The sequence below is a fragment of the Mycolicibacterium wolinskyi str. Jessa 2025 genome (assembly GCF_049241375.1).
GTDB classification, from domain to species: domain Bacteria; phylum Actinomycetota; class Actinomycetes; order Mycobacteriales; family Mycobacteriaceae; genus Mycobacterium; species Mycobacterium wolinskyi.
This window is the reverse complement of record NZ_CP185960.1, coordinates 2,307,863-2,365,533: the sequence shown is the minus strand read 5'-3', so window position 1 is coordinate 2,365,533 and position 57,671 is coordinate 2,307,863. Positions and strand designations below refer to the sequence as shown.

Here is a 57,671-nt window from a genome sequence, read left to right as displayed (position 1 = left end):
TCACCGAGATACTCGCGCATCGAAACCGCTTCGGGGAACCGGACATAGATCTTGCCGTAGTTGCGTTCCCCTTGGGCTTTGATGAAGTTGTAGAGCCAGCTCAGGCCTTCGGGAGTCTTCTCCCCGCCGCGGGCGTACGCGGCGTATTCGGCGGTCTCGTGCAGCTGGTCGAAGCTGATGGACACCGGCTGCAGAAGGATGTCGTCGCTGCGACCGTCGAGATAGGCGTCCGCGACGTAGGCGAGCAGTCCGAGCTTGGGCGGCAACATCTTTCCCGTCCGCGACCGGGTGCCCTCGATGGACCAGTTGAGGTTGAACCGTTTCTCGACGATGTAGCCGACGTACTGCCGCAGCACGTATTTGTAGAGCGGATCGTCGAGCTTGCGGCGAATGAAGATGACCCCGGAGTGCCGCAGCAGCGGACCCATGAAGCCGAACGACAGGTTGATGCCGGCGAACGTGTGCACCGGCGGCAGCCGGTTCTCCTGCATGGCGACCGGCACGATCGCGCCGTCGAGGTAGGAGCGGTGCGAGAACAGCAGCACCGCCGGATGCAGCTCCAGCGCATGGCGCATCGCCTCGATCTCGGTGCGGTCGTAGTCGATGCGCGGGTCGAAGCCCCGGCTGAAGATCGCACGGCCCAGCGCCGGGATCAGATCGACCGAGAACCGGCTCCATCCGGTCGCGAGTTCGTCGAGCATCTCGCCGGCCTGCTCGACCGTCGCACCGGGAATCTGTTCGAGCCCTTGCCGGAACCGGGCCGAGGCCAGCATCTCGGGCTTGACCAGCCGCGGCGACTTGTATTCCGGTCCGAGCAGCCTCAGCTCCACTCGTTCGATCGCCAGCGCAGCCCGACGGAGCACGAAATGCGCGAATTCTCTTGGGTTTTCGGCGACCGTCGTCTCGCTCCACTGCTTGCGCAGCTCGGACACCTTGGCCGGTTCGCCGGCCACCATCCTGGCTCGTGACGGGTCTTTGCGCAGAATCCGGCGCTGCAGGATCTCGGGCGGCCGGTAGGTGTCGCGGCCCGACATCAACGCGACCACTTTCAGCCGCGTGGGCAACCCGGCGGGCACCCAGAACACGCGCACGGGGACGACGAGCCGGTCTTCGTCGGCCTCGAGCTCTTCGACCAGCCGGGCCAGCATGCCCGGCGTCGGCTCGTCGGCCGCAGGCAGTTGCAGCACCTCGACTTTGGAGTCCGGATGCTCCTGCCGCTGCTTTTTGAGCCAGTCGTTGAGCAGTTGCAACTCGGCCTGCGAGGACACCGAAGCCAGCACCAGCGCGTCGTCGGTCGTGGTGAAGCTCGCGAAATAGTCGGTGGGGGCGCTCACGGCCGGCCCTTCGGAGTGGGCTTCGGGCCGGCCTTCGTCGGCGTTTTCTTGGCGGCTTTACGCGGCGCCTTCTTGGCCGCCTTGGGCCGCGCGTAGATGTCGAACTGCGGAAGTTCGTCGTGCGGCCAGGATTTGAGGGTGTCGAGGTAGATCTGCCGGACGGCGTCGATGCGTTCGGCCAGATTGTCGACGGTCCAGTCGTCCACCGGAATCGGCGGGTACACCGCGACATCGACGGTGCCGGGGTTGAACGTGCTCGAGTCGCGGGCGGCGATCACCTCGGCGTTGCGGATCACGATGGGAACGATCGGAATGCCCGCGGCCATCGCGATGCGGAACGGGCCCTTCTTGAACGGCCCAACCGCCGTGGTGTCCAGCCGCGTGCCCTCCGGGGCGATCAGGATCGACAAGCCTTTGCGCGCAAGCTCTTCCACCTTGTGCAGGCCCTCGACGGCCTTTTGCGGATCCTCGCGATCGATGAACGCGGCATCCATCACCCGCCCGAGCGTGCCCACCAGGGGATCATTCGACAGTTCCTTCTTGGCGACCCCGGTGAAGTTGTCGCGGACCAGTGTCCCGGCGATGATCGGATCGGCCTGATTGCGGTGGTTGAAGATGAACACCGCGGGCCGCTGCGCCGTGAGGTTCTCTTCCCCCAGCACGTTGAGGTTCACACCGGTGGCCGCCAGCAGCACCCGGCTCCACGTCGAGGTGAAGAAGTTGACGCCGCTGCGTCGATTGCGATTGAGCAGGCCCCAGCCGATCGCACCCGCCGCCACGGGCATGAGTGACGCCACACCTGCCACCGTCCGCAATTGCGCCATCGGACTGCTGCCACTACGACTGGTGAACCGGAGAACCGGCCAACCGCGTTTGGCGGCAACGGCGGCCAGTTTCCCCGCCGGGTTGGTGGGACGCGGATTGCCCACGAGGTACATCAACGCGACGTCCTCGTCGCCGTCGGCGTAGAAGTAGCTCTTCGCCAGATCGATGCCGTTGGCCGCCGCGAACTTCTGTACGGCATGGGCTTTTCCCGCCCCCCAGATGATCGGCGTCTTCACCTCGCCGGTGATCAGACCCTCGTCGTCGGTCTCGAACTTGTTGCTCAGCACGTTGTCGATGCCCAGAAACCGGGCGACCGGCTCGACTTGGACCGTCAACGCCGACGAGCTGAGCACCACGGTGTGGCCGCGCTCCATGTGCGCACGCACCATCGCGCGCATCTCGGGATAGATGCGGCTCTGCACGTGCTGGACGAACAGCCGCTCTCCCAGTTCATCGAGATCGCTGAGCGAGTTGCCGCGCAGCATCCTGGCGCCCTTGCCGATCAGGTCTTCGAACTCCGAGCGACCCAGTTGGTGATTGAGCCCGGCCTGGACCATTCCGATGAACTCGCCGACGCCCATCTGCCTGCGCCGCAGCCGATCCCGCGTCATGATCACGCCGGTGAAGCCGGCGACGAGGGTGCCGTCCAGATCGAAGAACGCGCCGATCTCCGGTCCTTCCGGGCTCGCCTCGATCTCGGCCAATGTGCCCGGCAACCGCATCTGCCTCGAATTGCCCGGTGTCCCTGCTGAACTCACTGCGCGGAACTCCCGTCCGTGGTGGGGGCGGTGAACGAGGCGGGCGTCGCGCGGCCGTCGCCGCCCAGTGCGAGCACCTCGTCGAACCCTTCCAGCAGGCACCGGGCGAACAACGGTTCGTCGGTGATGGCGGCCCGGTCGTAGCGGGCGGTGACCGTGATGTAGCCCGATCGCGAGATCAGCACGACCATCATCGCGACGCCCGGCAACGGCCCAAGGCCGTAGTGCCGCAGGATCTTCGCCCCGGCGATGTAGGTGTCGCCCGCGAAAACCGGGACATTGCTGGCCTGCACGTCGGAGTTGACCACCGAACCGGCCATCGATTCCAGGAACGTGTCGGGCAGCAGGCTGAGCACCGGTGCGATCGCACCGACCACATCGATGGCCCGCTCTTCCCGCTTACTGGTCATCTGGGATCGGACGGCCTTGATGCGCGTTTCGGGATCGATGATGCCGATTGGCGCCGCCAGGTTGACCCCGGCGAACCGGTTGCCGCCCGCCGCATCGTCCTCGGAGCGCAGATTCACCGGCACCGCCATCGGCAGCGTTTGCACCGGAATGCCCTTGGCGTCGTGGTAGCGCCGCAACGCACCGCACAAGCCGGCCAGATACGCGTCGTTGATGGACCCGCCCGCCGCCTTGGCCGCGCGGTGCAGATCGCTGAACGGAATGTCGATCGCTTCGCTGCGCGACGCGAGGCTGCGTCGTCGTAACAGCGGCGACGGCTCGGCGGCCGGCCCCATCACCCGTGCGCCCGACATCGCGTAATCCACAACGCCGCTGACCGCCGACACCGGATCGCGCACCACGCGGGTGGCGGCGCGGGCCGCGCCACCGAGCACGCCTAGCAGACCGCCCGCGATCGAGCCCGGCAACCGGTTGATGCCTTGCCGCATCAGGTCATTGGGTGACAGATCCTGCGGGATCGGCAGCGGCGGCGGCGCTTTCGGTTCGGGATCCCGCTCGAGGTCGTAGATGCTGGCGAACATCTCGACACCACCGACACCATCGGTCACGGCGTGGCTGAGATGCAGGATCGTGGCGGCGCGCCCGCCGGCAAGACCTTCGACGAGGGTCGCGCTCCACAGCGGCCGGGAGATGTCCATCGGGGACTGCATCGCCACCTCGGCGAGATCGAGAACCTCGCGCAGGGTGCCCGGTTCGGGTACGCGCGTGCGGCGTACGTGATAGTCAAGGTTGAAGTCGGGATCGACGACCCAACGCGGTGCCGCGGTGGGCAGGGTCGGCATGACGACCTTCTGGCGCAACCGCAGGACCTTGCGCGAGGCGATGTCGAAGCGGGCCAGAAACCGCTCCCAATCCGGAGTGGTGTCGAGGATCTCGACGCCCATGATGCCCGAGCGGGTCCGCGGGTTGGCCTCCCCGCGATGCAGCAGCTGGTCGACTGCACTCAGCTCCTCGGGCAGTCCGGCCGCGTCAAGCTCCGGCACGTCGCTCATAGCGTGGTCCCTCTCCCCTCACCTGGCCGCCAAGTGCAGCGTCCACGCTAGTCCGCCACCGACGGTCACGGGTCGCCTTTGCCGGGTGTCACAGGTGGCCGGACACGGGAGCCCGGCACGATACACTCATCCGGCGCTGCCTCCGTAGCTCAGCGGATAGAGCAGCCGCCTTCTAAGCGGTTGGTCGCAGGTTCGATCCCTGCCGGGGGCGCTTTTTAATGTGCACTGGCCGGCGAGCGTTGGCTTGTGTGCGACATTTCGGCGAAATCTCGCACACAAGCCAACGTTGGGCGCCGGATCGGTCCGGCCGCGCCCGCGGTAATCCGCACCTTCGACCGCTGGGTGCGAGCCCGCGACTGACGGTATATACCTTTTGTTGAGCCTGACAGAAATTGTCCGACCTGTTGCTGAAGCACCGGCACGCTTTCATTTCATGCACTGGAAACGCGCCGACGTACCGCCTGATGAATTGCTGTAAAGCAGCAAAAAGGCCAATCATTAGCAAGGCGAATTAGATGCGGTAGCGAATGACCTCGATACTCGACATAAAGTCACCGGCTAAGCTACGGTAGCCTTGTCAGTTTCCGTGTGGCACAAGGAGCACGCGCGTGCAGAGTCGGTAACCACTCTCGGGCTGTCCGCACCTGACAGCTGACTGTCACCTCGACACCGGCCTTTGACGTCGAAATATCGAGGACCATCCGTAATTCGTATTCCGCATTCACCGGGCGGCCGGTATCGGACAAGCGGATGCCATTTGGCGAGAATTCGCAGTTCCGCCACCACGAATTCCCGTGCGCAAAATCTCCGCATCAAAGGACATCAGTGCTGATCCATGCAATGTTCAGGGCACAAACGCTCCGCACCCCGGACGTCATCGCGATAATCGGCCGCCAGACCGCCTACACGTACGCCGAACTCGATCGACTCACCGACGCGATCGCATACCGGCTTCAACTCGGCGGAGTGCATCCCGAAACCGTGGTCGGCTGCTGGGCGCATGACTCGCTGACCATTGTGGTCCAGCTGCTGTCCGTACTGAAGGCAGGCGGCGCCTATCTGCTGCTGGATCCGCAGTTGCCGGTTGAGCACGTGCGCTACATGATCGACGACAGCGATCCGATGTGCATCCTGTCCGACAGTCCGCTGCCGATCAGCTTGACCGGCGAACGCACGACGGTGCTGATGTCCGATCTCACGCAAGGACTTTCACGCGCTACGACCCCGGTCCCCGCTGCCGGCGTCGCTCCCGACAACCTCGCGTACGTTGCTTATACGTCAGGCTCGACCGGTCGCCCCAAGGGCGTCCTGATCACGCATTCCGCGGTGAGCAACCACGCGACGTCGATGCGCAAGCACCTTGAGCTGCGGCCGGGTGACCGGTTGCCGATGATGGCGCCTGCCGCCTTCGACATGGCCACCGAGGAGATACTGCCGCCGCTGGTGTCGGGGTGCACGCTGGTGGACGCGCCGCACCGGGCACCGTCGATGCGCGAATTCACCGAGGACATCCTCGACGACGGCTACACCGTGCTCAACATCTCCGCGCCGCTATGGCACCGGTGGACGACATATCTGCAGCAGACCGGCCTTGCGGTACCCCATACGCTGCGGTTGGTGATCGTCGGCAGCGACAAGATCTACACCGCCAAGTTCGAGGAGTGGATGTCGCTGCCGGGCGCCGAGAATGTCTGGTGGGTCGCCGCTTACGGCGTGACCGAAGCGACCGTGACCTCGCTCCTGTATCTCACCGCAGCGCGGGACGATCTGCGTGACGAAGCGTTGATGCCGATCGGCACACCCCTTGACAATGTCACTGCATACGTCGTCGGCGACGACGGCGAGCTGGTGGAACCGGGCGAGGTCGGTGAACTGTTCATCGGCGGTGCGGGACTTGCCCGCGGCTATTGCAACCTGCCGGGCAAGACCGCGGAACGGTTCGGACACAACCCATTCGATCCAATTCCCGGATCGCGGTACTACCGCACCGGAGATCTCGTTCGCCGGCGTATCGACGGCACCTTCGTGTGGCTGGGGCGGCGCGATTCACAGATCAATATCAACGGCCTGCGGATCGAACCGGCGGAGATCGAGGCCACCATCCACGACCATCCGGCCGTCGGAGAAGCTGTCGTGGTGTTCAAACCGCCCACCGTCGCCGGCGGCCAGGGAAACCTTGTCGCCTTCGTCGAAGCCAAGAGCGACAGCGGGATCGACATCGATGCACTCCGTGCGTACTTGACCACTCGGTTGCATCCGCCGACGCTGCCCGACGAGATCATCGTGCTCGACCGTATCCCGCTCAGCATGAACGGCAAGATCGACCGCGCGGCACTGCGGCTGTTCCAACAAGTGTCATGACTAGTTCGCGGTGCGCCGCGGAATGGCTACTGTCGTCACATGGCACGGCGGCGAAAAGACATGCCACCGCCCGCGACGGGCGGCAGCGAACGCGACGTTCTACTCGGATTTCTCGATTACCTGCGCGAGTGCGTGATCGCGAAGGTGCAGGGCGCGTCCGAACCGCACGTGCGCCAACCCGCAGTCCCGTCCGGGACGAATCTCCTCGGGCTGCTCAACCATCTGGTCAACGTCGAGCGGTTCACGTTCCTGGGCGAGGCGGTCGCCGACTGGCCCGCGACGTTCCACGCTGCCGCGGACAGCAACGTGCAGTCGCTTACCGCGGAATACGAGCGGGCTATCGCCCAGGCCAACGAGGCGATCACGTCCTGCGCCGATCTGGAATCACCGTGCGCGCGCCCGACCCGTCAAGGCCAACCGCCGTCCATGCGGTGGGCACTCACGCACATGATCGAAGAAACCGGCCGCCACGCGGGACACATGGACATCCTGCGGGAGCTCATCGACGGGTCGACGGGCCGTTGACCCGGTCACGGACGAGCGCACGCTGCGGAGGGCCGCTGTAGTCACTCAGCGGCCGGATGAGCGCATTGGAGGCGGCCTGTTCCATGACATGCGCCGTCCAGCCGGTGATGCGACTCATCACGAAGATCGGGGTGAAGCTCGGAATGTCGAAGCCCATCAGGTGGTATGCCGGACCGGTCGGGAAGTCGAGGTTGGGCTTGATTCCCGTCGCGGCGAGCATGTTCTGTTCCAGCGACTCGTAGATGTCCAGCCAGTGCCTGCCGTCGCGTATCGCAGCCACCCGGTAGAGCGCATCCCTCATGGTCGGCACGCGGGAATCCCCGTTGCGGTAGACACGATGCCCGAACCCCATCACCTTGTCTTTGCGAGACAGCTTGGCGTGCAACCATTCCGGAGCACGGTCGGCCGAGCCGATCGCCAGCATGTCGCGCATGACGGCTTCGTTGGCCCCGCCGTGCAGTGACCCTTTCAGCGCGCCGATCGCAGCCGTTACCGCACTGTAGATGTCGGATCGGGTCGACGTGACGACGCGCGCGGCGAACGTCGACGCGTTGAAGCTGTGCTCGGCGTAGAGGATCATCGATTGCTCGAACGCTTCGACCACAACCGGGTCCGGCACCTCACCGAAACACATGTTGAGGAAATTCTGCGCATACCCCAGGTGCGAGTGCGGCGCGATGACATCCTGCCCGCGCCGCCTGCGCATGTCGGCGGCGACGATCGTGGGCAGAACCGCGAACATACGCAACGACTTTGCGTAGTTCGCCGCCACACTGCTGTCGTCTTCGTCGGGGTCTTCGGCACCCAGATAGCTGATCGCGGTGCGCACGACGTCCATCGGATGACAACTGTCCGGCAGTTTCGCCAGCAGTGACAACATCGACCGGTTCAGCCGCCTGGAGGCGCGCTCCCGCTGGTTGAACAACGCCAGTTCCTGATCGTCGGGCAATTCACCGTGCCACAGCAGATACGCGACCTGCTCGAAGCTGCACTGCGCGGCAAGCTCCTGCACGGGATAACCCCGGTAGGTCAGAGTATTGGTCTCGGGTACCACCTTGGAGATCGCGGTGGTGTCCACCACGACGCCGGCAAGACCCTTCCGGATCTGTGGCGCCTCTCCGGTCGAAGCAGTCATGGTCTCGCCTCCTGCGGCGCGAAGTTGTAGATGTCGGAGTCGAAGTCGTTGTAGTCGGCGTAGCGCAACAACCCGTACAGCCGGCTGCGGCTCTGCATGCGGTCCACCAGGCCCGCCTGGGTACCGGACGAGATGATGTCGCGAAGGCCGGCCTCCACGGCATGCATCGCGAGGCGCAGCGTGGTCACCGGGTAGATAACGACGTTGTAGCCCATGTCGGAGAGTTGACGCGCCGTGAGCAGTTCGGACTTGCCGAACTCGGTCATGTTCGCCAGCAGCGGCGTATCGACGGCAGCCCGGAACTGCTCGAATTCCGTTGGCGTTCGCAGAGCTTCGGTGAAGATGAGATCGGCTCCGGCGTCGGCGTACGCCTTTGCCCGCTCGATGGCGGCGGGCAGCCCCTCGACTCCCGCGGCATCGGTGCGGGCGCAGACGATGAGGTTGGCGTCGCGCCGGGCACACACCGCCGCCCGCAGTCGCTTGACCATCTCCGCGGTGTCGACCACGGACTTGCCGTCGAGGTGGCCGCAGCGCTTCGGGTTGACCTGATCCTCCAGGTGAAGCCCGGCCAGGCCGGCGTCTTCGAGCAGCGTTACGGTGCGGGCCACATTCATCGGCTCGCCGAACCCGGTGTCGGCATCGATGAGCGTCGGAAGATCAGTGGCCGAGGCGATCTGGGCTCCGCGGCCACACACCTCGGTCAAGGTGGTCAGGCCGATGTCTGGCAGGCCGAGGTCTGCCGACAGCACCGCACCCGACACGTACACCCCATCGAACCCGACCTCGGCTGTCAGCTTGGCCACGAGCGGCGAGAAGGCTCCCGGGAAGCGTTGCAGCCGACCGGATTCCAGCGCGACCCGAAGTCGCCGACGTTTCTCGGCAGCGGTGATCGCCGAGGCCAGCAGCCCGCTCACCGGAAGATCCCCGACGGCACGCTCGGCGCCTTGTCGAGCACCCGTTGATCGACCCTGACGTTCAAGGCGTCCAATCCGCCCGGCTTGATCGCCGCGAGTCCATCGACGGCGGCCAGAAACCGCTGCTGTTCGGCGGTTTCGACCATCCCGTCGGCGAGTTCGGTGAACTTCGCGATGTACTGCGGGCGCTCGAACGGCCGGGCGCCCAGTGGATGTGCGTCGGCGACCGCGAGTTCGTCGACGATCGTGTCACCGTTCTTGAGCGTCACAACGGCCTTGGCGCCGAATGCCTTTTCGGCCGGGTCGGCGGCGTGGTAACGCCGGGTCCATTCCGCATCCTCGACGGTGGAGATCTTCTTCCACAGTTCGACGGTGTCTGGCCGGTGGGCGCGTTCCGGGGCGTAGGAGCGTTCGTGATGCCAGGTGCCGTCTTGCAACGCGACCGCGAAGATGTACATCACTGAGTGGTCGAGTGTTTCGCGCGAGGCGGCGGGATCGAACTTCTGCGGATCGTTGGATCCCGTGCCGATCACCACGTGGGTGTGATTGCTGGTGTGCAACACGATCGAGGCGATCTGGTCGAGGTCGCCGATGCGGTCGCGCATCCGACGGGCCAGGTCGATCGGCGCCTGGCTCTGGTACTCGGCCGAGTGCTCCTTGGTGTAGCTGTCGAGAATCGCGCGTTTGGGCTCACCTGCTGCGGGCAGCGGTACGCGGTAGGTGTGCTCGGGACCGCCGAGCAACCAGGCGATCACGCCGTCTTCACCCTCCCAGATCGGGGCAGGCGAACCCTCGCCACGCATCGTACGGTCGACGGCCTCGATCGCGACCTTGCCCGCCCAGGCAGGCGCGAATGCCTTCCAGCTCGAGATGAGACCCTTGCGCGACTGCCGCGTCGCGGTCGTCAGGTGCAGCGCCTGACCGATTGCGGCGTAAATCGTTTCGGGGTCCAGGCGCAGCATGGTGCCCAGCCCGGCCGCCACGGACGGTCCGAGGTGGGCGACGTGGTCGATCTTGTGTTCGTGCAGGCAGATTCCCTTGGTGAGGTCGATCTGCACCTCATAGGCCGTGGCGATCCCGCGGATCAAGTCGGCGCCGCGCACACCGAGTTGTTGTGCGACGGCGACGAGTGCCGGGATGTTGTCGCCCGGGTGTGAATAGTCCGCGGCCAGGAACGTGTCGTGAAAATCGAGTTCACGTACCGCAACCCCGTTGGCCCATGCGGCCCATTCCGCCGAAACGGTGCTGTCGACACCGAAGACGGCGGCACCCTGACGGCGCAGGTGCGACAGTGCCTGCTCGCGGGCGACCGTGACCGGCCTGCGGAGCACGGACGCCGCCGACACCGCGGCGTTGTCGATGATGCGGTTGAGCACCATCGCCTCGGTCTCCGGCAGTACGGGCACCGGGTCCGCAGCGACCTCGGCGATCTTCCAGGCCAGGTGTTGGGAGCGCGGAAATTCTTCGGCGCTGCGCCGGCTTCTGACGTGATGTTCACGCATGATTCGCACGGTACGCAGACCACATGATCAGCGGAAGCACCTGTAACTGCGTAACTTTGCATCCTTACCTCGCCGGATTTGCGAATGTTGCGAAAGCGAGGCGGAGTAACCTCGTCCCCGATGGCGAAGACTTTCGCTGGCGCCCGCCTGAGGCGGCTGCGGGACGACAGGGGCCTGACACAGGTCGCGCTTGCGCGTGCCCTCGGGCTGTCCACCAGCTACGTCAACCAGCTGGAGAACGATCAACGCCCTATCACCGTCCCGGTGCTGTTGGCGCTTGCCGACCGGTTCGACCTGCCCACGCACTACTTCGCCCCCGACGCCGACGCCCGCTTGGTGTCCGACCTGCGCGAGGCACTCTCCGAACATCCCGCCACCGCGGCTCAAATCGAGGAACTCGTGGCTCGGATGCCCGAAATCGGGCACACATTGGTGAGCTTGCACCGCCGCCTGCACGACGCGACCGCAGAGCTCGAGGCGGTGCACGGGCGGGCCAACCTCGACACCGCGACGGGCGGGCAACCGCCGATGCCGTTCGAGGAGGTCCGGGATTTCTTCTACGACCGCCGTAATTACATCGATGAACTCGACCGCGCTGCCGAGGAACTGTTCGCCCGCCACCGGCTACGCACGGGCGGTCTCGATGGCCAGCTCGCGGAAGTGTTGTACGAGACGCACGGCGTCACGGTGGTGATCGACGACGGTGATGTGTTGGCGCCCAACATGAAACGCCGCTATCGACCCGACGTTGGGGCACTGTACGTGGCCCGGTGGTTACATCCCGGCCAACGCGCATTTCAGCTCGCCACGCAGCTCGCACTGCTGATGCACTCGGATCTGATCGCCGCGATCGTGGCCACCGACGACAAGCTCAGCCCAGAGGCTCGCGACGTCGCACGGATCGGGTTGGCGAACTATTTCGCGGGCGCCGTACTTTTGCCATACGGGATGTTTCTCAGGGCCGCCGAGGAACTGCGGTACGACATCGACCAGCTCGCACGCCGGTTCGAGGTCGGATTCGAAACCGTCTGCCATCGCCTGTCCACGCTCCAACGGCCGGACGCTCGCGGGGTGCCCTTCATCTTCGTCCGTACCGACAGCGCGGGAAACATCTCAAAACGACAGTCCGCCACGGCCTTTCACTTCTCCCGCGTGGGCGGGAACTGCCCGCTGTGGGTGGTTCACCACGCATTTTCGCGGCCGGGCGAGTTTCTCACCCAGGTCGCGCAGATGCCCGATGGGCGCAGCTATTTCTGGGTCGCCAAGACGTCGCCCTCGACGCCCGTCCGGTACCTCGGGACCCCGAAGCGCTTTGCGATCGGCCTGGGCTGCGACCTGGCCCATGCGGACAAACTCGTCTACTCCGTCGGCATCGACCTCGGCGATCCCGCGGCCACGGTGCCCATCGGAGCGGGCTGCCGGATCTGTGACCGGCCGGCCTGCCCACAGCGGGCGTTCCCGTATGTGGGCAGGCCGGTCCAGGTGGATCCGCAGACCAGCAGCGATCTCCCGTATCCGCCGGTGCTCTAGCCCGAGCGTGAGCCCGACTCTGACCCGCGCACCTCTGCTGCCGCGGCCACCAGATGCTTGAGCGACTCGGTCACCTCATCGGTCGTCCGGGTCTTCAACCCGCAGTCGGGGTTCACCCAGAGCCGTTCAGCGGGAACCGCTTTGAGTGCCTCTCGAAGCGACGAGGCGATTTCATCCACGCCCGGTATGCGTGGTGAGTGGATGTCGTAGACGCCCGGGCCGACGCTGTTGGCGAAACCCGCAGCGTTGAGATCGCCGAGCACCTCCATATGTGAACGCGCCGCCTCGATCGAGGTCACGTCGGCATCGAGATCGGCGATCGCCCCGATCACCTCGCCGAACTCCGAATAGCACAGATGTGTGTGGATCTGGGTGGCGTCCGCGACGCCGGACGTGGCCAACCGGAACGCCTCGACCGCCCACTCGATATAGGCCCCCTGGCCTTTTGACCGCAACGGCAGCAGTTCGCGCAACGCGGGTTCGTCCACCTGGATGATCGCGATGCCCGCTGCTTGCAGGTCTACCGTCTCATCGCGGATCGCGAGTGCCACCTGAGCGGCCGTATCGGCCAGCGGTTGATCGTCCCGGACGAACGACCACGCCAGGATGGTCACCGGTCCGGTGAGCATGCCCTTGACGGGCTTGTCGGTCAAGGACTGTGCGTACGTGATCCACACGACCGTCATCGGTTTCGGCCGGGCGACATCGCCGTACAGGATCGGCGGGCGTACACAGCGGCTGCCGTACGACTGCACCCAGCCGTTCTGCGTCGCGAAGAATCCGTCCAGTTGCTCGGCGAAATACTGCACCATGTCGTTGCGTTCGGGTTCCCCGTGCACGAGCACGTCGAGTCCCAGCTGCTCTTGAAGCTTGATGACATCGGCGATCTCGGCCCTCATCCGGCGCTCGTATTCGGCCGCGTCGATCCTGCCGGCCCGTAGGTCGGCGCGAGCGAGCCGAATGGCCGACGTCTGTGGGTAGGACCCGATGGTCGTCGTGGGCAACGACGGCAGCCGCAATCGGTCGTTCTGAGCGGCACGACGCACATCAGCAGGTCCACGCTCGGCGCCCGACGCCCTGATCGATGAGATGCGCGCGCGGATCTCGCCGTTGTCGAGCCGGGGATCGTTCTTGCGCGACGCGATTGCGCCGTTGGACGCCGCGACCTCGGCCGCGATCGCGTCCGGTCCGTCCTTCAGGCCGCGCGCCAGCACGACCACCTCGGTGACCTTCTCGGACCCGAACGCCAGCCAACTACGCAGGGCGTCGTCGAGTTGCGGCTCGGCGCCGAGACTGTACGGCACGTGCAGCGTCGAGCAGGATGTCGAAACGGCCACGCGGCCGGCGCATTCCGACAGCGCATCCAGACTGCCCAGCGCGGCTTCCAGATCGGTGCGCCACACGTTGCGGCCATCGACCACGCCGGCGACGACGAGCTTGTCGGCCAGCTCCGGCACGGCTGCGACGGCTGCGGCACGCCCGGCCACGAGGTCGACCCCGATCGCCTCGACCGGCGTACGGGCCAGTGCCGGCAGCACGTCGGCCAACTCGCCGAAGTATGTCGCGGCAAACAGCGCGGGGCGGTGCGCGAGGCCGGCTAGCCGCGCGTACGTGCGCTCGGCCAGTTCGGCACCGTTGTCGAGGATGTCGGTCACCAACACGGGCTCGTCGAGCTGCACCCACTGCGCGCCGTTGTCCGCGAGCAGCTCCAGCAGCTCGGCGTACACCCCGACGAGCTCGTCGAGCCGGTCGATCGGCGCACCGTTCCCCGCCTTCGACAGCGCCAGGAAGGTAATCGGTCCGATGACCACGGGACGTGCCGGAATATTGTGTGCCGCGGCTTCTTCCAACTCTGCGAGCACCTTGGCGGGATTCAGCGCAAAGGTGATCTCCGGACCGATCTCGGGAACGAGATAGTGGTAGTTGGTATCGAACCACTTGGTCATCTCCAGTGGCGCGATCACATCGGTCCCGCGAGCCGCGGCGAAGTACCGGTCGAGTTCGTCTGGAATCACCGCGACCCGAGACGGCAACGCACCCAACAGCACTGCCGTGTCCAGTACCTGGTCGTAGTAGGAGAAGGTGTTCACCGGGACCGAGTCCAGGCCCGCCGCGGTTAGCGCGCGCCAGGTTTCGCGGCGCAGACCGGCCGCGACGGCTTCGAGCTCGCCGCGGTCGATGCAACCGGCCCAGTATTTCTCGACCGCGCGCTTGAGTTCGCGGTTCGGGCCGATGCGAGGTGACCCGAGAACGGTGGCGGTGAACGGTGTAGCGGTTGTGCTCATGACGACGTCCTTCGAACTGCGACGGGATGGTCACCGCCAGCGGACGCCCGAGCCGAGCACGGTCACCCGCCACGAGCGGACCGCGTCGGCCACACGCCCATTCCACGAGGCGATGAACCACCGGGCGCGGCGCGCCCGGTACAACCGGCAGGTCTTCGGACTCGCAGGCACGCACGATGTTCGTGCACCTAGTGGCCGTCGCTTCCCAGCCGCAGTGTTCTGCGTGCCAGTGCTGATGACGGCGGTCGTTCCTGCATACCGCTGCGGGACAGTCCCGGATTCTCACCGGGTTCCCTCTCACGTCGCACCTCTTCAAGCGTGCGACGCTCGATGTCGACACCGGCCGAGGCCGGCATCGACAAACCAGCTGCGACGACCAGGTTACTCGCCGTCGCCGGCGCAGTACCGGCTCACCTGCGCAGCGACGCCTTGATGGTATCGGCGACCATCGCCGCCTGAGTGACGGTTTCCGACGCGGGTTTACAGGCCTGGACATCGATGATCACGTTCGCCTCGACCGCCAACACACGCTGGCATGACCGCGCCTGCACACCCGTTCCACGCGTGAACGGCATCGACAGCTCGGTGTCGGTCTCCGCCAGCGCCCCACTCTTCCACTTGGGTAACTGCTGACCGTTGAGATTGATGTTCACGTTGTGGTCGGCGCACTTCGACCACCGATCGGCCGACTCTCGATAGAAGTCACGGGCATCCTGCTCGGACGGGTAGGAGACCACCGATTGGACGACGAGGTTGTCCCAGTTGTCGGTGTCCGGTGAACGCAACAGCTGCTGACGCAGCGCGTTCCACCCGTCGCCGTATATCGCCGCCTCGTTAACCTGCCATACCCCAAGACAATTGAGGTTGGGCAGCAGATTGCGGTGATCACCCATCGTGGTCACCATCGGATGCGACGTCATCCCGGTGGTCGCCATCAGGGTGTTCATCTGATCGGTGCTGAGCAGCAGGCCGTTGAGGTCGGCGTCGCCGACAACGGTGGGCTCCGCATCGACGTTGCCGTGGCCCGCGCACCCGGTGAGCATGACAAGCAGGGCAATGAAGGCGGTCACACAGCGCAGCAGGCGGCGCTCAGGCATGCGTACCGGCCAGCGCGCACGCCATCTGGGCATTGTGGGCATCGTCGTTGAGTTCGCTGGCCGTCACATTCAGCGTGTCCCCGCTGCCCCGCAACCCCATCTTCAGCAACAGCTTGGTCGCGTCCACCGACCAGGCACGCATCGGGCTGGCGATATCGGGTGACAACCCCGGTGTCCCAGCCGCATTCATCGCCTTCGCAGCCGATTCCCGCAGTGCGGTACGACCGCTCACGTTGGTGGTATTGACGATCGGGTCCGAGTAGTCGGGACGGGTGCTGCCGTCGATCGTGTCCGCGAAATCCCCGTAGAACACCGATGCGTTGTCCAGCGCCTCGGCGAAAAGTGAGCACGCCGCGACCGCTGCCGGGCTGGCGTCACCGGCAGACACCGGGCCCGCGGCCATCGGATCGGGCGCCGGAGCCGTCGGATCCGGAACAGCCACCGGTGCCGCGGGTGCTGCAGGCGCGGGGGCAACCGCGCCCGCCTCGGTCTGGACGACCGCGTCGGGATCGGCAGACGCCGTTGGCCCCACTGCGATTCCGATGCCCAGTGCGACACCGAGCACCGCCAGACCTCGCCCACACAGGTTTGACGACCTCACCTAGTCCTCCAAAAATCCAACTGCCAGCACGCAATCGGGCATCGCCGGCCATTGCTCCCATACCGTCGGCGCAACATGTGTCTCAAAGGTGAACGACCGGCAAATGCTCCCGCTCCACCTGCCGTCCATTGCATGTCCGGGGCCTGGCACGCCACAGTTGAATGTATTACGTTGGTGCGCAGTCAATTACCAGGAAGTTCACAGTTTCCGGAAAACCCTGCCGGATGGGAATGTGGCGCGATGTGTTGGCGCTTTGTTCACCGTTTCGAAATGCGATCAGTTCATGATTCGTCGCGACAGATCCCTTGAATCCCTTGGCTTCTCCGAAGTTGTGTCGGCCCCAGCGGATTCAGTCCCCATGAGAGGCGCAAGTTCACGCATGTTGAATCGTTTTGCCAAACTGGCTGCAGTCTGCATGTTGGCCCCGATCGCGGTGGCCCCGCTTGCGTCAGCCGAACCCGTACCTCCGCCACCGGATCCCGCAGCGCCGGTCGCCGCACCGGCACCGCCTGCGCCGGACACCGGCGCGGTGCCGTCGGCCCCTCCGGGCGTCCTCGATACCCCCGACGGCTGGCACGTGACCGTCGCGGGCAGCAATGAGAGCCAGTTGCCGGTGGCGCCGTTGACCACCGCGGTGTCCTCGCGCGAGTACCTGGTGGCGGGCACGTTCACCGGCACGATCACCGGTTCCGGCAAGACCAAACTGACCGGTGGGACGCTCGAAGCCGGCCAGCAGATCGGCTGCGGAATTGTCTCTGACGAGACCGAGATCAACCCGGGCGCAAGCTTTTCCCCGTCCATCAGGGTGCCGTTCACCGGCGCGGCCACCGATGTGGGTTTCGGTACCGGTATCAACCTTCAGGGCAAGGTGTACCTCAAGCCGGGCACCGTGACGATCGTCCCCATCGACAAGAAGACCTTCAAGGGTGATTCCACCCGCGTCACCATCACCGGTGTCCGCATCAAGTTCGACCAGTGCGCCGGCCAGTCGTTCATCCGCTCGTACGCGACGCTCACCGCATCGACCGAGAACACCGACGACGTCATCACCTACCTCGGTGTCACCAAGGCTGTCTGACACACACCGGGATTCGGAAAGCGTGGTCGAGCCGGGTTTGCCTGGCTCGACCACGCTTTTTGTTGATCGTATTTGAATGCATTGATATTCGGGAATATTCGGTCGAGTCTGTTGGTTGCCACCCGCCGCAGTGCGTTTGCAGGAACATCACAGCTCCAGCATGCCCATTGGACGGTCGCACGGCCTGATCTGTTGCCCGACAGTTCACCGTCTCGCAATGCCATCCGTTCATGATTCGTCGCGACAGATTCCTTGAATCCCTTGGCTTCTCCGACAATTCGTTGATCCAGTGGATTCAGACCCCATGAGAGGCGCAAGTTCACGCATGTTGAATCGTTTTGCCAAACTGGCTGCAGTCTGCATGTTGGCCCCCATTGCGGTGGCCCCGCTTGCGTCAGCCGAACCCGTACCTCCGCCACCGGATCCCGCCGCGCCGGTGGCCGACGCTCCGCCGCCACCGGACAATGGCGTCGTCGCGTCTGCGGCGCCTGGCGTGGTCACCACTCCTGACGGCTGGACTCTGACGGTCGCGGCATCCAACGAAAGCCAATTGCCCGTTGCGCCTTTGACCACCGCCGTGTCCTCGCGCGAGTACATGGTCGCGGCCACCTTCACCGGCAGTGTGTCGGGCTCGGGCGAATCCACGCTGACCGGCGGGACATTGGACACCGGCTACCAGATCGGCTGCGGTATCGAGCTCGGCCAGGTCCGCCTGATCGGCTCGGTCGGCCTCAGCACCTCCGGATCCACGCTCGGCGGCCTGATCCCGACCGGACTGAGCGTTCCGCTGTCCGGAACCCTCGAAATCCACCTCAAGCCCGGTACCGTGAACAACGTTTCGGTGACCAAGAAGTCCTTCAAGGCCGCACCGGTGCGGGTCACGATCAAAGACGTCCACATCAAGCTCGACGGCTGCGCAGGCCAGTCCTTCCTGCGGTCCTACGCGATCCTGACCAGCTCGACGACCGACACCGACGACGTCGTCGCGTACTACGGCGTCACCAAGGCAGTCTGAGGTAACCCCGTGAAGCCGACACACCGCGTCGTGGCGGCCGGCATCCTGGCTCTCGGCGCGGCGGTCGCCTCAGCGGCGGCCGCCGGCGCCGAACCGGCTCCGGATGCACCCGCCAATCCGGCGGTTCCCGCGCCACCGCCACCACCGCCCCCGCCCGGCCCGACGGTTCCCGGGATCGGTGCTCCGTTGGGGCCCAACGGACTTGCGCTGCTTGAGCAGACCGGCACACCGACCGCAGGCCCACTCGGCCTTCCCGAAGGCGTGAGCCTCGACCCCAAGAGTCTGCTGGCCCAGAACGCGTCTCCGGGCGGGCCGCCCGGCACGCCGCCCAACCTGAGGGCGTTCAGCAACGGCTACGTGCTGCCGCAGAACGAAGTACCCTCGGCCCCCGGCCAGGGTTCGGTGGTGGGCGTGGCACCCGGACAGGAGAACGCCGACATCTCCGGGATCGACTACATCAAGCAGTTGCACGAGCTGTACAAGAACGGCAACCTCCGGGGTTCGCTGCTCGGCCAGCTTCCCAAGGAGCAGCTCGGTCAGCCCCTGCCCGGTACGGCACCACCACCAGGAACCAACGTCCCACCGGGCCTCGTGCAATACCTGCCCGAGCCCGCGCCGCCCGCCGACCCGGCGGCGCCGCAGGCTCCGGCACCGCCGCCCATCCCCTGATCGGCCGACCGGCCGCTCCTGTGACCAGGCATTGGTTGCAGGAGCCGGCCGGAGCCGCCGTGCATCCTCACACGGCCCCCGCATTCGCGACGGTCGTCGTCGCGTAGGGGTTCGTCATCGTGGTGGTCGCGGGCTCGGACGTGCTTGCCGGCGACTCTTCCGGTGCGGGCGGCACGATCGCCGGTTCGGTGAGCTCGCTGGTGGTCACGGGAACCGGACGTGTCGTCGACGAGGACAGGGTGTGTCGTGTGGTAGACGCTGTGGTCAGCGTGGACGTCGTCGTTTCGTGCGGCAGCGCCGGCAGCGTCGACTGGTGCGATGTCATGAAGACGGCGAATGCGAGCGCGCCGATAACCAGCAGACCGCCGATGCCCGCGACAACCACGGCCCAGTCCGACTCGTGCCATGGCGTCCGCTCCGGCGCATCCTGGTCGGGACGGGTATCCAGCATAAAGACATTGTCCCCCAACGGGATACGTGTTTCGTCAGACGGCAGCTGACGGCCAGGTGAAATCTCACCCCGTGGTTGATGGCACAGTCGGAGGGGTGACACCGCCGAGCGACACGTACTGGAATCACAACACCGCCTATCACCCGTGGCTGGTGAAGATCGCCGCACAGCGGCGCGGTGACGTTCTCGACGTCGGTTGCGGCGACGGCCTGTTGGCACAGCGGTTGGCTCCGGTGTCGCGCTCGGTGACCGCGATCGACCCGGAACCCGCGGCGCTGCAACGCGCGTGGCTCCGACTTGCCGACCACCCCAACGCGACCGTCACCCAAGCCGGTTTCACTGACTTCGATCCCGGGCCACGCCGGTTCGACCTCATCACGATGGTCGCAAGCCTGCACCACATGGATCTGCGCGGTGCGCTCACGAAGGCGCGCGGGTTGCTGACTCCGTCGGGTGAGATCGCAGTGGTGGGGTTGTCGGCCAACAAGACAGTTCGGGACTGGCTGTGGTCGGCGTTGTGCCTGCCGGCGGCCCGCGCGGGTTCGTGGTGGCATCGCGAGACCAGGGACATCGGCGTGACCGTCGCCGAGCCCGCGGAGAGCCTCGACGAGATCCGCCGTGCCGCCGACGAGATTCTGCCGGGAGCCACGATTCGGCGTGCCCTGTACTACCGCTACCTACTGCGGTGGTGCAACGGGAACTAGGCTCAGTGCCGTGTCAGAATCCGTTTTGGTCGATCTTGTCGACCGTGTCGCAGTGCTCACCGTCAACGATCCCGACCGCCGCAACGCCGTGACGTTCGAGATGTCGGCCGCATTGCGCGCCGCGGTGCAGGCAGCGGAAGCCAATTCGGATGTACACGCGGTGATCGTCACCGGCGCAGGCAAAGCGTTCTGCGCGGGTGCGGACCTCACGGCGCTCGGTGCGGCGACCGAGGAGGGTCTGCGCAAGATCTACGACGGCTTCCTTGCCGTTGCCCACTGTTCGTTGCCGACGATCGCGGCGGTGAACGGCCCGGCGGTCGGGGCCGGCCTGAACCTCGCGCTGGCTGCCGATGTGCGTATCGCCGGGCCGGCCGCGTTGTTCGATCCACGGTTCCAGAAGCTCGGCATCCATCCCGGCGGTGGTGCGACGTGGATGCTGCAGCGCGCGGCGGGTCCCCAGGTGGCCCGGGCGTCGCTGCTGTTCGGCATGCGATTCGATGCCGAAGCGGCGGTGCGCCACGGCCTGGCGCTCAGCGTTGCCGACGATCCGGTGGCCGCCGCACGTGAACTCGCCGCCGGGCCGGCCGGTGCGCCGCGCGAGGTGGTGCTGGCCACCAAGGCGTCGATGCGGGCCACCGCGAATCCCGGTGTCGTCGATTCGGATCAGCACCGCATCGCCGTGGACACCGAGCTCGGCCCGCAGGCACGGTCGATCGAATCGCCTGAGTTCGCACAGCGTTTGGCTGCCGCCAAACGGAAGTAGCACCTCACTACAGCTCGAGTAGCGCCAGTTCCGGTTCTTCGATCAACTGCCGCAACTCGCGCAAGAACGCACCCACTTGCGCGCCGTCGGCGATGCGATGGTCGAACGCACAGGTCAATGACATCGTCGGACGCGCAACCACCGCCCCGTCGCTGACGACCGGCCGCGGTTTCAGCGACCCCATTCCGAGGATCGCGGCCTCCGGGTAGTTGATCACCGGCACCCCGTCGTCCATTCCCAGCGCGCCGAAGTTCGACACCGTGAAGGTGGATCCGGTCAGCTCGGGCGGCTTGAGTGTGCCGGCCCGGGCGCTCTCCACCAGTCGCGCGACCACGCCGGCGAGCTCCCGCGTGGTGAGCCGGTCCGCGTCGCGCACGACGGGTACCAGCAGGCCGCGCGGTGCGGCCACGCCGAACCCCAGGTGCACCGAGGGGTGCCGATGAATCTGCGGGCCACCGGTGGTCTCCACCCAGGTCGAGTTCAAGATCGGATGATGGTGCAGCGCGATGGTGAGCAACCGCAGCGTGAGCACAAACGGCGTGACCGGCAACTCGGCATCGGTGGCCCGGATCGAATCCCGGAGCCGCAGGAGCGCCGCGCCGTCCACGTCGACCCGGGCATGGGCGTCAGGAATCTCGTGCCGGGACAACGCCATTCGGCGCGCCATCTCCGCCTGCACCCCACTGACAGCACGCAGTTCCGAGCTGCCCGCGGCGGCGAGCACATCATCGCGTGTGACGATGCCTTCTGGACCGGATCCCGGGCTCAGGGCATCCAGGTCGACGTGCAGTTCGGCGGCCAGTTTACGTACCGGTGGCTTGGCTCTGGCACGCACGGTCGGTGGCGTGGACGGCGCCGTCGCGCGGCGGCTGACGTCCATGGCGTCGTCGGTGCCGTAGCCGACGAGCACCGGTTTGCGGTGCGTGCCAGTGCCATTCGTGGCCGCAGGTACCGGACTTGCCGAGCTTTCAACGGTGCCGATGCGCACCAGCAGCGAGCCGACGGCGAGCGTCTCGCCGGCCGCACCGCCGAGTTCGAGTACCTGCCCGGCGTATGGGCTCGGAATCTCGACCTCGGCCTTGTTGGTCTCGACCGTGCACAGCGTCTGGTTCAGCTCGACGGTGTCACCGACCGCTACGTTCCAGCTCGTGATGGTGGCGTCCTGGAGTCCCTCGCCGAGGTCGGGAACCAGGAACTCCTTGGCGCTCACGGCTGCCCCATGGCGCGCTCGACACAGTCGAGGAGCCGGTCGACGCCGGGTAGCCACACTTTCTCCAGCCTGGCCGGCGGATACGGGGTGTCAAAACCGGTGGCGCGCAACACCGGAGCTTCCAGATCGTAGAACAGCTCCTCGGAGATCCGTGCGGCCAGTTCGGCGCCGAAGCCCAGCGTCCGCGGGCCTTCGTGCATCACGACGGCGCGGCCGGTGCGACGAATCGAATCGGCGACCGTGTCGAAATCGAGCGGGTTGAGCGAGCGCAGGTCGACGACCTCCATACTCCAGCCACGTTCGGCGGCCAGCTCCGCCGCGTTGAGCGCAGTCGCGACCAGCCCGCCGTAGGTGAGCACCGTGACATCGGTGCCGGTGCGCCGCACCGCTGCCCGCCCGATCGGCAGACCCGGCGTATCGGTGTCGACGGGTTCCTTGGCCCAGTAGCGACGCTTGGGCTCCAGGAACATCACCGGGTCCGGGCTGGTGATCGACTGTCTCAGCAGCCAGTACGCGTCGCTCGGCGTCGAGGGCACCACGACTTTGAGACCCGCGGTGTGCAGCCAATAACTTTCGGTGGATTCGGAGTGATGTTCGACCGCACCGATCCCGCCGAACGACGGGATTCGCACGGTCACCGGCATGTCGACATCGCCGTGGGTTCGCATGCGGTACTTGGCCAGATGGCTGGCGATCTGGTCGAACGCCGGGTAGCTGAACCCGTCGAACTGGATCTCGGGAACGGGAATGAAGCCCCGTATCGCGAATCCGACCGCGATCCCGATGATCGCTGATTCCGCCAGCGGAGTGTCGAAACACCGTTCGGTGCCGAAGGTTTCGGTGAGGCCGTCGGTGACCCGGAAGACCCCGCCGAGCGTGGCGACATCCTCACCGAACACCAGCACGCGGTCGTCGGCGGCCATCGCGTCGTGCAGGGCCTGGTTGATCGCCTGCACCATGGTCAGCTCGCGCGCAACCGGCACCTGCGTCAGGATCGGACCCCACGGCTCGGGCGAATCACCTTGAGCGGCAGGCCGGTCGATGATCTGGGTCATTTATGCCTCCTTCGCCAGTTCCGCGAGCAGCTGATCGCGTTGCCGCGCCAGATCCGGGGTGATCTCGGCGTAGACGCTGTCGAACATCTCGGCGGGGTCGAAGTCGGGCGCTCCGGCGATTGCCTCGCGCAGGTCCGCGCACAGCCGCGCCGATCGCGCCGCCACCCGCTCCTGCAGTCGCTCCGACCAGACGCCGACAGACTCCAGATACGTTCGGTACCGCGCTATCGGATCGCGGGCTCGCCACTCGTCGACCTCGTCGGCCGAGCGGTAGCGCGTCGGATCGTCGGACGTGGTGTGCGGTCCCATCCGGTAGGTGATCGCCTCGATCAGGGTCGGCCCGCCGCCGTGGCGGGCTCGCTCGGCGGCCTCGGCCATCACGGCATAGCAGGCCAGTACGTCGTTACCGTCGACCCGGATGCCGGGCATGCCGTAGCCGATGGCGCGGTGTGCGATCGAAGGTCCGGCTTGTTGCCGGCTGACGGGCACCGAGATGGCCCACTGGTTGTTCTGCACGAAGAACACGCACGGCGCGCCGAACACCGATGCGAGGTTCAGCGCCTCATGGGCGTCACCCTCGCTGGTGGCCCCGTCACCGAGGAACGCGACCGTCACGGAATCCTCACCGAGGCGTTGCGCGGCCATCGCCGCGCCGACCGCGTGCAGTCCGTGGGTCCCGATGGGGATGGCGATCGGTGCGACACACTTGCTGGTGAACTCGAGGCCGCCGTGCCATTTGCCGCGCCACACCGCGCCCATCTGGCCCGGGGTGATGCCGCGCAGGAGGAACGCGCCGATCTCGCGGTATTGCGGAAACAGCCAATCGGTTTTGCGCAGACATGCGGCCGCACCGATCTGGGCGGCCTCCTGCCCTCGGCACGACGCGAACAGCGCGAGCTCACCCTGGCGTTGCAGGTTGACGAACTCGGAGTCGAGGTCGCGCGTGACGACCATCGACTCGTAGAGCCACGCGAGAGTTTCGGGAGGTAGCTCGCGGCTGTAGCGAGCCTCCGTGGTGGGTGATCCGTCGGCATCGACAAGCCGCACCGGATCCAGCTCGAGCTCAACAGGCTCAACACCGATGGCCATACCGCCTCCTTGTCGGTGACGGCATGTTGCGCCGTCATTCCGTGAGGTGCTCAGCGCAGCGGCGGTACGAGCAAAACCCCTGGTGAGGGGCCGCCGGCTAGTCGCCTGGGTGTGGCGCTAGCTGGACAATCCGCTCGGCACGTCGCAGCACTGGGGCATCCACCATTATGCCCCCGAACTGGAACACGCCCCGCTGAACGCGCGCTTCGGCGAGTACGTGTCGCGCCCATTCGGCCTGCTCAGCCGTCGGCTCGTACGCCGCCCGGATGACCGAGACCTGGGTCGGATGGATGGCCACCTTGGCGTCGAATCCGACCGCGACCGCGTCGTCGGCCTCGGCGCGCAGCCCGTCGAGATCCTTGATGTCGAGGTACACCGAATCGAGCGCCATGCGGCCGTACGCCTTGGCCGCCAGCAGTGTCTGTGACCGCACGTGCTGGGCGACATCGCGGTAGCTGCCGTCGTCACGCCGGTTTGCTGTGCCGCCGGTGACCGCGAACAGGTCCTCGGCGCCCCACATCACCGCGAACGCGTTGTCGGGCTGCACCAGCGGCACGACGTTGAGCGCGGCGAGCGGTGTCTCGATGAGCACGACGACGTCCAGCGGCGCCAGCGCCCGCACTTGGTCGGGGTGCTCGGACTTGGCGAGCATGACCGTCGTGTAGTCGGTGGCTGCGACGGCCTTCAAGTCGAGTTCGTGGTCGGGCGTGCTGGTCGGATTGACCCGCACGACAGTGCGCGACGGGTCGAGCCGGGTTTCGAGCAGCGCCTGCCGCGCGGCCTCCCGGTCCTTGGCCGCGACGCCGTCTTCGAGGTCCAGGATCACCACATCGGCTGCCGCCGCGGCCTTTTCGAACCGCTCCGGCCGGTCGGCCGGGCAGAACAGCCAGCCGGGTCCGGTATTCGCCAGTGCCACTATGCCTCCTCCGCCGGACGCATCCGAACCATGGTTTTGCGCGACGCGGTGGCGACAATGTCACCGTGCTGATTGCGGCCGGTGTGGGCGAAGGTCACGATGCCCTCCCCCGGCCGGCTCTTGGACGCCCGCTTGTCGGTGATCTCGGTTTCGGCGTAGAGCGTGTCACCATGGAAAAGCGGTTTGGGGAACGAGATTTCGGAGAATCCGAGATTGCCGACGATGGTGCCCTGGGTCAGCTGGGCGACCGAAAGCCCGACGAGCGTGGACAGCGTGAACATCGAGTTCACCAGCCGTTGGTTGAACGGCGGCAGCGCGTCGGAGAAGGCCGCGTCGAGGTGCAGCGCCTGAGTGTTCATGGTGAGCGTGGTGAACAGCACGTTGTCGGCTTCGGTGATGGTGCGCCCGGGCCGGTGCAGGTAGCGCACCCCGGTCTCGAATTCCTCGAACCACAGCCCCCGCTGCTCGACGATTCTCGGTTCGGTCACAGGCCCGCCTCCCGCGCGATCAGCATGAGCTGCACTTCCGTTGTGCCTTCCCCGATTTCGAGGATCTTGCTGTCGCGGTAGTGCCGGGCCACCGGGTACTCGTTCATGAAGCCGTAGCCGCCGAAGATCTGGGTGGCGTCACGCGCGTTGTCCATCGCGGCCTCACTGGACACGAGCTTGGCCACCGAGGCCGCCTTCTTGAACGGCTTGCCGGCCAGCATCAGCGCGGCGGCGTCGTAGTAGGCCGCGCGGGCCGTGTGCGCACGTGCCTCCATCCTGGCGATCTTGAAGGCGATCGCCTGGTAGGTGCCGATGGCTGCGCCGAATGCCTGGCGTTCTTTGGCGTAGCGGACACATTCGTCGACACAGCCCTGCGCCACACCGACCGACAGGGCGGCGATCGCGATGCGGCCCTCGTCGAGGATCCGCAGGAAGTTGGCATAGCCGCGGCCGCGTTCCCCGAGCAGGTTCTCGGCGGGCACCCGGACGTCGTCGAAGCTCAGCGGGTGGGTGTCCGAGGCGTTCCAACCGACCTTGTTGTAGGCCGGTTCAGCGGTGAAGCCCTCGATCGGCACGGGCACGAGGATCGACGAGATCTCCTTCTTGCCGTCGGGCTTCTCGCCGGTCACCGCGGTGACCGTGACAAGCTTGGTGATGTCGGTACCCGAGTTGGTGATGAACTGCTTGGAGCCGTTGATCACCCAGTGACCGTCGTCGAGGCGCGCGGTGGTCTTCGTGGCGCCGGCGTCGCTGCCGCCACCGGCCTCGGTGAGGCCGAACGCGCCCAACGCCTTGCCGCTCGCGAGCAGCGGCAGCCACTCCTGCTTCTGTGCGTCATTGCCGAAGCGATACACCGGCATCGCACCGAGCGACACACCGGCCTCCAGCGTGATGGCCACGCTCTGGTCGACCTTGCCGAGTTCCTCCAGCGCGAGGCACAGCGCGAAGTAGTCGCCGCCCATCCCGCCGTATTCTTCGGGGAACGGCAGACCGAACAGACCCATGTCGGCCATGCCCGCCACGACCTCGTACGGGAACGAGTGTTCCTCATCGTGTTTCGCGGCCACGGGTGCGACCACGCTCTGCGCGAAGTCGCGGACGGTTTTGGCCAACTGTTCATAGTGGTCCGGCAGCGAGCCGGTTGACATAAAATCGCTCATGGCTGGTTCTCCTGTGTGCGAGCGGTGATTCGGGCCAACGGCTGACCCACCTTGACCTGGTCGCCGAGGGCGACGAGTAGTTCGGCCACACCGTCGACGGGTGCGGTCAACGCGTGTTCCATCTTCATGGCCTCGACGGTGACGACGACGGTTCCGGCGGCCACCTCGGCACCACTGTCAACCCCCACCGCGACGACCGATCCCGGCATGGGGCTGACGAGTTCGGCGTCGCCGCTGTGTTCGTCGTCGGGGCGAACGGGCGCCTCGCGTACTTCCTCGATGAGGAATGTGCGCCCACCACCGGACAGCCAGATCTGGCCATCGGTCACCGCGACGACGTAGTCGGTGCGGAGCCCGTCCAGCGTCAGGGTCAACCGGCCGTCGCCGAGAGCGGCACTCACCGTGTGGGTTTCGCCGTGTTCGACGGTGACGGTCGCGTGGCCGGGTGTGCCGGTCAGGTACACGTGATCGGTGCGGTCGGCCGCGCGCAGGCGGAAGACCGCGGGTGCGCGTTCGCCTATTCGCCAGCCCGATGGCAGCCGCCAGAGATCGTCGCCTGCCGTTGTCCAGTGCCGAACCCACTTGTAGGCCGCGGCGGCGATGAGTTCCTGATCCCCGGGCGCGGTCCGGCTGAAGTCCGGTGCGCGGCGATCGAGCAGACCGGTGTCGAGCCGCCCGGCCGCAACGTCGGGATCGGCCAGCAGGAACCGCAGGAATTCGGTGTTGGTGGTGATGCCGAGCACCGCGGTGTCGGCGAGCGCCCGGTCGAGCCGCTGCAGCGCGGCCGCTCGGTCGTCGGCGTGGGCGATGACCTTCGACAGCATCGGGTCGTAGTCGCTGCCGATCACCGTGCCCGCCGCGAGCCCGGAATCGACCCGCACCCCGACCCCGGTCGGCTCACCGAGCCCGAGCACCGGCCCTCCGGTCGGCAGGAATCCGTTGGCGGGGTCTTCGGCGTAGACCCTGGCCTCGACGGCGTGACCGGACATGACGATGTCGTCCTGGTCGATCGCGAGTTTGTCGCCGCCGGCGATGCGGATCTGCTGCTCGACCAGGTCGATGCCGGTGACCATCTCGGTCACCGGATGCTCGACCTGCAGGCGGGTGTTCATCTCCATGAAGAAGAACTCATCGGGCCGGTCGGCGGAGACGATGAACTCCACCGTGCCGGCACCCGTGTAGTCGACACTACGCGCGGTGTCGCAGGCCGCGGCGCCGATCCTGGCCCGAGTGGCCGCATCGAGCAGCGGAGAGGGTGCCTCCTCGATGACCTTCTGGTGGCGCCGCTGCAGGCTGCATTCCCGCTCGCCGAGGTGGATCACGTTGCCGTGACCGTCGGCGAGCACCTGGACTTCGATGTGGCGGGGCCGCAACACGAATCGTTCGAGGAACAGCGTGTCGTCGCCGAACGCGGCACCGGCCTCGCGGCGGGCACTGACCAGGGCGGCGGGCAGGTCGGCCGCCCGCTCGACCACCCGCATGCCCTTGCCGCCGCCGCCTGCCGATGGCTTGACGAGCACCGGGTAGCCGACTTCTTCGGCCCCGGCGATCAGATCATCGTCGGTGAGGCCGGGACGTGAGATTCCGGGGACGACGGGCACCCCGAAAGCTGACACGGCGGCCTTGGCCGCGATCTTGTCACCCATCGTCGCGATCGCCGATGCGGGCGGTCCGATGAACACGATGCCGGCGTCCTGCAGTCCGGCCGCGAAATCGGCGTTCTCGGAGAGGAATCCGTACCCGGGATGCACGGCCTGCGCTCCGGTACGGCGGGCGGCGTCGACGACGGCGTCGATCTTGAGATAGCTCTGCCGAGCCGCTGCCGGGCCGATGTTGACCGCGACGTCGGCGGCCGCCACATGGCGCGCACCGGCATCGGCGTCACTGAACACCGCGACCGAACGAATTCCCATGGCGCGCAACGTGCGGATGACCCGAACGGCGATCTCGCCGCGGTTGGCCACCAGGACAGTGTCAAATACCGAAGAACTCATGCCTCACATCCGGAATACGCCGTAGGAGACCGGCTCGAGCGGAGCCTGGCCCACAACCGAAAGAGCCAGCCCGAGCACGGTTCTGGTGTCCGCGGGATCGATCACGCCGTCATCCCAGAGCCGCGCCGTGGAGTAGTACGGGTTTCCCTGGTGTTCGTACTGTGCGCGGATCGGCGCCTTGAACTCCTCGGCCTGCTCGTCGGTCATCTCGCCGCGCACCGTGGCCAGCACCGAAGCGGCCTGCTCACCGCCCATCACCGAGATCCGCGCGTTGGGCCACATCCACAGGAACCGCGGCGAATACGCGCGCCCACACATCGAGTAGTTGCCCGCGCCGTAGGACCCGCCGATGACCACGGTCAGCTTCGGCACCCGCGCACAGGCCACGGCTGTGACCATCTTGGCGCCGTGTTTGGCGATGCCGCCCGCCTCGTAGTCACGGCCGACCATGAAGCCCGAGATGTTCTGCAGGAACAGCAGCGGTGTCTTGCGCTTGTCGCACAGCTCGATGAAATGTGCTCCCTTGAGCGCGGATTCGCCGAACAGCACACCGTTGTTGGCGACGATTCCGACGGGGTGGCCGTGGATGCGGGCGAACCCGGTGACCAGGGTGGCGCCGTATTCGGCCTTGAACTCGTTGAACTGCTCGCCGTCGACGATGCGGATGATGACCTCGTGCACGTCATAGGGCACCCTCGCGTCGACGGGCACGACGTCGTAGAGCTCGGTCTGGTCGGCGACCGCGTCGACCGTCGGCTCGGCGTTCCACGGCGGGGCCTCGGCAGGGCCGAGCGTCGACACGATGTTGCGCACGATGCGCAGTGCGTCGCGATCGTCATGGGCCAGATGGTCGGTCACCCCGGAGGTCTTGGAGTGCAGGTCACCGCCGCCGAGTTCTTCAGCGGTCACCACTTCCCCGGTCGCGGCCTTCACGAGCGGCGGGCCGCCGAGGAAGATCGTGCCCTGGTTGCGCACGATGACCGCTTCGTCGCTCATGGCAGGCACATAGGCGCCGCCCGCGGTGCACGAACCGAGAACGGCGGCGATCTGCGCGATGCCCGCCGCACTCATGGTGGCCTGGTTGTAGAAGATCCGGCCGAAGTGCTCGCGGTCCGGGAACACCTCGTCCTGGCGCGGCAGGAAGGCGCCTCCGGAGTCGACGAGGTAGATGCACGGCAGACGGTTCTGCGCCGCGATCTCTTGTGCGCGCAGGTGCTTCTTGACCGTGATCGGGTAGTAGGTGCCGCCTTTGACGGTCGCATCGTTGGCGACGATCAGACACTCGCGGCCAGACACGCGCCCGATGCCAGCGATCATCCCGGCGCCAGGGCATTCGTCGTCGTACATGCCGTCGGCGGCCAGCGGAGCGATCTCCAGGAACGGGCTGCCCGGGTCGAGCAGCCCGTCGACGCGGTCCCGTGGCAACAACTTGCCCCGGCTGACGTGGCGTTCGCGGGCCCGCTCGGGCCCGCCGAGGGCGGCGGTGGCGAGTTTGGCGCGCAGCTGGGCTACCAACGCCAGATGCTCGTCGCGGTGCGATGACATGCAGCTCCATTTGAGTTAATGGCGACTAACTCGTGGTATGTTAGTCACGATTAACCGAGTTGTCTACCCTCCGGAGACGCCATGTCCGCCAGCGCCGTGACGCGCCGAAGCCAGGCCAAGTCGGATCGCCGCAGCCAGCTGATCACCGCCGCCGAACGCTTGGTGGCCGAACGCGGGTACCTCGCGGTCCGGCTCGAGGACATCGGCGCTGCCGTCGGCGTGAGCGGGCCGGCGATCTACCGGCACTTCCCCAACAAGGAAGCCCTGCTGGTCGAATTGCTCGTGGGTATCAGCACCCGCCTGCTCGCCGGTGCGCGCGACGTCATCGCACGCACCGACGATCCCGCCGAGGCGCTCGACGGCCTGGTCGATTTCCATCTGGATTTCGCCTTCGGGGAATCGGATCTGATCCGCATCCAGGACCGCGACCTCGGCCACCTGCCCGACGCCGCCAAGCGGCAGGTGCGCCGGGCTCAGCGCCAATACGTCGAGATCTGGGTGTCGGTGCTCACCCGACTCAACCGAGACCTGCCCGAAGACGACGCCAGGGTGATGGCACACGCCGCGTTCGGCCTGCTCAACTCCACGCCGCACAGCGTGAGACCCGCTGCGCCCAAAGCACAATCGCGCGAGGTGCTGCGGCGCATGACGATCGCCGCCCTGACCGCGACGGTCTAACCGCTGAACGCCTTGGTGAGCCAACGCGCCATGGCGTCGACGAGGATTGCCCGGTTCTCGCGCTTGATGATCTCGTGGCCGTCGTCTTCGAACACCAGCATCTCGACATCGCGGCCGAGCGCACGCAGCGCGTCATACATCTGCTGCGATTCGCTCGGCGGCACGTTGGTGTCGTTGGCACCGTGTACCAGCAGCAGTGGCGCGGTCAGCGCATGCGCCCGCAACAACGGCGAAAGCCGCTCCAGCAGTTCGCGATCGGCGATGGGATGCCCGTACTTCGGGTAGGCCGCGGCGGCGATCCAGGGTTCGGTGTTGCGGTAGAACGTATTCAGATCGCTCATGCCGCAGATGCTGATCCCCGCGGCGAACAGCTCGGGGTGGAACGTCAACGCCGCCTGGGTCAGATATCCGCCGTAGGACCAACCGCTGCAGGCGATGCGATCGGCGCGCGCGAGGCCCCGCTCGACGAGATAGTGCACGCAGTCCGCGACATCGTCGATCGCCGCGAAGCGCAGTTCCTTGTCGTCGGCGTGCATGAAAGCCCGGCCGAATCCCCCGGATCCACGCACGTTCGGGGTCAGCACCGTGATACCGGCATCCAGTAGCTTCGGGTAGAACTCGTTGTAGTCGGGCCGGGACTGGCCTTCCGGTCCGCCGTGCAGGAAGATCATCGCCCCGATGGGCTCGACGTCCGGCTCGTAGAGCCACGCGTTGAGTTCCAGCCCGTCGCGCGCGGTGATCCGCGCCAAAGTCGGTGTGCCGGTGAGTGGTCCGTGGCTCGGTTCCCGGTCGATCCGTTCCCACTCGCGCGTGCGCGGATCGACCAGTTCGACCGTCGGCGGCAGCGACGGGCCCTGAACGGTCAGCGCCACCATGGAGCCGCCGGCACTGATGCTCAGCTCACTGGCCACCATCCCGGGAAGCGGAATCGGTTCGGACAGTGTCTCATCGGCGTACTGCAAGATCTGCAACTCGCTGCAGCCGTCGATGTTCCACAACAGTGCGACGGTGGACAGATCGTCGCTCACGACGAACTCGTCGAGTTCGTACCCAGGACGCTCGGCCACCACGTGGTAGGACACACCGTCGGCGGTGACCGTGACTTCGAGCAGCCGCGCATGGCTTGCCCCGTTCTCGCTGCGGATCAATGCCCGGACATAGCCATCGGTGCTGCCGGCGCCATACATCTTGGCGGGCTCGATCAGCGTGGTCGCATCGCCTTCGAAACCGCTGCGCAACCGCCGCGGCTGGTGGTCGTCCAGGATAACGCCGACATCGGTCGTGGAGCCCGGGTCGTATGGCAGCAGCGCCATCTCCGTCTGGCCCCACAACATGATCAGCTCGCGATAGCCGCGCGGGCCGACGCGCACGAGCGAGGCACCCGCCCAGGAGTCGACCAGCCGGCCGCCCGACCGGCGGTCGAGGACAACGACGTTGCCGGTCGCCGGGTCGATCAGACACGAGCTGCCGACACCGTCGTCACCGGTCAGGATCGCGGCCACCTGCATGCCGTCCCACCCGATCAGCTCCGCCGTGCCCTCGGCGGCGTCGGCCGGCCATGAGTCGATGCGACGTGCGTCACGATCATCGGGATCGGTGGTGACGACCCAGATCTGGCTACGGGTACCGCCCTCCGGGGACACCTCGCACGCGAGCCAATGGCCATCGGCAGAGTGGATCACCCGCGTGACCGCGCCGACCACGGGCAGTTCCACGTCCCGCGACGAACTCGCCCGCCAGCCGCGCAGGAACCGCTGAACGGCGCGTGGATAGCCACCGTCGTCGACCAGGTGCGCGAACGCCGTCGCATCCGGTGACAGCGATGCGCCGTAATTCACCCGCACGTGCCGATTCGCCGAGGCCACTAGCCTCCCTCCGTCCTGTGTCACCCCATGGAAGGGTATCGAGACCCACCTCGGTCGCAGCGCACTGAGCACCCGCACAGGTACCCTGCAGCCATGAGGTGGGCATGACTGATTCACCACGCCGTGACGGGTCCGAACCGACCCAACAGCTCGGTTCCGGCTATCCCGTGGACTATCCGGATCCGGCGTATGCGAACCAGCCGCCGTACAACGGCGTCTACCCCGCTGCGCCGAATACCACCCGTCAGCTCCCGTCGTACCCGCCCTACGGCTACGACCCGTACGCCACCGGTCAGTACGGCGCGGGGTATCCGCCACCCGGTGAGCCGCCGCAGCAGCAGGAGCCCGACGGTCGCGAACCCCGCATGTGGTTGTGGGTGCTGGCCGCGCTCGCGGTACTGATCGTGGTCGGTTTGGTCATCGCCCTCGTGATCGCGAACGGTTCGCGGCAGGAGACCGTCGTCGCACCGCCGATCGCCCCGGAACCGAGCTTCAGCACCCCGAGCACCACTCCGACGACGACATCGCGCGCCCCACGGCCGATACCCGTCCCACCGCCCACCACCCCGCCCACCGGCACGACGACACCTGGAGCGACCGAGACGGTCACGTATGAGGTCGCCGGCGAAGGCCGGGCGATCAACATCACCTACCTGGACACCGGCAACATGTTCCAGACGGAGTTCAACGTGTTGCTGCCCTGGAGCAAAACCGTCGAGCTCGCCGAGCCTGCCGGTGAAACCGCCAGTGTGAGCGTGCTCAACTTCGGCCCCGAGGTGTCGTGCACCGTCTCGGTCAACGGAGTCCAGACGCAGCATCGCACCGGGTCGGGCCTGACGATCTGCGTGGGCTCGGGCTAGCGGGTACGGGATTCGGCGCCCGCGCGGGCGGGCGTACGCACCGCGAGCATGCCGGCCAGGCCCGCCGCGAGCACCACGATGATGCCGCCCAAGCCGGCCCGGTCCGTGCCGAAGATGTCGATGAACATGAAGAACAGCCACGGCGCCAGGAACGACGCCGCGCGGCCCACGGTCGTGTAGAGACCGAACGCCACGCCCTCTTTGCCTTCGATCGACATGCGCAACATCAGGTTGCGTGCCGCGGACAGCGTCGGCCCGATGAACAGGCACAGCAGCAACCCGCACGCCCAGAAGGCCACCGGCCCGGACAGCGCCATCAGCGTGAGGCCCACCACGATCATGCTGACGAGCGATCCGACGATGACGGGTTTGGAACCGAGCCGATCGTCGAGCAGCCCGCCGGTGACCGCTCCGAGCGCCGCGATCACACAGGCACTGATCCCGAACAGCAGCACGTTCGCGTCCGAGATGCCGTAGACGTTGACGCCGACCACCGCACCGAAGGCGAACACACCGGCCAGCCCGTCGCGGAAAACCGCACTGGCGACCAGGTAATAGACCACGTGGCGGTCGCGCTCCCATTCCCCGCGGACCTCGGTCCACAGCTTGCGGTAGGCGCCAAGGAACCCGACCCGTTCGGGTGGCCCGGCGTCGGTCACCCGCGGCACGACGATGAACAGCGGCAGCGCGAAAAGGGTGAACCACACCGCGACGAGCAACATGACCGCGCGTACGTTCTGCCCGTCCGCCACCGGGATGCCGAGCAGCCCGCGGGTGTCACCGTCACCGGCGATGAACCCGACGTAGGCCAGCAGCAACAGCACGACGCTGCCTGCGTAACCCAATGCCAGGCCGAGCCCGGACACCCGCCCCGATGTCTCCGGGGTGGACAACTGACGCAGCATCGCGTTGTAGGGCACGGTCGCCAGCTCGTTGCACGCCGCCGTGCACGCCAACAACACCAGTCCCGGCAGCAGATAACGGTGGTCGTCGCGGATCAGGCTCATCGCCGCGGTCAACACGACCGCGGCACCGGTCGTCACCGCGAGCACTCGGCGTCGCCGCAGCGGCGAGTCGACCCAGATTCCGGTGACGGGCGCCAGTAACGCCACGACGAGACCTGCGATCGTCATCGCCCGGCCCAGCCAGCTGGCCGGGGTCGTGTCGCCGGGTAGGTCGGCCCCGACGGTCCCCGTCAGGTACACCGCGAACACGAACGTGATGACGACCGCGTTCAGGCCGGTCGCGCCACAGTCCCACAATGCCCATGCGAGCACCCGCGCCCGGCCGGGGTTGGTCATGACCGCCACCCTATGGCTTCTACGATTGCGGGATGCCAGTACCCGCTCCCAATCCGAACGCCCGCGCCGTGGTAACCGGCGCCTCGCAGAACATCGGCGAAGCGTTGGCCACCGAGCTCGCCGCCCGGGGTCACCACCTGATCGTCACCGCGCGGCGCGAGGATGTGCTGACCGCGCTGGCGCAGCGGCTCACCGAGCGCTACGGCGTCACCGTCGAGGTGCGCGCGGTCGACCTGGCCGACCCGACGGCCAGGACCGAACTGTGCGATGAGCTGTCGACTCGCGAGATCTCGATCCTGTGTGCGAACGCGGGCACCGCGACGTTCGGTGCGGTCAAAGACCTCGACCCGGCCGGCGAGAAGGCCCAGGTTCAGCTGAATGTCCTTGGCGTACATGACCTTGTCCTCGCGGTGTTGCCCGGCATGGTGGCCCGCAAGGCCGGCGGCATCCTGATTTCCGGCTCGGCGGCGGGCAATTCGCCGATCCCCAACAACGCCACCTACGCAGCGTCCAAGGCCTTCGCCAACACGTTCAGCGAGTCGCTGCGCGGCGAGCTCAAGCGGGACGGCGTGCACGTCACGCTGCTCGCACCGGGCCCGGTTCGCGAGACGCTGCCCGACGCCTCCGAGCAGTCGCTCGTCGAGAAACTGATCCCGGACTTCCTGTGGATCTCGACCGAGCACACCGCGAAGCTGTCGCTGGATGGCTTGGAACAGAACAAGATGCGCGTGGTGCCCGGGGTGACGTCCAAGGCGATGTCGGTCGCCAGCGGTTACGCGCCGCGGGCCATCGTCACCCCCATCGTCGGCGCCGTCTACAAGAAGCTCGGCGGCGGATAATTCGATTTCGCCGGAACTGCATTCCCGGTCGTCAAACGTCAGCGTCAACGACCGTGAATGCAGTTCCGCGGCAAGGGTCAGCGGCGACGGCGGCCCGTCCCGAAGATACTGCGCGTGATCTCGCGGCCGATGACGGTGCCCGCCGAGCGCATCGCACTCTTGAACGCGGGGCTGGACATCATCTTGTCGAAGAAGCCGGGCTCCTCCGGCTGAGCCGGTGCCGGCATGGGCGCCACGTCACCGGACGCTTCGACACCGGCGAACCCGCCGGCGTCGCCACCCTCGGCGGGCGGCGGGGCCAGCTTGGCGGCCAGCCGCTCGTAGGCCGAATCCCGGTCGACGGTCTGGCCGTACGTGGCCTGCAGTGGGCTCGCCTTGGCCGCGGCCGTGATGGCCTCAGGCCCGATGGTGTCCATCAGCGACCGCGGCGCCCGCATGCGGGTCCAGGCGACCGGCGTCGGCGCACCCTTCTCCGACAACACCGTGACGACGGCCTCACCGATGCCGAGCGACGTCAGCGCCTTCTCCAGGTCGTAGACATCGGTCTTGGGGTAGGTGCGCACCGTCTTGGTGAGTGCCTTCTGATCGTCAGGTGTGAAGGCGCGCAACGCGTGCTGGATCCGCGCCCCCAATTGCGACAGCACTTCGTTCGGCACATCGGTGGGCAGCTGGGTGCAGAAGAACACCCCGACGCCCTTGGAGCGGATCAGCTTGACGGTCTGCTCCACCTGTTCGAGGAATGCCTTCGACGCGTCGTTGAACAACAGGTGGGCTTCGTCGAAGAAGAACACCAGCTTCGGCTTGTCGACGTCACCGACCTCGGGCAGCGTCGTGAACAGATCGGCCAGAACCCACATCAGGAAAGTCGAGAACATCACCGGCCGCGCGGCCTGCGCACCGAGCTCAAGCAGCGTGATGACGCCGCGGCCCTGCGCGTCCACGCGCAGCAGATCCTTCGGTTCCAGTTCCGGCTCACCGAAGAACGTGTCGGCGCCCTCGGCTTCGAGGTTGACGAGCGCGCGCAGGATGACACCGGCGGTCGTCGTCGACACCGCACCCAGTGCCTTGAGTTCGGGCTTGCCCTCGTCGCTGGTGAGGAACTGGATGACCGAGCGCAGATCCTTGATGTCGAGCAGCGGCAGGCCCTTCTGGTCCGCCCAGTGGAAGATCAGGCCCAGCGTTGACTCCTGAGTGGTATTGAGCCCCAACACCTTTGACAGCAGAATCGGGCCGAAGCTGGTGATCGTGGCCCGCACCGGGACCCCGATCCCGCTGGTGCCAAGCGACAGGAACTCGACCGGGAATGCCGTCGGAGCCCAGCTGTCACCGGTGTCTTTGGCGCGCTCATCGATCTTCTCGTTGGTCTCCCCCGGCTTCGACAGGCCCGACAGGTCACCTTTGACGTCGGCCATCAACACCGGGACGCCCGCGGCCGACAGCTGCTCGGCGATCACCTGCAGGGACTTCGTCTTACCGGTACCGGTCGCGCCGGCGATCAGGCCATGCCGGTTGACGGTGGCCAGCGGGATGCGCACCTGGGCGGCCGGGTCGGCGACTCCGTCGACGAGTACGGTGCCCAGCTCCAGTGCCTGGCCTTCGACCGCGTAGCCGGCAGCGATCTGCTGCGCGGGGTTTGCTGTCGATTCGGTCGTCATGCCGCGTCCTCCCGTTTGCGCGATCAAGTCGGCATCTGACACTAGTCGTCAACCGGTGGGTATGGGCGGCTGGTTGGCGGGCGTGGGCATACTGTGGATCTTCGTGCGAGACGAACTGGTGTGGATCGACTGCGAGATGACGGGCCTTGACCTCAAGTCCGATCGTCTCATCGAGATCGCGGTGCTGGTCACCGATGCGGATCTGAACATCCTCGGTGACGGCCTGGACGTGGTGATCCACACTGATGACGAGGCGCTGACCTCGATGATCGACGTCGTCAAGCAGATGCACACCCGATCCGGGCTGATCGAGGAGGTGCGGAAGTCGACCGTCGACCTCGCCACTGCCGAGGAGATGGTCCTCGACTACATCCGCGGCCACGTCAAGCAAGCCAAGACCGCACCCTTGGCCGGCAACTCGATCGCCACCGACCGCGGGTTCATCGCCCGTGACATGGCCAAACTCGACGATTACCTGCACTACCGAATGATCGACGTGAGCTCGATCAAGGAGCTGTGCCGGCGCTGGTACCCACGCATCTACTTCGGCCAGCCCGAAAAAGGCCTCGCCCACCGCGCGCTCGCCGACATCCACGAATCGATCCGCGAACTGAAGTACTACCGCGCGACCGCGTTCGTCCCCCAGCCCGGGCCTTCTACCAGCGAAATCGCCGCAATCGCGAGTGAGCTCGGGCCACGGTCGGCCGACGCGACGGCAACCGATTCGGCTGTAGAGCGTCCGAGCGGTTAGTATCTACGACGCTGCTTGTGCCGATAGGCTTGGTAGCGATGGTGGCTGTAGTTCAGTTGGTAGAGCACCAGGTTGTGATCCTGGCTGTCGCGGGTTCGAGTCCCGTCAGCCACCCCAATAGGTGGGGGCCGTTTTCGGCCCCCACCTTTGTTTTGGTTCGGTCAATGCGTTCCGCTCATGCGCTTGCCACATAGCGCGGCACCTGTGTGATTGCATCCGTACTTTCGGGCGCGATGACAGACAGTGCTACAGCGGGTCTCCGTATTGGCGAGGTTCGTTTGTGACAGGCCCTTGCCCAGGCGGCTCGGACTCCACGGCCGTATCTCCTGCCGACGGTGAATGACGATAGCCATCGGGGATATCTGACGGGTGCTCTACAAGGTCTTCGCTTAGGTCCCCCGACCAACGGATGACGTCTGGCTCTCCAGGCTGACGAGAGAAACGACCCGGCCAATTCTCCTCGAAATCCAACAGGTAGTAGTAGAGCACTGCCTCATCCAGATCGGTCCATGGACCGAGGTCGACGATCGACTCCCTGGTGTCACGTGTCAATCCCCACGTGATGTCGGACGGCGGAGCGTCGTACACCACGTAGAACACCGCCCCCTCGGTCCAAGCGTGCGAGACAAGAACCGTCTGCTGTTCGTGCTTCTGGTTCTCAGAGTCGATGCGGCGCAACAAGTTTCTCAGCACGTCGGAAGCGAACTCGCGCTCCGCGGGGGTGGCCTCAGTTGATCGGGACATTGTTGTTCACCCACGGCGGTGTCAGCGTCCAGCCCGGTTGCACTTCCACGACTCCACTCCCGCCCGCAAGCGGATACATCGTGATCACACCTTTCTGTCCGCCATCTGGTACCACGGGATTTCCTTCGCTGCTATTCACCACGATTCTTATCGTCACGCTCTCACCGGTGTCCTGACAGTCGATCATCCCGAAGGCACCCTTCGTGCAATGGGCACGGTTGATCGGAACGTCGTAGACGAGGGTTCCGTTGTCGTTGCTCACTGGTCGGCTGTGTGAAATTAGGTCTTTGAACACATTAGGGTTGATGATGCCGTGCTTCCAGTACGCCTTATCCCAACCGAATCCCCTTCCCGTAACTGCGTCGTAGTAACCACGCCGCAGGACAACATGGTTGCCGTCAAGGTCGGTGGCGTCGGCGATCACGTCATACATCGGGTATGGCGGGGAATTCAGTGGCGGATTCTCCCTGATTTCGTTATCCACGAGGTGAACTGAGCCGTCGCCGTCGTCTTCACCGTCGAACCGAATACCTTCGAGCTCAGCGGCTTTGGCCTGAAGGCGTCGGCCAACCAACTGGTCTGTGTTGGCAAGTTGCTCGGCGTTCCATCGAATGTTCTCGGCGTGCTCGGTGGCAACGGTCTGCCGGGCCGCCATGGTAGAGACCGTCATTCGCCGCGTGTCGGTCACCGAAAGATCGGCACCGACCCTGAACCCATCCGCCTCGGCTTCAGCGATCGCATCCAGCGCTTTGCGTTGTACGGCCCGGATATCGTGAGCACCGTCCTGTGCGATTCCCGCGGCCTCGCGCAGCACGACGTTTTGGCTTCGAACGACACCGATATCAGAGGCAACGCGGTCCAACGCAGCGTCCTTGGCGTTGCCCTCCCAATCCGTGCCGCCCGGCGAAAGAATGTTCTGGCGGTGTTGCTCAAACACTTCCTCCGATTCGATCGCCCGCTGCCGCCAGCTCGATGCTGCACTATCAAGATCGGACGTGTTCCATTCTTCGATCTCTGTGCGAGAAGGAATTCCTTGAGAGGCAGAGCCAGCGGGCATGTTGACGATCACACGGTTTTCGTGATGGCGTCAGCGCCGACCTCGTCCGCGCTGTCGTAACTATCAGCACCTTCGCGCAGGTCGATGGCCTGCCCGGAAATCCGCCTGATTTGGCGGCGACGGACGGAGGCTACCGCTGCTTCGATAGCGGAGATACCAGCGCTGCTTGGTCGCACCGAGGTGTTTCGGTAGGTAGTGGCGGGCGCTATCGTCGCTGCGTCGATCTCACTGGCGGCTGCCGCCATACGCAGACCATCAACGTTGACTTCGAGCTCGTTTGCCATGCCAATCCCCCAACTGGCCACTCTTTGGACGGCAGCCTACCGGCATTTGCTGTGAACATCCCTCCTCACGGCGTATCGACCGTTTCCTACCTCAACCGGAGACCGACAGCGCCCTTGTTGTTTGCCAGGGACTAGTGCCGTGTCGACCGAATGCGTTGAAACGCCCCGAACTGATGGTCGTTCCACAATCAGGCACACTGACCCCGTGCCATACGAAGTCCGGAGCCTGGCGAGTGCCGAACGCGATGCGTTCGCCGAACTATTGGCCGGGCTTTCGCCGGTGCAGTGGCAGTCCCCCACACTCTGCGGCGAGTGGACCGTGCGGGACGTGGCCGCACACACGATCTCCTACCTGGGGCAGAGTCTCCCCCGGCTGGTGCTGAACATGACCGTGTGCCGGGGCGACGTCGACAAGCTCAACGCCCGCGCCCTCGAGGCACTCTCTGATGTCGACCCCGCACGGCTCGTCGCGCTCATGCGAGACAGTGAGCCGTCCGGGGCGGGCGCGCTCTACGGCGGGCGGGTGGCGGTGATCGAATGCCTGGTCCACCAGCAAGACATCCGGCGTCCGCTCGGCCTCACCCGCACCATCCCGACTGATGCGCTGCGCACATCGTTGACCTACGCCCGGGTCAGCCCGGTGATCGGCGGTGCCCGGCGTACGCGGGGAATGCGGCTGGTCGCCACGGATGTCGATTGGGCCGGCGGACGCGGTGCCGAGATACGGGGATCCGGCGAGGCGCTGCTGCTGGCCATGACGGGGCGGATCGCGGCGGTCGCCGACGAGTTGACCGGCGATGGCGTCGCACGCCTGCAGCCCGAGCGTTGAAACCGACATAAAGGTCGAAATCCGTTGCGAGGATCGACCATTGCGTTGGTCCCGGTGAACGCTCCCCGATTACGACGTCTCGGCCGACGGTTTCTTGATGCGCGGCGCGAGTTGCACGAATTCCGCGACGACACTGGGGTTCTCATGCGCGCTCGTCACCAATGACACCAGCGTGTTGGCGACGTCGTCGAGCGCCGACATCCGTGCGGGCAGCTGGCCGTGCTCGACCCACGATTCGAACAGCTGGGCCAGCAGGTCACGGTCGGCGCCGCGCAGGATCTCGGTGTCGTCGGTGGGTCCGATACCGACGCGCAGGATCGAGAGCTCGGGATGCTCGCTGCGCCACGAGTGCAGAATCTCGTCGAGCGCGGCCTTACTGGCGCTGTACGCGGCCACACCCGCTCGGGGACGGCCGACATCATGGCTCGAGGCGATCAGGACCACGCCGTTGTCGGTCAGGTGCGGCAGCGCGGCACGCAACACGTTGTTGGCGCCGACGGCATTGACACTGAACGCGTGCAGCCATGTCGCGACGTCGGTGTCCTCGATGTACGCGAATGGAACCACCGTGCTCGTGAACACCACCGCGTCCAGACCGCCGAGCGCGTCTGCGGCCGCGCCGACCACCCGATTGATGGCAGCGGCATCCTCGACGTCGAGTTCGAATGCCGAACCTCCGACAGCGTCGGCCAAAGACTTCAGGAGATCGATTCGACGCGCCGCCACCGCGACCTTGGCGCCGCGCTGAGCGGCACTCGTCGCCACCGCATGTCCGATGCCCGACGAAGCCCCGATGACGAGGAGCCGCAATCCTGCGGCGTCGGTGCGTTGGCCGCTCATTCTGGATCCACCTGCTTTCCATTTTCTCGTGAAAGTGTTAGGCCACCCTTCGTGCGTCGGACAGTACCGTGCGCGATGAGTTTCGGTCGCGTGGTGGGTCAGTACAGGGGAACGACAGTTGACTCCGCGGGATGAGGAGGTAGGGATGACGACGGGAATGCCCCCGGTGGTCGACCAGGCGACCTGGCGGGCCGCGCTCGACGAGCTACGCAAGCGCGAGAAGGCCGCCACCCGGGAACTCGATGCGATCGCGGCCGCACGGCGGCGGCTCCCGATGGTGGAACTGCCGGATTACACGCTGATCGGGGCCGACGGGCCCGTGCGGTTGGTCGACGTGTTCGCGGGCCGGTCGCAGCTGATCACCTACCACCACATGTGGACCGACGGCGCCGAATGGCAGTGCGGTGGCTGCACCGGGTTCACATCGCAGTTCACCCGGCTCGATTTCTTGGACAATTACGACGCGCGTTTCGTCGTGGTCACCAACGGTCCGATCGACGAAGCACTGGCCTACCGCGCGAAGGTCGGCAACAAGATGGACTGGTATTCGTCGTCGGAGAGCTCGTTCGGAGCCGACGTCGACGCCCCACCCAATGAGGGCTTCGCGGTGAACGTCTTTCTCAGGGACGGCGGCACCGTGTACCGGACATGGCACACCAACGGCCGCGGCACCGAACAGCTCAGCCACACATTCGCGCTCATCGACCTGCTGCCCTGGGGCCGGCAGGAAGAGTGGCTCGATTCGCCCGAGGGTTGGCCGAAACGACCGACCTATTCGGGCTGGCTCGACAGCCCCGACATCGCCCGCCTTTACGGAGAGGACACCGCATGACCGACACCCGCTACGTCGTCACCCGCACGATCGCCGCACCGCCCAGCGAAGTGTTCGCAGTCCTGGCCGACCCGGCCCGCCACCAGGACACCGAGCCCGGTGATTGGGTGCGCGACGCCATCGACCCGCAACCCATCACCGGGACCGGCCAGATCTTCGCGATCAACATGTTCCTCGACGCGGCCGGTGGGCACTACGTGATGCACAATCTGGTCACCGATTTCGAGAAGGACCGCGCCATCGAGTGGCTGCCCGGTCAACTCGACGAATCGGGCAACCACGATCCCGGCGGCTGGACATGGCGTTACGACCTGTCGCCGAACGACTCGGGCACCGACGTGACCCTCACCTACGATTGGACCAACACGCCACAGAGCTTCGCCGATCAGATCGGTGGCATGCCACCGTTCCCGGAAGAGTTCATCGTTGAATCGCTTGCGGCGCTGGACCGTTCAGTGCGCTAGCGCTCACGTCGGGACCTTGTCGAGGAATCCCAGCACGGTGTCGATCCGGCCGTCACCATCGGTGGTCAGCACATCGAATCCGATCACCAGTGGATCGGCGTCGCGCGGACCGAGGCCCCACTGGAAGCGAACCTGCCGGTGGTGACTGTCGGGTTCACCCACGAGGGTGAACACGAAATCCGGGAACTGCGCATGCACAGCTGCGATGGTCCCGGAGATCTCATCGTGCCCGCTGACCTCGGCCAGCGGATCGACATAGGTGGCGTCCGGTGACCAGTGTTGGTGCAGTAACTGCTTTCGGTCGGTTTCGTCGGTGGCATTCCACGTGTTCAGGTAGGCCGTGACGGTGTCATTGAGTTCGGGCATGTCGCCTCTTTCGCGGTATCGAACTGGTACAGAACCAGATTCGCCGCGATAGGTGCGTGCTGTCGATTACCGCACAGGTAGTTGAACGCGGCCCGATCAGGTGCTGGCGTTACCGGCCCGCCACTGTTCCCATGGGATGTTCCAGTCCCCCAGCCCGTCGGTGCCGGGCAAAACCGTGCCAACGGTGTTGATCACCTCGACGATGTCGCCACGTTTGGTGTTCTCGTAGAACCAACGCGCGTTGGAGGTGCTCACGTTGAGGCATCCGTGGCTGACGTTGCTGTAGCCCTGGCTGCCGACCGACCACGGCGCACCGTGGACGTAGATGCCGCTATAGGACATCTGGGTGGCGTAGTCGACCTCGGTGCGATAACCGTTGGGCGAGTTGACCGGAACGCCATAGGTGGACGAATCCATCACCAGGTGCTCATAGCGGTCGCCGATGATGTAGGTGCCGTTGTTGGTGGGCGTGCTGTTCTTGCCCATCGAGATCGGCATGGTCTTGATGACTTCACCGTTGCGCCGCACGGTCAGCGTCTTGGTGTTGTCATCGGCGGTGGCGATGACCTCGTCACCGATCGTGAAGTGAGTTTCGACGTTGCCCTGGCCGAACAGCCCGTCACCCAGTTCGACGCCGTAGGTGTTCACCGTCACGTCCACGCGCGTGCCGGGCTTCCAGTACTGCGCGGGGCGCCAACGGACTTCGCGATTGTTGAGCCAGTAGAAGGCCCCTTCGACAGCCGGAGTCGTCTTGACGGTGATGGCGCGCTGCGCGGCGACCCGATCGGTGATGTTCTCGTCGAAGCGGATCGCGAGCGGCTGTCCGACGCCGACGACCTCGCCGTCGTTGGGCAACACGTACGGCATGGTGAGGTTCTCGGGCGAGTGCGTCTCGAACGTCAGCCTGCGGTTGGCCACGCCTCCGAGGCCGAGCGAGGACGCGTTGAGCGTGTACTGCTCGTTGTAGTCCAACGGGTCGGTGGTCGACCAGGTCAAACCGTCAGGGCTGACCTTGCCCGCGACGGGGTTACCGTCTTCGTCGGTCATCGACACGGCGCCGAGCACACCGTTCTCCGCGGTGACAGTGACCGGAGATTCGACGGTCACGCCGACCGCCCCATCGGTCACCGACGCGTTCACCCGGGGCACGAGAAGGTCGCCGAACGGCGTGCCCTTGTCCGTGATCACCGGCGGCGGCCCCTCCGGCTCGTCCCGGCCACAGGCCACAAGACCAGCCATCACAGCGGGCACCATGGCGACAATCGCCCACCGGAAGAGATTCCGGTGCGGACGGGCCACCGTCTGCACCTGCCCCATTTTTGCTCCACCCCTCATAACGTTGGCTGTCGATCAACCAATTCTTGGCAATAGTCTAAGGGCTACGGCGACCAGAGTCCGACAACAGCGTCTCTTAACGGCGCGTGGCCAGCGGATTTCACGCTTGGCCACGAGTCCTGTTATTGTCTCACACGCGCGCCGTTAGCTCAGTTGGTAGAGCAGCTGACTCTTAATCAGCGGGTCCGGGGTTCGAAACCCTGACGGCGCACCACATACCGAAGGTCAGGCACGCGATGCCTGGCCTTCGGTGTTTCCGGGCCAGGCACGGCGTCGGCCGGCTCAGCCGGCCCGATAGTGGTCGCCGACGCTCTGTTCGGCTTCTTCCAACAACATCTCCACCGCGCCGGCCAGGTGGGCCGCCGCGTAGCCGCGATCTCGGTACTGCTCGCTCTTGAAGCGGTCGAGTTCCCTACGTAAATCGTTGAGGGTTTCATCGCTCACGTGTGCCATATGACCTCCAGGATCGTGTGAAAGGCGTCTCGCATTGGGTACCCGCTGCGAACGGCCCGTCTACTGCCGGCGAACGTTGAGCCCGGCTTCGCCTGTGGTCGCACCAGTGATGACGGCGGCAAATTCGCAGATCGTTTGCTGCACGGCAAAATCCCCCTAGTCACACGATTCATTCGTGTTGCGGTTCCGATCAGATCTCGGCCCGACTCCCCGACCCAGACCTGATCCCGACCTTAGCTGTACACCTATGGGGTAGCAACCGATCTCGGAATAAGAGCCGTTCATACAATATTCTGCGACGAATCTTAGATTCGCCGCCGCTTCGCCACGTAGCGACGGAAAAGCCGTGCATACCAGACGAACACCGGTTTGCCAATGGATTGATGTCTGTGTCAATAAATTGGTCAAACCGCTTCACCGCAGGCCTGCGGCTCGCGCCCAGCAAACTTCTTGCCGGGCACCCGGACTCGCAGATCACCCTAGCGGGTCGTCCCTGGCGGCCCGCAGGGAGGGTGCGGGTGCACTGCCCGACTCTCAAATACCACGGGTTCGCTGGCGTCCGTCGTAACCACCGGCAAAGCGACCGGGTGCGCCGCCTCTTCCACCGCGTCCGGATCATTTGCAGAGGACGCCTTTGGTTAAGTTCCGCCAGACAGCCATTGACACGTCATGGAATGTGCTGTTAACCGGCATGCCGTAAGGCAAGGTTTCGCGACATCCAAACCGTTGACGGTTACGTAAGTTACTGCATACAATGCGAGGCGGATTACATACGCTGGTCAGACACCAAACAAGCTGCTAAGATCAAGTTAGCTGAGCCCTGATGATTCGGCACTGTGCGGCAGTGATGCCGAGATACGAGGTATTAGCTGATGACCACCGCCGGGGGCGCTAACCCCACGCCGTCGTCAACCTCCTCCTTTGTTGCTGCAGGCCAGCCGCTCATGGTGCACAGCTGCCGACGCCTCGGACGCGTCGCCAATCCCCCGAGTTTCTCGCTGACCGACTGGCTGCTGCTCGGCAGACGGCGCTGAGACAAGATCGTCAATAACGACAACGGCCGGTGGCGGATCACACCGCACCGGCCGTTGGGCTAACTGCTGATTGAAAGATCGTCAGCGTTTGACCCGTCGGATCGCCACGACGACGACCAGAGCGCCGACACCCGCGAGCGAGGCCGCGACAACAGGTTTCTTGACGAACCTGATCACCGCCGCTTTGACGTCGTCAGCCAACCGCTGCGGGTTGGCACGCTCGGCCAGCGAGTCGACAGTCAACGCCAATTGATCGCGAGCCTTGTCGATCTCCTGCTTGATGGTCTCCGGATCGCGGTTCGCCACTGTTTGCTCCTCCAAGCCGCTCCATGTCGTGCTGCCCTGCCGCACTACCCTAGATCAGCCGGCACCGTGTCGACGGCACCGGCCGACAAGAAGGGATAACCGCGCATGCCGCCAACCCCCCGCCTGCAGGTGGGTGACACCGCCCCCGCGTTCAGTCTGCCCGATGCCGATGGCAACACCGTCAAGCTCGCCGATTACAAGGGCCGCAAGGTCATCGTGTACTTCTACCCGGCCGCGTCCACCCCGGGTTGCACCAAGCAGGCCTGCGACTTCCGGGACAGTCTCGCCGAACTCAACGGCGCGGGGCTCGACGTCATCGGGATCTCTCCCGACAAGCCCGCCAAACTCGCCAAGTTCCGCGACGCGGAGGGCCTCACCTTTCCGTTGCTGTCCGACCCCGATCGCGAGGTCTTGACGGCCTGGGGTGCATTCGGCGAAAAGACGATGTACGGGAAAACCGTTCAGGGCGTGATCCGCTCGACGTTCGTCGTCGACGAGAAAGGCAAGATCGAGGTCGCACAGTACAACGTGCGCGCCACCGGTCACGTTGCCAAGCTTCGTCGGGACCTATCGGTTTAGCCGCCCGAGCTTCTCCAGCAGCAGCGCCTCGGCCGTCGCCGCCCGCTCCAGCACGCCGAGGTGCAGGCTCTCGTTGATGCTGTGTGCCTGGGTGCCTGGATCTTCCACGCCGGTGACCAGGATCGTGGCCTGCGGGAAGGCCGTCGCGAACTCGGCGATGAACGGGATCGACCCGCCCATCCCCATGTCCACCGGATCGGTGCCCCACGACTCGCGAAACGCCGCGCGCACAGCCTCATACACCGGGCCCGTCGCATCGATCGCGTAGGGCTGACCGACATCGCCGGGGGTGACCGTCACGTGTGCACCCCACGGCGTGTGCTGTTCGAGGTGGCGGGTCAGCGCTTCCAGATGTGCGCGAGCGTCGCCGCCGGGCGCCACCCGCATGCTGACCTTGGCCCGGGCTCGCGGGATGAGAGTGTTCGACGACTTGTCGATCGGCGTGGTGTCGATGCCGATGACGGTGATGGCGGGCTTGGCCCAAAGACGTTGCACCACTGAGCCGGAACCGATCTGGGCGACGCCGTCCAGCAGACCGGACTCGTCGCGCACCCAGTCGTCACCACGATCGACGTCGGCCGCGGTCCCCTGGTGCAGGCCGGCGACGGCGACGTTGCCGTCGTCGTCGTGCAGGCTTGCCAGCAGACGCACGAGCACGCTCAACGCATCGGGCACCACGCCACCCCACAAGCCCGAGTGCAGGCCGTGGTCGAGCGTGGCCACCTCGACCACGCAGTCGGCCAAGCCGCGCAGCGATACCGTCAGGGCCGGGATGTCGGTGCTCCAGTTGTCGGAGTCCGCGATGACGATGACATCGGCGCGCAGCGCCTCTTTGTGCGCGGCCAGCAGGGCACCCAGCGAGGGTGAGCCGGATTCCTCTTCGCCTTCGACGAAGACCGTCACGCCGACCGGTGGCTTGCCGTCGAAGGCTCTGATCGCAGCGAGATGTGTTGCGATACCGGCCTTGTCATCGGCGGTGCCGCGGCCGTAGAGCCTGCCGTCGCGTTCCGTGGGTTCGAACGGCGCGGAGTTCCACTGCGTCGGATCGCCTTCGGGCTGTACATCGTGATGGGCATACAGCAGCACGGTCGGCGCCCCGTCCGGTGCCGGGTGGTGCGCGATGACGGCAGGCGCGCCGCCCTCGCTGACGATCCGGACGTCGGGAAAACCCGCCTCGGACAACAGCTTCGCCACTGCTTCGGCGCTGCGGTGCACCTCGTCGCGCCTGGCCGGGTCGGCCCACACCGATTGAATGCGGACCAGATCCTCCAGATCGGATCGCACCGACGGCAGTACTCGCTGCACCCGTTCCACGAGATCGCTCATGGTGACGAGCGTAGTGGGTTCCTCGTCCACCGCGAGCGACCGCAAAATGCCGGAAAACGCGGCGTGTCGGTGTACAGACACGGTCGCTCGCGGAGGGGGGTTAGGGCTCCTCGATGATGGCGACCGCGGCGGCGGTGTCGGCCTCGTGGGTGAGCGACACGTGGATGGTGACGCTTTCCAGGTGCTTGGCGATGTCGCCGGACAATCGCACCTTCGGGCGTCCCCACATGTCGGTCACCACCTCGATGTCGCGGTGGATCCCTTCCGGCAACGCCGGACGCTTGGAGAACCGCGAACTCGACCAGGCCTTGATGACAGCCTCTTTGGCCGCCCACCGAGCCGCCAGGTGCCGGGCCGCCGACGAACTCTTGTCCGCGGCGTCCCGGCGCTCACCTGGCGTGAACGTCTCGGCGAAAACCGTTCCCGGCCGATCCACCTGCTCGGCGAAATCCGGTATGGAAACCAGATCGATGCCAACTCCGACTATCGCCACGCACCGACCCTAGCCGACATACAGGTCGTCTTCGCCGAGGCGGGCGTCGACGTTCAGCAACATCGCTGCTTCCTGGCGCTTCTCCGGCACGTCGTGATCGAACCGGCGATCGGCGGGCTTCTCGTACATCGGGCGCCCACCGGCGATGGCCGAGGCCAACCGGCGCTGACCGGCCAGCGTGCGCTGCTCGGCCCGCTTGCGGTAGTCGTCGCGCTCCGCCGGATCCAGTGCCGCGATGAACGCCTCCGGGTGCACCAGTGCGATCAGACCCGACACGTGACCGAAGCCGAGGCTCGTCACCAGACCGGCCTTGAGCGGGAACTTGCCGCGCAGGTCGAGGGTCTCGCGCACCCAGACGAAGTGGCCGGAGGTGGCCAGCTCGTCGTCGACGCAATCCAGGCTGCGGTTCGGCGGGATGACGCCGTCGCGCAGGATCTGGCACAGACCCATCATCTGGAACACCGCCGCGCCGCCCTTGGCGTGCCCGGTCAGCGTCTTCTGGCTGACGATGAACATCGGCGCGCCTGCGGAGCGGCCCATCGAGTCGGCGAGCCGCTCGTGCAGCTCGGTCTCGTTGGGATCGTTGGCCAGCGTCGAGGTGTCGTGCTTGGAGATGACCGCGATGTCGTCGGCTCCGACGCCCAGCTTGGCCAGCGACCGGGCCAGCACCGAATCCTTGCCGCCGCGACCGGCGCCGAGGGCACCGAGACCGGGGGCCGGGATCGAGGTGTGCACGCCGTCGGCGAAGCTCTGCGCGTAGCCGACCACGGCCAGCACCGGCAGACCCATCTTCGCGGCCAGGTCACCACGGGCCAGCAGGATGGTGCCACCACCCTGTGCCTCGAGGAAGCCGAGCCGGCGACGATCGTTGGCGCGGGAGAACTTCGAGTCGCTGATGCCCTTGGCCCGCATCATCTCGGTGTCGGCGGTGGCCGCCATGTCACCGAAGCCGATGATGGCCTCCAGCGTCAGATCGTCGAAGCCGCCTGCGACCACGAGGTCGGCCTTGCCGAGGCGGATCTTGTCCACGCCCTCCTCGACCGAGACCGCCGCGGTGGCGCACGCGCCGACCGGGTGGACCATCGCGCCGTAGCCACCGACATAGCTCTGCATGACGTGTGCCGCAACGACGTTCGGCAGCACCTCCTGCAGGATGTCGTTCGGCTTGGCCCGGCCCAGCAGGTTGCCGTGGTACATGGTCTGCATCGAGGTCATGCCACCCATGCCGGTGCCCTGCGTCGAGGCCACCGAACTCGGGTGCACCCAGCGCATCAGCTCGGTCGGCGTGAAGCCCGACGACAGGAACGCGTCGACGGTCGCCACGATGTTCCACAGCGCAACGCGGTCAATGGAATTGGCCATGTCCGGGGTGATGCCCCACACCGTCGGGTCGAAGCCCGTCGGGATCTGGGCGCCGACCGTGCGCGACAGCTTGGTCTTGCGCGGAACCCGAATCTCGGTGCCCGCCTTGCGGATCACCTGCCAGTCGCTGGAGTCCGGCACGGGCCGGGCGACGGTGTGCTCGGGATCGAAGGACACGAACGCCCGCGCGTCGGCCTCGCTGGAGACCACGAACGAGAAGTCCTTGTCCAGGAACACACTCACCAGCAGCGGCGACGCGTGATCGGGATCGATCGCGCCGTCGTCGACGAACTCGCGGATACCGCACCGCTCCACGACGGCGTCGTGGTAGCGCTCCACGATCTCCGACTCGGGAACCAGCTCACCGGTTTCGGTGTCGTACCAGCCGGCCTTGGGATCGTCCTCCCACTTGACCAGGCCCGTCGTCCACGCCAGCTCCAGCACACCGGCCGCCGACAGCTCGCCCGAGACCTCCATCTCGAAGCGGGTGCGCGACGAACCGTACGGCCCGAGCTCGGCGCCGCCGACGATGACCACCAGATCGGCCGGGTCGACGTCGAGATCGTCCCAGACCGGCGGCGGAGCCGGATCGTAGCCGCGCGGCGGGGACGGCAGCGCGGCAATCGTTCCGCTTGCGTCGTCCTCATCCTCGACCTGAGCGGACCCCGACATTTCCTCGCGGGCCTTGGCAGCCAGCTCGGCCATGTCGATCTTGATGTCACCCAGACCGCCGGTCAGATCGGCCTTGATCGGCGAATTCGCCGCGGCCACCTTGGATTCCACCGTGCACAGGTCCAGCAGCATGGCCGCCATCTCCGCGGAGGTGTAGGTGGTCACGCCGGCCTCTTCGACGGCACTGACGATGGCGTCGTTGTGACCCATCAGGCCGGTGCCCTTGGTCCAGCCGATCAGCGCATGCGCGAGGCTGACCCGCTCGGCCCACGAGGCCTCGGCGCTCCACCGGTTCACCAGTGCGTCGAGCGCAGACTTGGACTCGCCGTAAGCACCGTCACCGCCGAACATGCCGCGGTTGGGCGAGCCGGGCAGCACCACGTGCAGACGCGACGCGATGTCGCGCTCGGCGCCGATCGTGGACAGCCCGCCGATGAGCCGCTGCACGGCCCACAGCAGAACCTTCATCTCCATCTCGGAACGCGAACCCACCTCCGAGAGGTCCCCGGCCACGCGCGGCGCGGCGAACGGGAACAGCAGGGTCGGGGTCTGCGCGTCCTTGAGGTGGATCGATTGCGGCCCAAGGCTTTCGATCTGCTCACTGCCGATCCAGTCGACCAGCGAGTCGATGTCGGAGTACGACGCCATGTTGGCGGGCACCACCCACAGCGTCGCGCCGAAGCGGGCGTTGTCGCGGTAGAGCTTCTTGTAGAACGCCAACCGGTCGTCGTCCAGCCGCGACGTCGTGGCAATCACGGTCGCACCGCCGTCGAGCAGTTGCCCGACGACCGCCGACGCGATCGACCCCTTCGACGCACCGGTCACCACCGCGACCTCGTCGGAATACCGACCGCTGCCGGGGTTTTCAGCGCCGGCCGCAATCCGGCCGAACAGCGACGCGTGGACGTTGCGGCCGGCCGCCAGCGACTTGCCCTGCCACCAGTTGGCCTGCGTCGCAACGACATGCCCGGCACCTTCGAAGCGCTCCGACAGCTGCGGCCACTGCTCGTCGATCTCGTTCTCGTCGGCGAGCCACAGCTTCACGAGGTCCTCGCGGGCGCTGGCCCAGCGGTCGTCGAACACGACGGCCTTCTTGGCGTCGAACGCGGGTGCGACCAGACGCGGCCAGTCCGAACCGAGTTCGGCGGTGACCAGGTCGACGAGTTCGGCGTCCGTCGCGGCTTCCGGCGCGCTGACGGCGTCGTCCAGGCCGAGCTGGCCGAGGACCAGCCGGGCCGCCGAAGCCAGCACACCGTCACGTCCGGTGACCTTCTCGGCGAACTCGCCGAGCGCGGCCGAATCGACCACACCGCCACCGGCACCGCCCGCCGACGGCAGCGACACCGACACCCCGCGCCGCGCGGCAACGGCTGCGACCGCGGCGTCGATGACCTTGTCGACACCTGCCGCGTCCGGCAACGCGCCGGCGTGCAGGCCGCCCAGATCGCCGCCGCGCACGCTGCTGCCCTCACGGGTGCCGAGCGCGACCTCGACGGTCACGTGCTTGGCCCAGCCCGGACCGAGCTCCCACGTCTTGGTGACGCGCTCGGTGATGTAGGCCGGACGCTTGCCCGACGGCCCGAGGACCGTGCGCAGCTGATCGTTGATCGCGTCGGACAGCACCGGACCGAACGGCTTGTAGGTACGGGCGAGCTTGCTCACCTGTCCCTTGAGCGCGCCGAGATCGGCTTCGGCCGCACCGTCGATCGCGCCGAGGTTCAGCTCGGAGCCCAGGTCGACCAGGAGCTGATTACGCCGTGACGACGCACCGTCGGTGATGGACTCGATGGAGTCCAGCGCCTCGATCTGATCGATGCGCATCTTGGCGCTCAGGGCGATGAGTCCGACCGTGGCATCGGCCGCGTCGAACACGATGTCGTCGGGGCGCGGGCCTCCGGACGGGGCGGCCGGAGCCGCCACGGGAGCCGGTGCTGCCTCGGCAGCCGGAGCGGCTTCCGCGGACGGGCTTGCCGGCTCTTCCGAGGCCTCGGGCTCAGGCTCGGGATCGGTGTCCGTGGCGAACAGCACCGCGGCGTCGCGCTCGCTGTTGAGCACCTCGACCGTGCTGTGCGAGTACTCGGGCAGCTTGAGCGTGTTGGTCGCGAGACCGGCCACGGTGGGCGCCGACTTCACGCCGATCTCGACGAACCGCTCGACACCGAGACCGCCTGCGGCCTCTTCGATGAACAGCAGATCCTGCGTCTCGATCCAGCGCACCGGGCTGGCGAACTGCCAGGCCAGCAGCTCGATCACGATCTTGCGGCACAGCTCGGCCGGCTTCTCGTTCCGCCAGGTGTCGTAGTCGGCGAGGATCTCGTCGAGCGGCTCGGCGGGCACGAGGTCCCGGATCTCCTGGATGAAATCCTTGTCCAGCGTGAACGGCCGGGGCACCAGGTTCGGGATGTACTTGCCGATGATCAGCTCGGGATCCTTGTCCCGCGGCATGACCCGCTCCAGGCTGCGGCGGAAGTCGGCAACACCGACCCGCAGCACCGAGGAGTGGAACGGCACGTCGATACCCGGCACGAGGATGAACGACCGCTTGCCGCCGGTGATTTCGCGACGACGCTCGATCTCCTCCTCCAGAGCCTCGAGCCCGCGCACCGTACCGGCGATCGCGTACTGCGAACCACGGAGGTTGAAGTTCACGATCTCCAAAAACTCGCCGGTGCGCTCGGAGATCTCGGCGACGAAGCTCTTGACGTCAGCGTCGTCGAGGTCGATCTGGCTCGGCCGGATCGCGGCCAGCCGGTAGTTGGAGCGCCCGAGCTCGTCGCGCGGCACGATGTCGTGCATCTTGCCGCCGCGCGCGAACACGACCTCAAGCAGTGCCTCAAGCTCGTACACGCCTGACACACACGCCAGCGCGGTGTACTCGCCGACGGAGTGGCCGCACGCGATCGCGCCCTCGACAAAGGCGCCCTGCTCGCGCATCTCGGCAACCTGCGCCGCCGCCACGGTGGCCATCGCGACCTGGGTGAACTGCGTCAGGTAGAGCACGCCCTCGGGGTGCTGGTAGTGCACACCGGATGCGATGAGGCTCGTCGGGTTGTCACGCACGACGTGCAGCACGGAGAACCCGAGGGTCTCGCGGGTGAACTTGTCGGCGCTGTCCCAGACCTTGCGGGCAGCCTTGGACCGGGCGCGGACCTCCATGCCCATGCCCTTGTGCTGAATGCCCTGTCCGGGGAAGGCGTAGACGGTCTTGGGCGCGGCCAGCCGTGCGGTCGCGGCCATCACGAGCTCGCCGTTGACCTTCGCGGCGACCTCCAAAACCTCTGCGCCGACGTCGATTCCGACGCGGTCGACGCGGAAGTCCACATCGTCGCCCGGCTTGACCATGCCGAGGAACCGGGCGGTCCAGCCGACCAGCTTGGCAGGCGGGATCGGCTTGCCGTCGGTGGCGGTCACGACGTGCTGAGCGGCTGCGGAGAGCCACATGCCGTGCACGATCGGCGATTCCAGACCGGCCAGCAGTGCGGCCGCACGGTCGGTGTGGATCGGGTTGTGGTCACCGGACACGACGGCGAACGGCCGCATGTCGACGGGTGCACCGATCGTGACGTCACGCCGGCGGCGGCGCGGGGTGTCGGTCGCGTTGTCGGAGATCGCGCCACCGGCCCGCACGGGGTCGGTGAGCTCGGCCTCGCCGGTGCGGCCGCGGATCGCGAACCGCTCCTCGAGCTTGGCGAGCTCGGTGCCGTCAGCGGAAGCCACGGTCACCGAAACCGGGACCACGCGTCCCACCTCGGTGTCGGTGGCAGCCGAAGCCGTTGCGGTGACGGTCAATTCGGCCGGCTCGGTCGGCAGCGCCGCCAGCAGGTGGGCGGCGTGGTCGAGGTGCACCAGGCTCAGCAGACCCTCGACGACGGGGAAACCGCTGTCGGTCACGGCCGACCCGATCGCGGCGAAGACCGCAGGCCAGCAGCGGCCGACGAGCGCGTCGGGAACCACGGTCAGCGTCGGCGCCAGCGGGGCGCCGAACGTCGCGGTGACACCGGTGTGGTCGGCGACCTGCTCGGGATCCCACGCCACGGTGACCTTGGCGGTGCCGTCGGCAACCGGCGGCAGCGCATCCGGTCCGTCGACCCCCGCCGCGATCGCCAACACCGCACGCATCGCCTGCGCGGCGTCGTCGACCTCGACGATCGGGGCACCGCCGCTGCGGATCGCGTCGGTGAGGGTGAACCGGATCTCGATCCACGTTCCCGAAAGCGGCACGCTCAGCACGACGTGTGAATCGTCGGCGACCTCGAGCCGGGCGCCGGTGGAAGCGTTGGTGGCCGAACGGTTCTCGTTCACCTGCCACTCACCCGGCGCAGCGATCCGGTGCACCGGGTTGACGGCCATCCGCCCGGCCCACAACACATCTGGGGCGTCGAGCAGCACGGCCAGCGGCCCGGTCACATCGGTGCGGCCCTGGCGGCGCGAGATCACCGGCTGGGGATCACCGTTGGTGGACAGCACCTCGTCGATCGCGGCCTGCTCGAACCGGTCGAGCAGCTCGCCGACGGGCTCGTCGACACGGGTGATGCCCGCGACGGCAGCGGTACCCGGGATGATGCAGACCTGGTCGGCGTCGTAGCGGGCGTCGTGGGCCTGCCACAGCGAGTCGCTGCGCCACCACCGGCGCACGTCTTTGTCGATGACCGGGACGAAGTTGACCGGCTTGCCGAGCGTCTTGCAGAGCTCGACGAAGAACGGCACATCGGCCGGGTGCAGCTGGACCGATGCGGCGTCGGGGTAGGCGCCCACCAGTGCGGTCAGCGCGGCCTTCGGGTCCTCGAGCAGCCGCTCGTCGTCGAAGAGCGTTTCGATCGGACCGAAATCCTGTGCGTGCAAACGTGCTTCGGCGCGCTTGAGCATCTGCTCGAAGCGGTCCCGCCACGTGATGTCGAGCCACGGCGAGTCGGCGCGCTTGGTGTCGGCGGTGCTGCTGCCGTCGCCGATGGCCAGCTCGACGTAGCGGCGCAGCCACTGCAGGTAGGTCATCTCGGCGACGTCGCCGAAGTACGGCTTGGCCGTGTTGGCCATCGCCGCGATGATCTCGTCGCGCCGTGCGGCGACCGCGTCGGCGTCACCGGCGACCTCGTCGAGCAGCCGACCGCACCGCGATGCGGTGTTGTCGATCTCGTGGATGTCGGCGCCGAGCTGACTGCGGCCGGATGCCATGCCGTTGGCGGCTTTTCCGGCACCCACCCACGCCTCGGTGCCCTGGGTCTCCACGAGGAGCTGCTTGACCTGCGGGCTCGTGGTGGCTTCGAGCGTGGCCATGGCGGCCGTGCCGACGAGGATGCCGTCGATCGGCATCAGCGGGTAGCCGTGCGTGGCCGACCAGCGGCCGGACAGGTACTCCGCGGAACGTTCGGGCGTGCCGATGCCGCCGCCGACGCAGATCGTGATGTTGGACCGCGACCGCAGCTCCGAGTAGGTGGCGAGCAGCAGGTCGTCGAGGTCCTCCCACGAGTGGTGGCCACCGGCGCGGCCGCCCTCGATGTGCACGATCACCGGCTTGGTGGGCACCTCGGCCGCGATACGGATGACCGAACGGATCTGCTCGACGGTGCCGGGCTTGAACACGACGTGGCTGATGCCGATCTCGTTGAGCTCGTCGATCAGCTCGACGGCCTCTTCGAGGTCCGGAATGCCCGCGCTGACAACGACGCCGTCGATCGGGGCGCCGGACTGGCGGGCCCGCTGCACCAGGCGCTTGCCGCCGACCTGCAGCTTCCACAGGTACGGATCGAGGAACAGGGTGTTGAACTGGATGGCACGGCCGGGCTCCAGCAGGGTGCCCAGCTCGGCGATGCGGTCGTTGAAGATCTGCTCGGTGACCTGGCCGCCGCCGGCGAGCTCGGCCCAGTGACCGGCGTTGGCCGCCGCGGCCACGATCTTGGCGTCGACGGTCGTCGGCGTCATGCCGGCGAGCAGGATCGGGGACCGTCCGGTGAGTCGCGTGAACTTGGTGGCGAGCTTCACCGAGCCGTCGGGCAACGACACCACGGTCGGGGCGTAGCTCGACCACGGGCGGGCCACCTCGGGCACCGCACCGACGGTGAACAGGTTGCGCTGGCCGCCGCGGGTCGCGGCGGGCACGATGCCGATTCCGAGGCCGCGGATCACCGGCGCCGTCAGACGGGTCAGGATGTCGCCGGGACCCAGATCCAGGATCCAGCGGGCGCCGGCCTCGTGCAGTTCGGTGATCTCGTCGACCCAGTCGACCTGGCTGACCAGGATCGCCTCGGTCATTTGCCGGGCGAGCTCGACGTCGATGCCGACCGC

At 66.4% G+C, this 57,671-nt stretch carries 48 protein-coding genes, 3 tRNA genes and 1 riboswitch (2 of these 52 running past the window's edge); of the genes, 19 read left to right on the top strand and 32 right to left on the bottom strand.

The window, feature by feature from the left end; all coding sequences use genetic code 11:
* The 3 genes in view from ACOI2T_RS11770 to ACOI2T_RS11760 are tightly spaced (at most 32 nt apart) and all read right to left on the bottom strand, a layout consistent with a single transcriptional unit that may run on beyond the window.
* Positions 1-1,334, bottom strand: the 5' portion of a protein-coding gene (locus ACOI2T_RS11770; protein ID WP_409501343.1) for a glycerol-3-phosphate 1-O-acyltransferase. The gene continues 1,015 nt to the left of window position 1, outside the view; only the first 1,334 of its 2,349 coding nucleotides appear in the window; its start codon is at positions 1,332-1,334; its stop codon lies beyond the left edge, outside the window.
* On the bottom strand, positions 1,331-2,881 hold the full coding sequence (locus tag ACOI2T_RS11765; RefSeq protein WP_421877268.1) for an HAD-IB family hydrolase: 1,551 nt from the start codon (positions 2,879-2,881) through the stop codon (positions 1,331-1,333). The genes ACOI2T_RS11770 and ACOI2T_RS11765 overlap by 4 nt, the downstream gene beginning before the upstream one ends.
* 32 nt (positions 2,882-2,913) lie before the next feature.
* Positions 2,914-4,377, bottom strand: a complete 1,464-nt coding sequence (locus ACOI2T_RS11760) for a wax ester/triacylglycerol synthase family O-acyltransferase (protein ID WP_409501342.1) — start codon at positions 4,375-4,377, stop codon at positions 2,914-2,916.
* A 138-nt stretch (positions 4,378-4,515) separates the two neighbouring features.
* On the opposite strand from ACOI2T_RS11760, the gene ACOI2T_RS11755 reads away from it, so the two are divergent.
* The 3 genes from ACOI2T_RS11755 to ACOI2T_RS11745 all read left to right on the top strand — a co-directional run bounded on the left by ACOI2T_RS11755 (position 4,516) and on the right by ACOI2T_RS11745 (position 7,263).
* A tRNA-Arg gene (locus tag ACOI2T_RS11755) sits at positions 4,516-4,588 on the top strand.
* Positions 4,589-5,217: 629 nt separating this feature from the next.
* Positions 5,218-6,738: an amino acid adenylation domain-containing protein gene (locus tag ACOI2T_RS11750; RefSeq protein ID WP_421876592.1), complete on the top strand. Its 1,521-nt coding sequence runs from the start codon at positions 5,218-5,220 to the stop codon at positions 6,736-6,738.
* Positions 6,739-6,777: 39 nt separating this feature from the next.
* Entirely contained in the window at positions 6,778-7,263 is a 486-nt protein-coding gene (locus ACOI2T_RS11745) for a DinB family protein (protein WP_409501340.1), read from the top strand.
* On the opposite strand, the gene ACOI2T_RS11740 is transcribed toward ACOI2T_RS11745, so the two are convergent.
* Genes ACOI2T_RS11740 through prpD form a run of 3 tightly spaced genes read right to left on the bottom strand, consistent with a single transcriptional unit; the run spans position 7,238 to position 10,814 of the window.
* Positions 7,238-8,398: a bifunctional 2-methylcitrate synthase/citrate synthase gene (locus ACOI2T_RS11740; RefSeq protein ID WP_409501339.1), complete on the bottom strand. Its 1,161-nt coding sequence runs from the start codon at positions 8,396-8,398 to the stop codon at positions 7,238-7,240. The two genes, ACOI2T_RS11745 and ACOI2T_RS11740, sit on opposite strands and share 26 nt — an antisense overlap.
* Positions 8,395-9,312, bottom strand: a complete 918-nt coding sequence (gene prpB, locus ACOI2T_RS11735) for a methylisocitrate lyase (protein ID WP_409501338.1) — start codon at positions 9,310-9,312, stop codon at positions 8,395-8,397. Before prpB ends, ACOI2T_RS11740 begins: the two co-directional genes overlap by 4 nt.
* Positions 9,309-10,814, bottom strand: a complete 1,506-nt coding sequence (prpD, locus tag ACOI2T_RS11730; protein ID WP_409501337.1) for a 2-methylcitrate dehydratase PrpD — start codon at positions 10,812-10,814, stop codon at positions 9,309-9,311. The genes prpB and prpD overlap by 4 nt, the downstream gene beginning before the upstream one ends.
* Positions 10,815-10,934: 120 nt before the next feature.
* Between prpD and ACOI2T_RS11725 the strand changes: the two genes are divergently transcribed.
* On the top strand, positions 10,935-12,344 hold the full coding sequence (locus tag ACOI2T_RS11725; protein ID WP_409501336.1) for a short-chain fatty acyl-CoA regulator family protein: 1,410 nt from the start codon (positions 10,935-10,937) through the stop codon (positions 12,342-12,344).
* Here the strand turns inward: ACOI2T_RS11725 and metE are convergent.
* The 3 genes from metE to ACOI2T_RS11710 form a co-directional block, all read right to left on the bottom strand.
* Positions 12,341-14,629, bottom strand: a complete 2,289-nt coding sequence (gene metE / locus ACOI2T_RS11720; protein ID WP_409501335.1) for a 5-methyltetrahydropteroyltriglutamate--homocysteine S-methyltransferase — start codon at positions 14,627-14,629, stop codon at positions 12,341-12,343. The genes ACOI2T_RS11725 and metE overlap by 4 nt on opposite strands.
* Positions 14,630-14,758: 129 nt before the next feature.
* Positions 14,759-14,988: riboswitch (cobalamin riboswitch) on the bottom strand.
* A 51-nt stretch (positions 14,989-15,039) separates the two neighbouring features.
* Entirely contained in the window at positions 15,040-15,699 is a 660-nt protein-coding gene (locus ACOI2T_RS11715) for a sensor domain-containing protein (RefSeq protein WP_421876586.1), read from the bottom strand.
* Between the two features lie 19 nt (positions 15,700-15,718).
* Positions 15,719-16,327 (bottom strand): Rv2240c family protein, encoded by a 609-nt coding sequence (locus tag ACOI2T_RS11710; protein ID WP_409501333.1) that lies wholly within the window; start codon positions 16,325-16,327, stop codon positions 15,719-15,721.
* A 379-nt stretch (positions 16,328-16,706) separates the two neighbouring features.
* On the opposite strand from ACOI2T_RS11710, the gene ACOI2T_RS11705 reads away from it, so the two are divergent.
* The 3 genes from ACOI2T_RS11705 (at position 16,707) to ACOI2T_RS11695 (ending at position 19,089) form a co-directional block, all read left to right on the top strand.
* Entirely contained in the window at positions 16,707-17,405 is a 699-nt protein-coding gene (locus tag ACOI2T_RS11705) for an MspA family porin (protein ID WP_409501332.1), read from the top strand.
* A gap of 325 nt (positions 17,406-17,730) precedes the next feature.
* Positions 17,731-18,420, top strand: a complete 690-nt coding sequence (locus ACOI2T_RS11700) for an MspA family porin (protein WP_409501331.1) — start codon at positions 17,731-17,733, stop codon at positions 18,418-18,420.
* A 9-nt stretch (positions 18,421-18,429) separates the two neighbouring features.
* The gene (locus ACOI2T_RS11695) at positions 18,430-19,089 is read left to right on the top strand and encodes a hypothetical protein (RefSeq protein ID WP_409501330.1); all 660 of its coding nucleotides are present in this window, start codon (positions 18,430-18,432) and stop codon (positions 19,087-19,089) included.
* Positions 19,090-19,156: 67 nt separating this feature from the next.
* Here the strand turns inward: ACOI2T_RS11695 and ACOI2T_RS11690 are convergent, their stop codons facing one another.
* Entirely contained in the window at positions 19,157-19,540 is a 384-nt protein-coding gene (locus ACOI2T_RS11690; RefSeq protein ID WP_409501329.1) for a hypothetical protein, read from the bottom strand.
* Between the two features lie 95 nt (positions 19,541-19,635).
* On the opposite strand from ACOI2T_RS11690, the gene ACOI2T_RS11685 reads away from it, so the two are divergent.
* The gene (locus tag ACOI2T_RS11685) at positions 19,636-20,244 is read left to right on the top strand and encodes a class I SAM-dependent methyltransferase (RefSeq protein WP_409501328.1); all 609 of its coding nucleotides are present in this window, start codon (positions 19,636-19,638) and stop codon (positions 20,242-20,244) included.
* 10 nt (positions 20,245-20,254) lie between these two features.
* Positions 20,255-21,007, top strand: a complete 753-nt coding sequence (locus ACOI2T_RS11680; RefSeq protein ID WP_409501327.1) for an enoyl-CoA hydratase — start codon at positions 20,255-20,257, stop codon at positions 21,005-21,007.
* Positions 21,008-21,014: 7 nt separating this feature from the next.
* On the opposite strand, the gene ACOI2T_RS11675 is transcribed toward ACOI2T_RS11680, so the two are convergent.
* The 8 genes from ACOI2T_RS11675 to ACOI2T_RS11640 form a co-directional block, all read right to left on the bottom strand.
* A complete protein-coding gene (locus ACOI2T_RS11675; RefSeq protein ID WP_409501326.1) occupies positions 21,015-22,217 on the bottom strand; it encodes a dihydrolipoamide acetyltransferase family protein in 1,203 nt (400 codons plus the stop codon).
* Positions 22,214-23,272 (bottom strand): alpha-ketoacid dehydrogenase subunit beta, encoded by a 1,059-nt coding sequence (locus ACOI2T_RS11670; protein WP_409501325.1) that lies wholly within the window; start codon positions 23,270-23,272, stop codon positions 22,214-22,216. Before ACOI2T_RS11670 ends, ACOI2T_RS11675 begins: the two co-directional genes overlap by 4 nt.
* Positions 23,273-24,361: a pyruvate dehydrogenase (acetyl-transferring) E1 component subunit alpha gene (gene pdhA, locus ACOI2T_RS11665; RefSeq protein WP_409501324.1), complete on the bottom strand. Its 1,089-nt coding sequence runs from the start codon at positions 24,359-24,361 to the stop codon at positions 23,273-23,275.
* 97 nt (positions 24,362-24,458) lie between these two features.
* On the bottom strand, positions 24,459-25,277 hold the full coding sequence (locus ACOI2T_RS11660) for an HpcH/HpaI aldolase/citrate lyase family protein (RefSeq protein WP_409501323.1): 819 nt from the start codon (positions 25,275-25,277) through the stop codon (positions 24,459-24,461).
* The gene (locus tag ACOI2T_RS11655; protein WP_409501322.1) at positions 25,277-25,765 is read right to left on the bottom strand and encodes a MaoC family dehydratase; all 489 of its coding nucleotides are present in this window, start codon (positions 25,763-25,765) and stop codon (positions 25,277-25,279) included. Before ACOI2T_RS11655 ends, ACOI2T_RS11660 begins: the two co-directional genes overlap by 1 nt.
* Positions 25,762-26,925 carry an acyl-CoA dehydrogenase family protein gene (locus ACOI2T_RS11650; protein WP_409501321.1) on the bottom strand — a complete coding sequence of 388 codons (1,164 nt, stop codon included), beginning with the start codon at positions 26,923-26,925 and terminating at the stop codon, positions 25,762-25,764. Before ACOI2T_RS11650 ends, ACOI2T_RS11655 begins: the two co-directional genes overlap by 4 nt.
* Positions 26,922-28,919, bottom strand: coding sequence for an acetyl-CoA carboxylase biotin carboxylase subunit (locus ACOI2T_RS11645; RefSeq protein WP_409501320.1), 1,998 nt, complete (start codon positions 28,917-28,919; stop codon positions 26,922-26,924). The genes ACOI2T_RS11650 and ACOI2T_RS11645 overlap by 4 nt, the downstream gene beginning before the upstream one ends.
* A gap of 3 nt (positions 28,920-28,922) precedes the next feature.
* The gene (locus tag ACOI2T_RS11640) at positions 28,923-30,464 is read right to left on the bottom strand and encodes a carboxyl transferase domain-containing protein (protein WP_409501319.1); all 1,542 of its coding nucleotides are present in this window, start codon (positions 30,462-30,464) and stop codon (positions 28,923-28,925) included.
* Positions 30,465-30,545: 81 nt separating this feature from the next.
* On the opposite strand from ACOI2T_RS11640, the gene ACOI2T_RS11635 reads away from it, so the two are divergent.
* Entirely contained in the window at positions 30,546-31,142 is a 597-nt protein-coding gene (locus ACOI2T_RS11635) for an SACE_7040 family transcriptional regulator (RefSeq protein WP_409501318.1), read from the top strand.
* Here ACOI2T_RS11635 and ACOI2T_RS11630 read toward each other — a convergent pair.
* Positions 31,139-33,007 (bottom strand): S9 family peptidase, encoded by a 1,869-nt coding sequence (locus ACOI2T_RS11630; RefSeq protein ID WP_234790801.1) that lies wholly within the window; start codon positions 33,005-33,007, stop codon positions 31,139-31,141. The two genes, ACOI2T_RS11635 and ACOI2T_RS11630, sit on opposite strands and share 4 nt — an antisense overlap.
* A gap of 104 nt (positions 33,008-33,111) precedes the next feature.
* Between ACOI2T_RS11630 and ACOI2T_RS11625 the strand changes: the two genes are divergently transcribed.
* Positions 33,112-33,867 (top strand): MmpS family transport accessory protein, encoded by a 756-nt coding sequence (locus ACOI2T_RS11625; RefSeq protein WP_409501317.1) that lies wholly within the window; start codon positions 33,112-33,114, stop codon positions 33,865-33,867.
* On the opposite strand, the gene ACOI2T_RS11620 is transcribed toward ACOI2T_RS11625, so the two are convergent.
* Positions 33,864-35,168, bottom strand: coding sequence for an MFS transporter (locus ACOI2T_RS11620; RefSeq protein ID WP_409501316.1), 1,305 nt, complete (start codon positions 35,166-35,168; stop codon positions 33,864-33,866). The two genes, ACOI2T_RS11625 and ACOI2T_RS11620, sit on opposite strands and share 4 nt — an antisense overlap.
* Before the next feature lie 32 nt (positions 35,169-35,200).
* Here ACOI2T_RS11620 and cmrA point away from each other — a divergent pair, with 32 nt between their 5' ends.
* Positions 35,201-36,007, top strand: a complete 807-nt coding sequence (cmrA, locus tag ACOI2T_RS11615) for a mycolate reductase (protein ID WP_409501315.1) — start codon at positions 35,201-35,203, stop codon at positions 36,005-36,007.
* Positions 36,008-36,084: 77 nt separating this feature from the next.
* Here cmrA and ACOI2T_RS11610 read toward each other — a convergent pair whose 3' ends face one another.
* Positions 36,085-37,662: a helicase HerA-like domain-containing protein gene (locus ACOI2T_RS11610; RefSeq protein WP_085143849.1), complete on the bottom strand. Its 1,578-nt coding sequence runs from the start codon at positions 37,660-37,662 to the stop codon at positions 36,085-36,087.
* A 103-nt stretch (positions 37,663-37,765) separates the two neighbouring features.
* Between ACOI2T_RS11610 and orn the strand changes: the two genes are divergently transcribed.
* Together orn and ACOI2T_RS11600 are read left to right on the top strand one after the other, a co-directional pair.
* Complete coding sequence (orn, locus tag ACOI2T_RS11605) at positions 37,766-38,413, top strand: oligoribonuclease (protein ID WP_067847948.1); 648 nt, start codon at positions 37,766-37,768, stop codon at positions 38,411-38,413.
* A 41-nt stretch (positions 38,414-38,454) separates the two neighbouring features.
* Positions 38,455-38,530, top strand: a tRNA-His gene (locus tag ACOI2T_RS11600).
* 129 nt (positions 38,531-38,659) lie between these two features.
* Here ACOI2T_RS11600 and ACOI2T_RS11595 read toward each other — a convergent pair.
* The 3 genes from ACOI2T_RS11595 to ACOI2T_RS11585 are packed head-to-tail and all read right to left on the bottom strand — an operon-like array spanning position 38,660 to position 40,498.
* Positions 38,660-39,157: a hypothetical protein gene (locus ACOI2T_RS11595; protein WP_409501314.1), complete on the bottom strand. Its 498-nt coding sequence runs from the start codon at positions 39,155-39,157 to the stop codon at positions 38,660-38,662.
* Entirely contained in the window at positions 39,141-40,226 is a 1,086-nt protein-coding gene (locus ACOI2T_RS11590; RefSeq protein ID WP_409501313.1) for a hypothetical protein, read from the bottom strand. Before ACOI2T_RS11590 ends, ACOI2T_RS11595 begins: the two co-directional genes overlap by 17 nt.
* The gene (locus ACOI2T_RS11585) at positions 40,223-40,498 is read right to left on the bottom strand and encodes a hypothetical protein (RefSeq protein WP_409501312.1); all 276 of its coding nucleotides are present in this window, start codon (positions 40,496-40,498) and stop codon (positions 40,223-40,225) included. The genes ACOI2T_RS11590 and ACOI2T_RS11585 overlap by 4 nt, the downstream gene beginning before the upstream one ends.
* Before the next feature lie 205 nt (positions 40,499-40,703).
* On the opposite strand from ACOI2T_RS11585, the gene ACOI2T_RS11580 reads away from it, so the two are divergent.
* Entirely contained in the window at positions 40,704-41,327 is a 624-nt protein-coding gene (locus ACOI2T_RS11580) for a maleylpyruvate isomerase family mycothiol-dependent enzyme (protein WP_409501311.1), read from the top strand.
* A gap of 69 nt (positions 41,328-41,396) precedes the next feature.
* Here the strand turns inward: ACOI2T_RS11580 and ACOI2T_RS11575 are convergent, their stop codons facing one another.
* The gene (locus ACOI2T_RS11575; RefSeq protein ID WP_409501310.1) at positions 41,397-42,167 is read right to left on the bottom strand and encodes an SDR family oxidoreductase; all 771 of its coding nucleotides are present in this window, start codon (positions 42,165-42,167) and stop codon (positions 41,397-41,399) included.
* Between the two features lie 145 nt (positions 42,168-42,312).
* On the opposite strand from ACOI2T_RS11575, the gene ACOI2T_RS11570 reads away from it, so the two are divergent.
* Both ACOI2T_RS11570 and ACOI2T_RS11565 read left to right on the top strand, forming a co-directional pair.
* On the top strand, positions 42,313-42,999 hold the full coding sequence (locus ACOI2T_RS11570; RefSeq protein WP_067847572.1) for a DUF899 domain-containing protein: 687 nt from the start codon (positions 42,313-42,315) through the stop codon (positions 42,997-42,999).
* Positions 42,996-43,463, top strand: a complete 468-nt coding sequence (locus ACOI2T_RS11565) for an SRPBCC family protein (RefSeq protein WP_067847575.1) — start codon at positions 42,996-42,998, stop codon at positions 43,461-43,463. The genes ACOI2T_RS11570 and ACOI2T_RS11565 overlap by 4 nt, the downstream gene beginning before the upstream one ends.
* A 3-nt stretch (positions 43,464-43,466) precedes the next feature.
* Here ACOI2T_RS11565 and ACOI2T_RS11560 read toward each other — a convergent pair whose 3' ends face one another.
* Positions 43,467-43,829 carry a nuclear transport factor 2 family protein gene (locus ACOI2T_RS11560; protein WP_409501309.1) on the bottom strand — a complete coding sequence of 121 codons (363 nt, stop codon included), beginning with the start codon at positions 43,827-43,829 and terminating at the stop codon, positions 43,467-43,469.
* A 96-nt stretch (positions 43,830-43,925) separates the two neighbouring features.
* Positions 43,926-45,146, bottom strand: a complete 1,221-nt coding sequence (locus ACOI2T_RS11555; protein WP_409501308.1) for a L,D-transpeptidase — start codon at positions 45,144-45,146, stop codon at positions 43,926-43,928.
* A gap of 156 nt (positions 45,147-45,302) precedes the next feature.
* On the opposite strand from ACOI2T_RS11555, the gene ACOI2T_RS11550 reads away from it, so the two are divergent.
* A tRNA-Lys gene (locus ACOI2T_RS11550) sits at positions 45,303-45,378 on the top strand.
* Between the two features lie 68 nt (positions 45,379-45,446).
* On the opposite strand, the gene ACOI2T_RS11545 is transcribed toward ACOI2T_RS11550, so the two are convergent.
* A complete protein-coding gene (locus ACOI2T_RS11545; protein WP_110774982.1) occupies positions 45,447-45,608 on the bottom strand; it encodes a hypothetical protein in 162 nt (53 codons plus the stop codon).
* A gap of 1,124 nt (positions 45,609-46,732) precedes the next feature.
* On the bottom strand, positions 46,733-46,957 hold the full coding sequence (locus tag ACOI2T_RS11540) for a DUF3618 domain-containing protein (RefSeq protein WP_067847584.1): 225 nt from the start codon (positions 46,955-46,957) through the stop codon (positions 46,733-46,735).
* A gap of 105 nt (positions 46,958-47,062) precedes the next feature.
* Here ACOI2T_RS11540 and bcp point away from each other — a divergent pair, with 105 nt between their 5' ends.
* The gene (gene bcp / locus ACOI2T_RS11535; protein ID WP_409501307.1) at positions 47,063-47,536 is read left to right on the top strand and encodes a thioredoxin-dependent thiol peroxidase; all 474 of its coding nucleotides are present in this window, start codon (positions 47,063-47,065) and stop codon (positions 47,534-47,536) included.
* On the opposite strand, the gene ACOI2T_RS11530 is transcribed toward bcp, so the two are convergent.
* The 3 genes from ACOI2T_RS11530 to ACOI2T_RS11520 all read right to left on the bottom strand — a co-directional run.
* A complete protein-coding gene (locus tag ACOI2T_RS11530; protein WP_409501306.1) occupies positions 47,525-48,862 on the bottom strand; it encodes a dipeptidase in 1,338 nt (445 codons plus the stop codon). The two genes, bcp and ACOI2T_RS11530, sit on opposite strands and share 12 nt — an antisense overlap.
* Before the next feature lie 100 nt (positions 48,863-48,962).
* Positions 48,963-49,355: a holo-ACP synthase AcpS gene (gene acpS, locus ACOI2T_RS11525; protein WP_067847591.1), complete on the bottom strand. Its 393-nt coding sequence runs from the start codon at positions 49,353-49,355 to the stop codon at positions 48,963-48,965.
* Positions 49,356-49,364: 9 nt separating this feature from the next.
* On the bottom strand, positions 49,365-57,671 hold the 3' portion of the coding sequence (locus ACOI2T_RS11520; RefSeq protein WP_409501305.1) for a fatty acid synthase subunit beta domain-containing protein. It continues 927 nt past the right edge of the window; 8,307 of the gene's 9,234 nt are visible here — the last part of the coding sequence; its start codon lies off the right edge, out of view; it ends in the stop codon at positions 49,365-49,367.

Bases quoted from the DNA above. Each gene is read 5' to 3' on its own strand.
- ACOI2T_RS11760 (WP_409501342.1), bottom strand. From the start codon at position 4,377: ATGAGCGACGTGCCGGAGCTTGACGCGGCCGGACTGCCCGAGGAGCTG.
- ACOI2T_RS11640 (WP_409501319.1), bottom strand. From the start codon at position 30,464: ATGTCATCGCACCGCGACGAGCATCTGGCGTTGGTAGCCCAGCTGCGC.
- ACOI2T_RS11570 (WP_067847572.1), top strand. From the start codon at position 42,313: ATGACGACGGGAATGCCCCCGGTGGTCGACCAGGCGACCTGGCGGGCC.
- ACOI2T_RS11610 (WP_085143849.1), bottom strand. From the start codon at position 37,662: ATGACGACCGAATCGACAGCAAACCCCGCGCAGCAGATCGCTGCCGGC.
- ACOI2T_RS11620 (WP_409501316.1), bottom strand. From the start codon at position 35,168: ATGACCAACCCCGGCCGGGCGCGGGTGCTCGCATGGGCATTGTGGGAC.
- pdhA (WP_409501324.1), bottom strand. From the start codon at position 24,361: ATGGCCATCGGTGTTGAGCCTGTTGAGCTCGAGCTGGATCCGGTGCGG.
- ACOI2T_RS11740 (WP_409501339.1), bottom strand. From the start codon at position 8,398: ATGACTGCTTCGACCGGAGAGGCGCCACAGATCCGGAAGGGTCTTGCC.
- ACOI2T_RS11635 (WP_409501318.1), top strand. From the start codon at position 30,546: ATGTCCGCCAGCGCCGTGACGCGCCGAAGCCAGGCCAAGTCGGATCGC.
- ACOI2T_RS11560 (WP_409501309.1), bottom strand. From the start codon at position 43,829: ATGCCCGAACTCAATGACACCGTCACGGCCTACCTGAACACGTGGAAT.
- ACOI2T_RS11725 (WP_409501336.1), top strand. From the start codon at position 10,935: ATGGCGAAGACTTTCGCTGGCGCCCGCCTGAGGCGGCTGCGGGACGAC.
- ACOI2T_RS11575 (WP_409501310.1), bottom strand. From the start codon at position 42,167: ATGAGCGGCCAACGCACCGACGCCGCAGGATTGCGGCTCCTCGTCATC.
- ACOI2T_RS11645 (WP_409501320.1), bottom strand. From the start codon at position 28,919: ATGAGTTCTTCGGTATTTGACACTGTCCTGGTGGCCAACCGCGGCGAG.
- cmrA (WP_409501315.1), top strand. From the start codon at position 35,201: ATGCCAGTACCCGCTCCCAATCCGAACGCCCGCGCCGTGGTAACCGGC.
- ACOI2T_RS11565 (WP_067847575.1), top strand. From the start codon at position 42,996: ATGACCGACACCCGCTACGTCGTCACCCGCACGATCGCCGCACCGCCC.
- ACOI2T_RS11690 (WP_409501329.1), bottom strand. From the start codon at position 19,540: ATGCTGGATACCCGTCCCGACCAGGATGCGCCGGAGCGGACGCCATGG.
- ACOI2T_RS11650 (WP_409501321.1), bottom strand. From the start codon at position 26,925: ATGAGCGATTTTATGTCAACCGGCTCGCTGCCGGACCACTATGAACAG.
- ACOI2T_RS11670 (WP_409501325.1), bottom strand. From the start codon at position 23,272: ATGACCCAGATCATCGACCGGCCTGCCGCTCAAGGTGATTCGCCCGAG.
- ACOI2T_RS11555 (WP_409501308.1), bottom strand. From the start codon at position 45,146: ATGGGGCAGGTGCAGACGGTGGCCCGTCCGCACCGGAATCTCTTCCGG.
- ACOI2T_RS11595 (WP_409501314.1), bottom strand. From the start codon at position 39,157: ATGTCCCGATCAACTGAGGCCACCCCCGCGGAGCGCGAGTTCGCTTCC.
- ACOI2T_RS11745 (WP_409501340.1), top strand. From the start codon at position 6,778: ATGGCACGGCGGCGAAAAGACATGCCACCGCCCGCGACGGGCGGCAGC.
- ACOI2T_RS11750 (WP_421876592.1), top strand. From the start codon at position 5,218: ATGTTCAGGGCACAAACGCTCCGCACCCCGGACGTCATCGCGATAATC.
- ACOI2T_RS11625 (WP_409501317.1), top strand. From the start codon at position 33,112: ATGACTGATTCACCACGCCGTGACGGGTCCGAACCGACCCAACAGCTC.
- ACOI2T_RS11765 (WP_421877268.1), bottom strand. From the start codon at position 2,881: ATGCGGTTGCCGGGCACATTGGCCGAGATCGAGGCGAGCCCGGAAGGA.
- ACOI2T_RS11705 (WP_409501332.1), top strand. From the start codon at position 16,707: ATGTTGAATCGTTTTGCCAAACTGGCTGCAGTCTGCATGTTGGCCCCG.
- bcp (WP_409501307.1), top strand. From the start codon at position 47,063: ATGCCGCCAACCCCCCGCCTGCAGGTGGGTGACACCGCCCCCGCGTTC.
- ACOI2T_RS11585 (WP_409501312.1), bottom strand. From the start codon at position 40,498: ATGGCAAACGAGCTCGAAGTCAACGTTGATGGTCTGCGTATGGCGGCA.
- ACOI2T_RS11700 (WP_409501331.1), top strand. From the start codon at position 17,731: ATGTTGAATCGTTTTGCCAAACTGGCTGCAGTCTGCATGTTGGCCCCC.
- prpD (WP_409501337.1), bottom strand. From the start codon at position 10,814: ATGCGTGAACATCACGTCAGAAGCCGGCGCAGCGCCGAAGAATTTCCG.
- metE (WP_409501335.1), bottom strand. From the start codon at position 14,629: ATGAGCACAACCGCTACACCGTTCACCGCCACCGTTCTCGGGTCACCT.
- ACOI2T_RS11530 (WP_409501306.1), bottom strand. From the start codon at position 48,862: ATGAGCGATCTCGTGGAACGGGTGCAGCGAGTACTGCCGTCGGTGCGA.